The sequence below is a fragment of the Nocardioides humilatus genome, from assembly GCF_008373755.1.
Lineage (GTDB): Bacteria > Actinomycetota > Actinomycetes > Propionibacteriales > Nocardioidaceae > Nocardioides > Nocardioides humilatus.
This window is the reverse complement of the sequence record NZ_VUJV01000001.1, coordinates 113,095-168,156: the sequence shown is the minus strand read 5'-3', so window position 1 is coordinate 168,156 and position 55,062 is coordinate 113,095. Positions and strand designations below refer to the sequence as shown.

Annotated in this window: 57 protein-coding genes (2 of these 57 cut by a window edge); 25 read left to right on the top strand and 32 right to left on the bottom strand. The window is 70.2% G+C overall.

Annotated elements, in window-relative coordinates:
• Positions 1 to 126: the 5' end (the start) of an alpha/beta hydrolase gene (locus F0U44_RS00810; protein ID WP_149726379.1), read on the bottom strand. Its footprint begins 762 nt before the window's first position; 126 of the gene's 888 nt are visible here — the first part of the coding sequence; its start codon is at positions 124 to 126; the stop codon falls past the left edge of the window.
• A 94-nt stretch (positions 127 to 220) separates the two neighbouring features.
• Here F0U44_RS00810 and F0U44_RS00805 point away from each other — a divergent pair, with 94 nt between their 5' ends.
• Complete coding sequence (locus F0U44_RS00805; protein WP_149726378.1) at positions 221 to 1,216, top strand: NADPH:quinone oxidoreductase family protein; 996 nt, start codon at positions 221 to 223, stop codon at positions 1,214 to 1,216.
• Here the strand turns inward: F0U44_RS00805 and chrA are convergent.
• From chrA to F0U44_RS00790, 3 genes are read right to left on the bottom strand one after another with little or no spacing between them, the layout of a single operon-like run.
• On the bottom strand, positions 1,192 to 2,532 hold the full coding sequence (chrA, locus tag F0U44_RS00800) for a chromate efflux transporter (RefSeq protein WP_246160218.1): 1,341 nt from the start codon (positions 2,530 to 2,532) through the stop codon (positions 1,192 to 1,194). The two genes, F0U44_RS00805 and chrA, sit on opposite strands and share 25 nt — an antisense overlap.
• A complete protein-coding gene (locus tag F0U44_RS00795; protein WP_149726376.1) occupies positions 2,529 to 3,644 on the bottom strand; it encodes an alpha/beta fold hydrolase in 1,116 nt (371 codons plus the stop codon). The genes chrA and F0U44_RS00795 overlap by 4 nt, the downstream gene beginning before the upstream one ends.
• 53 nt (positions 3,645 to 3,697) lie before the next feature.
• On the bottom strand, positions 3,698 to 4,048 hold the full coding sequence (locus tag F0U44_RS00790; RefSeq protein ID WP_149726375.1) for an ArsR/SmtB family transcription factor: 351 nt from the start codon (positions 4,046 to 4,048) through the stop codon (positions 3,698 to 3,700).
• A gap of 89 nt (positions 4,049 to 4,137) precedes the next feature.
• Here F0U44_RS00790 and F0U44_RS00785 point away from each other — a divergent pair, with 89 nt between their 5' ends.
• The 3 genes from F0U44_RS00785 to F0U44_RS00775 are packed head-to-tail and all read left to right on the top strand — an operon-like array spanning position 4,138 to position 8,073.
• Positions 4,138 to 5,460, top strand: a complete 1,323-nt coding sequence (locus F0U44_RS00785; protein ID WP_149726374.1) for an NAD(P)-binding domain-containing protein — start codon at positions 4,138 to 4,140, stop codon at positions 5,458 to 5,460.
• Positions 5,454 to 6,650 (top strand): MFS transporter, encoded by a 1,197-nt coding sequence (locus F0U44_RS00780; RefSeq protein ID WP_223163533.1) that lies wholly within the window; start codon positions 5,454 to 5,456, stop codon positions 6,648 to 6,650. The genes F0U44_RS00785 and F0U44_RS00780 overlap by 7 nt, the downstream gene beginning before the upstream one ends.
• Before the next feature lie 10 nt (positions 6,651 to 6,660).
• A complete protein-coding gene (locus tag F0U44_RS00775; RefSeq protein ID WP_223163532.1) occupies positions 6,661 to 8,073 on the top strand; it encodes a pyridoxal phosphate-dependent decarboxylase family protein in 1,413 nt (470 codons plus the stop codon).
• Here the strand turns inward: F0U44_RS00775 and F0U44_RS00770 are convergent.
• From F0U44_RS00770 to F0U44_RS00755, 4 genes are all read right to left on the bottom strand, one after another.
• Positions 8,057 to 9,532, bottom strand: a complete 1,476-nt coding sequence (locus tag F0U44_RS00770) for an FAD-binding oxidoreductase (RefSeq protein WP_149726373.1) — start codon at positions 9,530 to 9,532, stop codon at positions 8,057 to 8,059. The genes F0U44_RS00775 and F0U44_RS00770 overlap by 17 nt on opposite strands.
• 608 nt (positions 9,533 to 10,140) lie before the next feature.
• On the bottom strand, positions 10,141 to 11,895 hold the full coding sequence (locus F0U44_RS00765; protein ID WP_188113249.1) for a cellulase family glycosylhydrolase: 1,755 nt from the start codon (positions 11,893 to 11,895) through the stop codon (positions 10,141 to 10,143).
• A 112-nt stretch (positions 11,896 to 12,007) separates the two neighbouring features.
• Complete coding sequence (locus F0U44_RS00760) at positions 12,008 to 13,390, bottom strand: pre-peptidase C-terminal domain-containing protein (protein WP_149726371.1); 1,383 nt, start codon at positions 13,388 to 13,390, stop codon at positions 12,008 to 12,010.
• A gap of 36 nt (positions 13,391 to 13,426) precedes the next feature.
• Positions 13,427 to 15,367, bottom strand: a complete 1,941-nt coding sequence (locus tag F0U44_RS00755) for an oxidoreductase (RefSeq protein ID WP_149726370.1) — start codon at positions 15,365 to 15,367, stop codon at positions 13,427 to 13,429.
• A gap of 34 nt (positions 15,368 to 15,401) precedes the next feature.
• Between F0U44_RS00755 and F0U44_RS00750 the strand changes: the two genes are divergently transcribed.
• Complete coding sequence (locus tag F0U44_RS00750; RefSeq protein WP_223163531.1) at positions 15,402 to 16,265, top strand: TIGR03619 family F420-dependent LLM class oxidoreductase; 864 nt, start codon at positions 15,402 to 15,404, stop codon at positions 16,263 to 16,265.
• On the opposite strand, the gene F0U44_RS00745 is transcribed toward F0U44_RS00750, so the two are convergent.
• Both F0U44_RS00745 and F0U44_RS00740 read right to left on the bottom strand, forming a co-directional pair.
• Positions 16,262 to 17,380, bottom strand: coding sequence for a CDP-glycerol glycerophosphotransferase family protein (locus F0U44_RS00745; protein ID WP_149726369.1), 1,119 nt, complete (start codon positions 17,378 to 17,380; stop codon positions 16,262 to 16,264). The two genes, F0U44_RS00750 and F0U44_RS00745, sit on opposite strands and share 4 nt — an antisense overlap.
• A gap of 17 nt (positions 17,381 to 17,397) precedes the next feature.
• A complete protein-coding gene (locus tag F0U44_RS00740) occupies positions 17,398 to 18,240 on the bottom strand; it encodes an SDR family oxidoreductase (RefSeq protein WP_149726368.1) in 843 nt (280 codons plus the stop codon).
• Between the two features lie 106 nt (positions 18,241 to 18,346).
• On the opposite strand from F0U44_RS00740, the gene F0U44_RS00735 reads away from it, so the two are divergent.
• The 3 genes from F0U44_RS00735 (at position 18,347) to F0U44_RS00725 (ending at position 22,022) form a co-directional block, all read left to right on the top strand.
• Positions 18,347 to 18,985: a LysE family translocator gene (locus tag F0U44_RS00735; RefSeq protein ID WP_149726367.1), complete on the top strand. Its 639-nt coding sequence runs from the start codon at positions 18,347 to 18,349 to the stop codon at positions 18,983 to 18,985.
• A 228-nt stretch (positions 18,986 to 19,213) separates the two neighbouring features.
• Entirely contained in the window at positions 19,214 to 21,265 is a 2,052-nt protein-coding gene (locus tag F0U44_RS00730) for a DEAD/DEAH box helicase (RefSeq protein ID WP_306461699.1), read from the top strand.
• 22 nt (positions 21,266 to 21,287) lie between these two features.
• Positions 21,288 to 22,022, top strand: a complete 735-nt coding sequence (locus F0U44_RS00725; RefSeq protein WP_149726366.1) for an acyltransferase — start codon at positions 21,288 to 21,290, stop codon at positions 22,020 to 22,022.
• A 14-nt stretch (positions 22,023 to 22,036) separates the two neighbouring features.
• On the opposite strand, the gene F0U44_RS00720 is transcribed toward F0U44_RS00725, so the two are convergent.
• On the bottom strand, positions 22,037 to 22,489 hold the full coding sequence (locus F0U44_RS00720; protein ID WP_188113248.1) for a MarR family winged helix-turn-helix transcriptional regulator: 453 nt from the start codon (positions 22,487 to 22,489) through the stop codon (positions 22,037 to 22,039).
• 62 nt (positions 22,490 to 22,551) lie between these two features.
• On the opposite strand from F0U44_RS00720, the gene F0U44_RS00715 reads away from it, so the two are divergent.
• On the top strand, positions 22,552 to 24,015 hold the full coding sequence (locus tag F0U44_RS00715) for an MFS transporter (protein WP_246160217.1): 1,464 nt from the start codon (positions 22,552 to 22,554) through the stop codon (positions 24,013 to 24,015).
• Here the strand turns inward: F0U44_RS00715 and egtD are convergent.
• Positions 23,929 to 24,903: an L-histidine N(alpha)-methyltransferase gene (gene egtD, locus F0U44_RS00710; protein ID WP_149726364.1), complete on the bottom strand. Its 975-nt coding sequence runs from the start codon at positions 24,901 to 24,903 to the stop codon at positions 23,929 to 23,931. The genes F0U44_RS00715 and egtD overlap by 87 nt on opposite strands.
• Positions 24,900 to 26,219 carry an ergothioneine biosynthesis protein EgtB gene (gene egtB / locus F0U44_RS00705; RefSeq protein WP_149726363.1) on the bottom strand — a complete coding sequence of 440 codons (1,320 nt, stop codon included), beginning with the start codon at positions 26,217 to 26,219 and terminating at the stop codon, positions 24,900 to 24,902. The genes egtD and egtB overlap by 4 nt, the downstream gene beginning before the upstream one ends.
• A 192-nt stretch (positions 26,220 to 26,411) precedes the next feature.
• Between egtB and F0U44_RS00700 the strand changes: the two genes are divergently transcribed.
• The 4 genes from F0U44_RS00700 to F0U44_RS00685 all read left to right on the top strand — a co-directional run bounded on the left by F0U44_RS00700 (position 26,412) and on the right by F0U44_RS00685 (position 30,118).
• Positions 26,412 to 26,873: a DUF4396 domain-containing protein gene (locus F0U44_RS00700; protein WP_149726362.1), complete on the top strand. Its 462-nt coding sequence runs from the start codon at positions 26,412 to 26,414 to the stop codon at positions 26,871 to 26,873.
• Positions 26,874 to 26,882: 9 nt separating this feature from the next.
• A complete protein-coding gene (locus F0U44_RS00695; protein WP_223163530.1) occupies positions 26,883 to 27,623 on the top strand; it encodes an SDR family oxidoreductase in 741 nt (246 codons plus the stop codon).
• A gap of 454 nt (positions 27,624 to 28,077) precedes the next feature.
• Entirely contained in the window at positions 28,078 to 29,322 is a 1,245-nt protein-coding gene (locus F0U44_RS00690; RefSeq protein ID WP_188113247.1) for an HNH endonuclease signature motif containing protein, read from the top strand.
• Between the two features lie 73 nt (positions 29,323 to 29,395).
• Entirely contained in the window at positions 29,396 to 30,118 is a 723-nt protein-coding gene (locus F0U44_RS00685) for a DUF6994 family protein (RefSeq protein WP_149726360.1), read from the top strand.
• A 589-nt stretch (positions 30,119 to 30,707) separates the two neighbouring features.
• Here the strand turns inward: F0U44_RS00685 and F0U44_RS23250 are convergent.
• A complete protein-coding gene (locus F0U44_RS23250) occupies positions 30,708 to 31,256 on the bottom strand; it encodes an MmcQ/YjbR family DNA-binding protein (RefSeq protein ID WP_223163529.1) in 549 nt (182 codons plus the stop codon).
• A gap of 70 nt (positions 31,257 to 31,326) precedes the next feature.
• Between F0U44_RS23250 and F0U44_RS00675 the strand changes: the two genes are divergently transcribed.
• Positions 31,327 to 31,716, top strand: a complete 390-nt coding sequence (locus tag F0U44_RS00675; RefSeq protein ID WP_149726359.1) for an MmcQ/YjbR family DNA-binding protein — start codon at positions 31,327 to 31,329, stop codon at positions 31,714 to 31,716.
• 3 nt (positions 31,717 to 31,719) lie between these two features.
• Here F0U44_RS00675 and F0U44_RS00670 read toward each other — a convergent pair whose 3' ends face one another.
• Positions 31,720 to 32,556, bottom strand: a complete 837-nt coding sequence (locus F0U44_RS00670) for an aldo/keto reductase (RefSeq protein ID WP_149726358.1) — start codon at positions 32,554 to 32,556, stop codon at positions 31,720 to 31,722.
• A gap of 36 nt (positions 32,557 to 32,592) precedes the next feature.
• Here F0U44_RS00670 and F0U44_RS00665 point away from each other — a divergent pair, with 36 nt between their 5' ends.
• A complete protein-coding gene (locus F0U44_RS00665; RefSeq protein WP_149726357.1) occupies positions 32,593 to 33,246 on the top strand; it encodes a class II aldolase/adducin family protein in 654 nt (217 codons plus the stop codon).
• A gap of 3 nt (positions 33,247 to 33,249) precedes the next feature.
• Positions 33,250 to 34,188, top strand: a complete 939-nt coding sequence (locus F0U44_RS00660) for a carbohydrate kinase family protein (RefSeq protein ID WP_149726356.1) — start codon at positions 33,250 to 33,252, stop codon at positions 34,186 to 34,188.
• Between the two features lie 3 nt (positions 34,189 to 34,191).
• On the opposite strand, the gene F0U44_RS00655 is transcribed toward F0U44_RS00660, so the two are convergent.
• The 3 genes from F0U44_RS00655 to F0U44_RS00645 all read right to left on the bottom strand — a co-directional run bounded on the left by F0U44_RS00655 (position 34,192) and on the right by F0U44_RS00645 (position 38,809).
• Positions 34,192 to 35,793 carry an MXAN_6640 family putative metalloprotease gene (locus F0U44_RS00655; protein ID WP_149726355.1) on the bottom strand — a complete coding sequence of 534 codons (1,602 nt, stop codon included), beginning with the start codon at positions 35,791 to 35,793 and terminating at the stop codon, positions 34,192 to 34,194.
• Between the two features lie 63 nt (positions 35,794 to 35,856).
• Positions 35,857 to 37,296 carry an MXAN_6640 family putative metalloprotease gene (locus tag F0U44_RS00650; RefSeq protein WP_149726354.1) on the bottom strand — a complete coding sequence of 480 codons (1,440 nt, stop codon included), beginning with the start codon at positions 37,294 to 37,296 and terminating at the stop codon, positions 35,857 to 35,859.
• 61 nt (positions 37,297 to 37,357) lie between these two features.
• Entirely contained in the window at positions 37,358 to 38,809 is a 1,452-nt protein-coding gene (locus F0U44_RS00645; protein ID WP_149726353.1) for an MXAN_6640 family putative metalloprotease, read from the bottom strand.
• Positions 38,810 to 38,877: 68 nt separating this feature from the next.
• On the opposite strand from F0U44_RS00645, the gene F0U44_RS00640 reads away from it, so the two are divergent.
• Both F0U44_RS00640 and F0U44_RS00635 read left to right on the top strand, forming a co-directional pair.
• The gene (locus F0U44_RS00640; protein WP_246160216.1) at positions 38,878 to 40,137 is read left to right on the top strand and encodes a DUF445 domain-containing protein; all 1,260 of its coding nucleotides are present in this window, start codon (positions 38,878 to 38,880) and stop codon (positions 40,135 to 40,137) included.
• Positions 40,138 to 40,155: 18 nt separating this feature from the next.
• Positions 40,156 to 40,401 carry an RNA-binding S4 domain-containing protein gene (locus F0U44_RS00635; protein ID WP_149726351.1) on the top strand — a complete coding sequence of 82 codons (246 nt, stop codon included), beginning with the start codon at positions 40,156 to 40,158 and terminating at the stop codon, positions 40,399 to 40,401.
• 7 nt (positions 40,402 to 40,408) lie between these two features.
• On the opposite strand, the gene F0U44_RS00630 is transcribed toward F0U44_RS00635, so the two are convergent.
• The 3 genes from F0U44_RS00630 to F0U44_RS00620 are packed head-to-tail and all read right to left on the bottom strand — an operon-like array spanning position 40,409 to position 42,151.
• Complete coding sequence (locus F0U44_RS00630; protein WP_149726350.1) at positions 40,409 to 40,777, bottom strand: FKBP-type peptidyl-prolyl cis-trans isomerase; 369 nt, start codon at positions 40,775 to 40,777, stop codon at positions 40,409 to 40,411.
• 59 nt (positions 40,778 to 40,836) lie between these two features.
• On the bottom strand, positions 40,837 to 41,268 hold the full coding sequence (locus F0U44_RS00625) for a CBS domain-containing protein (protein WP_149726349.1): 432 nt from the start codon (positions 41,266 to 41,268) through the stop codon (positions 40,837 to 40,839).
• Between the two features lie 10 nt (positions 41,269 to 41,278).
• A complete protein-coding gene (locus F0U44_RS00620; RefSeq protein ID WP_149726348.1) occupies positions 41,279 to 42,151 on the bottom strand; it encodes an inositol monophosphatase family protein in 873 nt (290 codons plus the stop codon).
• Positions 42,152 to 42,234: 83 nt separating this feature from the next.
• On the opposite strand from F0U44_RS00620, the gene F0U44_RS00615 reads away from it, so the two are divergent.
• On the top strand, positions 42,235 to 42,699 hold the full coding sequence (locus F0U44_RS00615; RefSeq protein ID WP_149726347.1) for a DUF2231 domain-containing protein: 465 nt from the start codon (positions 42,235 to 42,237) through the stop codon (positions 42,697 to 42,699).
• 6 nt (positions 42,700 to 42,705) lie between these two features.
• Here F0U44_RS00615 and rsgA read toward each other — a convergent pair whose 3' ends face one another.
• Genes rsgA through F0U44_RS00600 form a run of 3 tightly spaced genes read right to left on the bottom strand, consistent with a single transcriptional unit; the run spans position 42,706 to position 45,605 of the window.
• Entirely contained in the window at positions 42,706 to 43,725 is a 1,020-nt protein-coding gene (gene rsgA, locus F0U44_RS00610) for a ribosome small subunit-dependent GTPase A (protein WP_149726346.1), read from the bottom strand.
• The gene (aroA, locus tag F0U44_RS00605) at positions 43,722 to 45,029 is read right to left on the bottom strand and encodes a 3-phosphoshikimate 1-carboxyvinyltransferase (RefSeq protein ID WP_149726345.1); all 1,308 of its coding nucleotides are present in this window, start codon (positions 45,027 to 45,029) and stop codon (positions 43,722 to 43,724) included. Before aroA ends, rsgA begins: the two co-directional genes overlap by 4 nt.
• 42 nt (positions 45,030 to 45,071) lie before the next feature.
• Positions 45,072 to 45,605 carry a DoxX family protein gene (locus F0U44_RS00600; protein ID WP_149726344.1) on the bottom strand — a complete coding sequence of 178 codons (534 nt, stop codon included), beginning with the start codon at positions 45,603 to 45,605 and terminating at the stop codon, positions 45,072 to 45,074.
• 76 nt (positions 45,606 to 45,681) lie between these two features.
• On the opposite strand from F0U44_RS00600, the gene F0U44_RS00595 reads away from it, so the two are divergent.
• The 4 genes from F0U44_RS00595 (at position 45,682) to rsrA (ending at position 48,097) form a co-directional block, all read left to right on the top strand.
• The gene (locus F0U44_RS00595) at positions 45,682 to 46,419 is read left to right on the top strand and encodes an SOS response-associated peptidase (RefSeq protein WP_149726343.1); all 738 of its coding nucleotides are present in this window, start codon (positions 45,682 to 45,684) and stop codon (positions 46,417 to 46,419) included.
• On the top strand, positions 46,416 to 47,081 hold the full coding sequence (locus tag F0U44_RS00590) for an alpha/beta hydrolase family protein (RefSeq protein ID WP_306461698.1): 666 nt from the start codon (positions 46,416 to 46,418) through the stop codon (positions 47,079 to 47,081). Before F0U44_RS00595 ends, F0U44_RS00590 begins: the two co-directional genes overlap by 4 nt.
• 69 nt (positions 47,082 to 47,150) lie before the next feature.
• The gene (locus F0U44_RS00585) at positions 47,151 to 47,768 is read left to right on the top strand and encodes a sigma-70 family RNA polymerase sigma factor (RefSeq protein ID WP_246160215.1); all 618 of its coding nucleotides are present in this window, start codon (positions 47,151 to 47,153) and stop codon (positions 47,766 to 47,768) included.
• Positions 47,768 to 48,097, top strand: a complete 330-nt coding sequence (gene rsrA / locus F0U44_RS00580; RefSeq protein ID WP_149726341.1) for a mycothiol system anti-sigma-R factor — start codon at positions 47,768 to 47,770, stop codon at positions 48,095 to 48,097. The genes F0U44_RS00585 and rsrA overlap by 1 nt, the downstream gene beginning before the upstream one ends.
• 62 nt (positions 48,098 to 48,159) lie before the next feature.
• Here the strand turns inward: rsrA and F0U44_RS23840 are convergent, their stop codons facing one another.
• From F0U44_RS23840 to F0U44_RS00565, 4 genes are read right to left on the bottom strand one after another with little or no spacing between them, the layout of a single operon-like run.
• Positions 48,160 to 48,234: a 50S ribosomal protein bL37 gene (locus F0U44_RS23840; protein ID WP_378600669.1), complete on the bottom strand. Its 75-nt coding sequence runs from the start codon at positions 48,232 to 48,234 to the stop codon at positions 48,160 to 48,162.
• 46 nt (positions 48,235 to 48,280) lie between these two features.
• Complete coding sequence (locus F0U44_RS00575) at positions 48,281 to 48,676, bottom strand: thioesterase family protein (RefSeq protein WP_149726340.1); 396 nt, start codon at positions 48,674 to 48,676, stop codon at positions 48,281 to 48,283.
• A gap of 10 nt (positions 48,677 to 48,686) precedes the next feature.
• Positions 48,687 to 50,360: an acetolactate synthase gene (locus tag F0U44_RS00570; protein ID WP_149726339.1), complete on the bottom strand. Its 1,674-nt coding sequence runs from the start codon at positions 50,358 to 50,360 to the stop codon at positions 48,687 to 48,689.
• Between the two features lie 47 nt (positions 50,361 to 50,407).
• Positions 50,408 to 51,271 carry a DUF2785 domain-containing protein gene (locus tag F0U44_RS00565; protein WP_149726338.1) on the bottom strand — a complete coding sequence of 288 codons (864 nt, stop codon included), beginning with the start codon at positions 51,269 to 51,271 and terminating at the stop codon, positions 50,408 to 50,410.
• Between the two features lie 72 nt (positions 51,272 to 51,343).
• On the opposite strand from F0U44_RS00565, the gene F0U44_RS00560 reads away from it, so the two are divergent.
• A complete protein-coding gene (locus tag F0U44_RS00560) occupies positions 51,344 to 52,858 on the top strand; it encodes a sensor histidine kinase (protein ID WP_149726337.1) in 1,515 nt (504 codons plus the stop codon).
• A 26-nt stretch (positions 52,859 to 52,884) separates the two neighbouring features.
• On the opposite strand, the gene F0U44_RS00555 is transcribed toward F0U44_RS00560, so the two are convergent.
• Positions 52,885 to 53,139 carry a WhiB family transcriptional regulator gene (locus F0U44_RS00555; protein ID WP_118925382.1) on the bottom strand — a complete coding sequence of 85 codons (255 nt, stop codon included), beginning with the start codon at positions 53,137 to 53,139 and terminating at the stop codon, positions 52,885 to 52,887.
• 224 nt (positions 53,140 to 53,363) lie between these two features.
• Between F0U44_RS00555 and F0U44_RS00550 the strand changes: the two genes are divergently transcribed.
• Entirely contained in the window at positions 53,364 to 53,750 is a 387-nt protein-coding gene (locus F0U44_RS00550) for a hypothetical protein (protein WP_149726336.1), read from the top strand.
• 34 nt (positions 53,751 to 53,784) lie between these two features.
• Here the strand turns inward: F0U44_RS00550 and F0U44_RS00545 are convergent, their stop codons facing one another.
• The 3 genes in view from F0U44_RS00545 to sodN are tightly spaced (each overlapping or abutting the next) and all read right to left on the bottom strand, a layout consistent with a single transcriptional unit that may run on beyond the window.
• Entirely contained in the window at positions 53,785 to 54,582 is a 798-nt protein-coding gene (locus tag F0U44_RS00545; RefSeq protein WP_149726335.1) for an RNA polymerase sigma factor SigF, read from the bottom strand.
• Positions 54,579 to 54,977: an ATP-binding protein gene (locus F0U44_RS00540; RefSeq protein WP_149726334.1), complete on the bottom strand. Its 399-nt coding sequence runs from the start codon at positions 54,975 to 54,977 to the stop codon at positions 54,579 to 54,581. The genes F0U44_RS00545 and F0U44_RS00540 overlap by 4 nt, the downstream gene beginning before the upstream one ends.
• A protein-coding gene (sodN, locus tag F0U44_RS00535; RefSeq protein ID WP_149726333.1) for a superoxide dismutase, Ni crosses the window boundary here: on the bottom strand, positions 54,974 to 55,062 show its 3' end. The gene runs 313 nt beyond the window's last position; only the last 89 of its 402 coding nucleotides appear in the window; its start codon lies off the right edge, out of view; the stop codon is at positions 54,974 to 54,976. The genes F0U44_RS00540 and sodN overlap by 4 nt, the downstream gene beginning before the upstream one ends.

Here is a 55,062-nt window from a genome sequence, read left to right as displayed (position 1 = left end):
GTCCGGCCAGCCGAGCATCTGGGTCGCGATGCCGGCGATGAGGACCACGGTGGGGTCGTCGGGGGACCCGAAGGTCTCGTAGGCGATCGAGACCGGTCCGGCGTCCACGAGCGTCGGCTGCTTCATGGCAGCACCTTGCCAGTACTACTGTCACGATGGACAGGCACCCCACTGTTTGAGAAGACACTGCGAGAAACGGCACTGTGAGAAAGAGGCATCGATGAAGGCGTGGCAGGTCGCGGAGCTCGGTGAGCCCGCTGAGGTGATGACCCTGGTCGACGTGCCCGCGCCCGAGCCGGGGCCGAAGCAGGTTGTCGTACGGGTGCTGGCAGCCCCGGCGAACTTCCCCGACGTCTTGATGTGCCGCGGGCTCTACCAGGTGAAGCCGGACCTCCCGTTCACGCCGGGCGTCGAGCTGTGCGGCGAGGTCGTCGCGATCGGCGCCGAGGTCACCCAGCACGCCGTCGGCGACCGCGTCGTCGGCGCGAGCACGATGCCCTACGGCGGCTTCGCGGAGCTCGCGCTGATGGACGAGCCGCTCGCGTTCCCCGCGCCGGACTCGCTCGACGACGGCCAGGCCGCGAGCCTCTACATCGGCTACCAGACCGGCTGGTTCGGCCTTCACCGTCGCGCCCAGATCAAGGCGGGGGAGACGCTCCTGGTCCACGCGGCGGCGGGCGGAGTCGGCAGTGCCGCCATCCAGCTCGGCAAGGCAGCCGGCGCCCGGGTGATCGGGGTCGTCGGTGGTCCGGAGAAGGCCGAGGTCGCGCGCGTCCTCGGTGCCGACGTCGTGATCGACCGCCACCAGCAGGACTTCGTCGAGGTCGTGAAGGCCGAGACCGGCGGCCGCGGCGCCGACGTCATCTACGACCCCGTCGGCGGCGAGACCTACGCGCGCTCGACCAAGTGCATCGCGTGGGAGGGCCGGATCCTGATCATCGGGTTCGCCGGCGGCGAGATCCAGTCGGCCGCGCTCAACCACGCGCTGATCAAGAACTACGCGATCGTCGGCCTGCACTGGGGCATGTACAACCTCTTCGACCCGCCCGCGGTCCAGGAGTGCCACCGGGCGCTGACGGAGCTCGCCGATCAGGGGCTCATCAATCCGCTGGTGAGCGAGCGACTTCCGCTCGAGGACGTCGCCGCCGGCGTCCAGCGTCTGGCGGACGGCGCGACCGTCGGCCGGGTCGTCTACCAGGCCAGCTCGACGACGTAGACCGCGACGCCGAGGGCGGCGCACAGCCCGAGTGTGCGCATCGGACCCCACCCTCGCTTGAACATCACGACGAGGGCGACACCGGTGATCCCGAACGCGACCGGGTCCCACGACGAGAGCACGGGCAGGTCGAGGTGGACGGGGCCCTCGTCGACCGAGCGCGCCTTGTCGAAGAGGTTGTGCAGCGCGAAGAAGACGGCGAGGTTGGCGATCACGCCGACCACCGCTGCCGTGACGCCGGTCAGGGCGGCAGCGAGGTGGCGGTTGTGGCGGAGCCGTTCGACGTACGGCGCGCCGAGCAACACGAAGAGGAAGCACGGCACGAAGGTCACCCAGGTGACCAGCAGTGACGCCAGGACGGCCGCCACCCACGGGTCGAAGCTGCCGGGATGGCGGTAGGCGCCGACGAAGGCGACGAACTGGACAACCATGATCAGCGGTCCCGGGGTGGTCTCCGCGAGCGCGAGGCCGCGCACCATCTCGCCGGGGGCGAGCCAACCGTAGACGCTCACGGCCTGGTGGGCGACGTAGGAGAGCACCGCGTAGGCGCCACCGAACGTCACCACTGCGGCGCCCGAGAAGAACAGGCCCTGGTCGACGAAGACGTCGGTGGAGTCGACGAAGACCGCGAACGCCGCCACGGGCGTGAACCACAGGACGAGGCCGAAGGTCAGGATCAGCAGCGAGCGTCGCCGCGAGGGCAGCTCGTGGTGGAGGGCGTCGTCACTGATCAGCGGCGCCGGTCCGTCGGTCGCCGCGCCGTGGCCCGAACCTCGCGCGATCGACGGCATACAGCGTCCGAGCAGCCACCCCACGATGCCCGCGCCGAGGATGACGAGCGGGAAGGGGACGGAGAAGACCGTCAGTGCCAGGAAGGCGCCGAGGGCGATGGCGACGAGCACTCGGTGGTCGAGGGCACGCTTGGCGATCCGCTGGATCGCCGACACCACGATCGCGATCACGGCGGGTGCGACCCCGGCGAAGATCGCGGAGATGAAGTCGGTCTCGCCGAACCTCACGTAGATCGCCGAGAGCGCCATCAGGGCGATCACGCCGGGCAGCACGAACAGGCTGCCCGCGATCATCCCGCCTCGGGTGCCGTTGAGCAGCCAGCCGGTGTAGATCGCGAGCTGCTGGGCCTCGGGGCCGGGGAGCAGGGTGCAGAAGTTGAGGGCGTGCAGGAACCGCTGCTGCCCGATCCAGCGCTTCTCGTCGACGAGCTTGTGCTGCATCACCGCGATCTGGCCCGCGGGTCCGCCGAAGGTCTGCAGCGAGATGGCGAACCAGGCCTTGGTCGCCTCCCGCAGCGGGATCACGTCGTTGACGGCTTCTTCCTTCGGTCGTAGTCGTTCAGGAACGCGTGGATCTCCTGCCACGTCGTCTGGGGAGCCTGGGTGCCGGTCAGCACGCCGAGGTGGCCGCCCGGCGCGACCGGGAGACGTACGTCGGGCGAGCCGGTCAGGAGCGTCCCGACATGGTGCGCGGCGGCTTGAGGGACGAGGACGTCGGTCTTGCCGGCGATGTTCATCACCGGGACCGTCACCTTCGCCAGGTCGATGAGGTGCGTGGGGCCCTGGATCTTGCCGGTGGCGAGCTCGTTGCGCAGTGCCATCCGTTGGTAGACCTGCAGGGTCGCCCGGCCCGGGTAGGCGAGCATGTTGTTCATGACCACGTCGACGGCCTGGATCTGACCGAGGAACTCGCGGTCCTCGCGGCGGTTCCACAGCGTGCGTGGCTTCTTGAGGTAGGTCGGCAGCGCGGTCGCCTTGAAGCCGATGCTGACCAGGGGAGCCGGCACCGACCCGGCGGCCTTGAGGGCCGTGCCGATGATCCGGCCGTCGGTCAGCTTGCCGATCGCGCGGATCGGGGCCAGCGTCGGGATCTTCGAGGTGTCGAACGGGCTCGCGACCATCGCCACGGAGCGGATCGGCAGGTCGTCGTAGATCGACGTCGTCGCGATCGAGAGCAGGCCGCCCATGCACCAGCCGATCAGGTGCACGTCCTTCCCACCGGCGTCCTCCGACACCTTGCGGATGGCGGGCGGCAGCACGTCGTTGACGAAGTGCTCGATGCCGACCTTGCGGTCCTCGCCGGTCAGCGGGCCGTAGTCGACCAAGTAGGTGGGGCGGCCCTGGTTGACCAGTTCCTCGGCCAGCGACAGCCCGCGGCGCAGGTCGAAGCACGAGGCCTGCGCGCCGAGCGGCGGCACGAGAAGGACGGGCAGGCCTTTCGATCGCACGCCCTTGGCCTTGGCGTAGCGGTGCAGCTCACGGGTGCGGCCGGTGTCGATGATCTCGGACGGCTGCCGCGTCGTGTCGGCGATGCCGCCCTTCACCAAGAAGTCCCACAGGTTGACGACCGACTGCCGTCGCACCTGCATCGGGCGCTTCGGGTCGAGCACGCCACGCTTGCGCACGTCTTGCGTCATCGGTCACCTCCGGGAGCGGGTCGCGCTCATTGTGTCGGAAGCGTGGCGCGACGTCAGCGACGTGGCGAGAGTGCTTCGGCGAGTGACTCGAGGATGCCGGGCACCAGGCTGAAGTAGGCCCACTTGCCGCGCTGCTCGCGCTCGACGAGCCCGGCCTCGGTGAGCACCTTCATGTGGTGGGAGATCGTCGGCTGCGCGAGCCCGATCGGCGCCGTCAGGTCGCAGACGCAGGCCTCCTGGCCCGAGGACGCGGCGATGAGGGAGAGGAGCTTGACCCGGTTGGGGTCGGCGAGGGCCTTGAACATCCGGGCCAGCGACTCTGCGGAGGCGTCGTCGATCCGACCGCCCGTCGCGGGCGCGCAGCACGAGGCGAGGTCGGGAAGGACAGGCAGCTCGGTCGGCATGGTTCTGATCCTACCAACGTATTGACATTTGTCGATGTGAGGCTAAGGTTCCTGTCATATCGATTAGTATGAATATGAGGAGAACTTTCATGACCACCCTTCCTGTCGTTGTGATCGGCGCCGGCCCCCAGGGGCTCGCCGCTGCCGCCCACCTGCGTGAGCGCGGACTGACCCCGGTCGTCGTCGAGCAGGGCCCGGGCCCTGCCGCAGCGGTCGCCGAGTGGGGCCACGTCCGGCTCTTCTCGGCCTGGCCCGAACTGGTCGACGGCGCGGCCGCCCGCCTGCTCGAGCCGACCGGGTGGACCGCGCCGACGGCGGGCTATCCGACCGGTGCCGACTGGATCGAGCACTACCTCGCCCCGCTCGCTGCCGCCCTCGGCGAGCAGGTGCGGTATGACTCTCGGGTGATCGCAGTGTCGCGGAAGGGCCGGGACCGGCTCGTCGACTCGGGTCGGGCCGATCAGCCCTTCACCGTGCACCTGCGCAACGCCGCCGGCGACGAGGAGCGGATCGAGGCCCGGGCGGTCATCGACGCCTCCGGCACCTGGCGCCGCCCCGGCCCGGCCGGCGCTGACGGCATCCCCGCGCTCGGCGAGGTGGCAGCGACCGCCGCCGACCTGGTCACCTACGAGGTCCCCGACCGGGCGCGCCCCCAGCGGTTCGCGGGGCGCCACGCCGTCGTCGTCGGCGCGGGCGCGTCTGCGTTCAACGCGATCATCGAGCTCGCCCGGATCGCCGAGGCCCACCCCGGCACCCGGATCACGTGGGCGCTGCGGCGTCAGGTCTCCGGCTCGACCTTCGGCGGGGGAGACGCCGACCAGCTCCCCGCCCGTGGAGCGCTGGGGCAGCAGGCGAAGCAGGCCGTGACCGACGGCGTCGTCGAGCTGCTGACCGGCTTCCGGACCTCGAGCGTCACCGTCGCCGACGGCGCCGCGGTCGTCGCCTCCGAGGACGGCCGGGTGCTCGCGCCGGCCGACAGTGTCGTCGTGCTCACCGGCTTCCGGCCCGACCTGTCCTTCCTCTCCGAGCTGCGGCTCGACCTCGACCCGACGCTGGAGGCGCCGCGCGCGATCGCGGCGGAGATCGACCCCAACATCCACTCGTGCGGTTCGGTCCGCGCCACCGGCGCCCCCGACCTGGCGCAGCCCGAGCCCGACCTCTACCTGGTCGGCATGAAGTCCTACGGTCGCGCGCCCACCTTCCTCGCGCTCACCGGCTACGAGCAGGTGCGCAGCGTCGCCGCTGAGCTCGCCGGCGACCACGAGGCCGCCCGCAAGGTCGAGCTGGTGCTCCCCGACACCGGCGTGTGCGGTGGTGCCGGCGTGTTCGACGAGCCCGCGGGCGACGGCGGCGGTTGCTGCGCCGCTCCCAGCGACCAGCTGCTCACCGTGGGAGCGAAGGTGGGGTGCTGAGCGCGCCGCCGCGCGGAGTGCTGGCCGCCCTCTGCGTGACGGTCACCATCAGCTACGGCGCGCTCTACTACGCCTTCGCGGTCCTCGCGCCGACGATCGCCTCCGACACCGGCTGGGGGCTCACCCAGATCACGGCCGCCTTCTCCGGAGGCCTGCTGATGTCCGGAGTCGCGGGCGTGTTCGTGGGGCGCACCATCCAGGCCGGCGGCCCGCGGCGACCGATGACGGCAGGAGCGGTCATCGGTGCGGTCGGGCTCGCGGCGGTGGCGGTCGCGCCGTCGTACGGCACCTTCGTCCTGGCGATGCTGCTCTGCGGCACCGGCGCCGCCGGCCTGTTCTACACACCGGCGTTCGCCGCGATCACGCACTGGTACGGCGACCAGCGGATCCGCGCACTGACGACCCTGACCCTCGTCGCGGGCTTCGCGAGCACCGTCTTCGCTCCGGTCGTCTCCGTGCTGGCCGACCGGACCAGCTGGCGGGTCACCTACGCCGTGCTGGCCGTCCTGCTGCTCCTCGTCGTCGTACCGGTCCATCTCTCGGCGCTGCGGCACCCCTGGGTCCCCTTCGACGACCACGACGGCGCGGGCGCGGAGCGCGACAGCATCGTCTTGCGGAGCCCGGCCTTCGTGCTGACGGCGGTCGGCGCGACGGCGGCGACGCTGGCGATGTTCGCCGCGCTCGTCGCGCTGATCCCGCTGCTGGTGGAGCGGGGCATGACGCCGACCCTCGCCGCGTGGGCGCTCGGGCTCGGCGGCGCGGGGCAGTTCCTCGGTCGGGTGATCTTCCCGAGGCTGACCGCGGTGACCGGCGTGCAGCACCGGGTGCTCGGTGGCATCGGTGCGATCGCGCTGACCACGCTGGCGCTGGCGGTCGTGCCGGGCCCGGCCGCAGTGCTCGTCGCGCTGTCCGTCGTCGCCGGCACCGCCCGCGGCTTCTACACCCTGGTCGGCGCGACGCTGGTGGCCGACCTGTGGGGGCCCGAGCGTTACGCCGCGCTCAACGGGGTGCTGGGCGCCCCGCTCGCTCTCGCCGCTGCGCTCGGACCGTTCCTGGGCGCGTGGGTCGCCGATCTTGCCGGCGGCTACCCGGCAACCTTCGTCGTGCTGGCTGCCCTTGCCGCGGTGGGCGCTGCTCTGGCGATGCTGGGCGTCCGCTCGGCGCCGCGCCCGGTTGCCGTTGCTGGCTAGGGTGCCGGGCATGGCCGACCACCCTGTCCTGCGACCGATGCCGGCCGGTGCGGAGGTGCTGGGGGACCAGCTCCGGATCGCGGTCGACGAGATAGCCGCGTGGATGCGGGAGTACGGCGACCACGCCACCCATGCCGCCCAGGACATCGACCTCGGCGCGTTGGAGGCCGCGACCACCGAGCTCCGCTCGCGGCTGCGGGACAACTACCCCTTCCACCACCCGCGCTACGCGGGCCAGATGCTCAAGCCGCCGCACCCCGCGGCCGTCATCGGCTACGTCACCGCGATGCTGATCAATCCCAACAACCACGCGCTCGACGGTGGTCCGGCGACGGCCGCGATGGAGAAGGAGGTCGTGGCGCAGCTGGCCGCGATGTTCGGCTTTCCCGCTGCTCCCGGGCACCTTGGCCACCTCACGTCGAGCGGCACGATCGCCAACCTCGAGGCGCTCTTCGTCGCGCGAGAGACCCACCCCGGCAAGGCGATCGCCCACAGCGCCGACGCCCACTACACCCATGCCCGGATGGCGCACGTGCTTGGCATCGAGTCGGTCGCCTGCCCGACCGGCGCCGACGGCGCGATCTCGGTCGAGGCGCTCGAGCCGCTGCTCGCGTCGGGTCGCGTCGGCACTGTCGTCGCGACCACCGGCACGACCGGGCTCGGCGCCGTCGACCCCGTCCACGAGATCCTTCCGCTGGCCCGCCACCACGGCGTACGCGTGCACGTCGATGCCGCCTACGGCGGGTTCTTCCGGCTCATCGCCGACGACACCGCCGACGGCGTGGCTGCGGCACCCTTCGCCGCGATCGCCGACTGCGACTCCGTCGTCATCGATCCCCACAAGCACGGTCTGCAGCCCTACGGCTGCGGCGCCGTCCTCTTCCGGGACCCGGGCGTGGCCCGGCACTATCTGCACGACTCGCCCTACACCTACTTCACCTCCGACGAGCTGCACCTCGGCGAGATCTCGCTGGAGTGCTCCCGTGCGGGTGCCGCGGCGGCGGCGCTGTGGCTGACCACGCGGCTGCTCCCGCTGACCGCTGACGGGTTGGGCGCCGTACTGCGGCCCGGGCGGCGGGCGGCCGTGGAGTGGGCACGGCTGATCTCGGAGTCCTCCGAGCTCGACCTCTACCAAACTCCGGCGCTCGACATCGTCACCTACCTGCCGGCTCGCGCACGCCTGTCGGAGGTTGATGCGGTGAGCGCGGCCGTGCTGGCGCGCGGGATGGCGCTTCCGCCCGCGGAGTCGCTGCACCTCGCGACCTACGCGGTCAGCGGGTCGTCGCTCGCGGCTCGCGGCCATCAGGTCGACGCCGACGTGGACACTGGGCGGATCCTGCGGAGCGTGCTCATGAAGCCCGAGCACGAGGCCGCTGTGCCCGACCTGCACGCCGCGGTGCTCGCCGCTATTGCGGCTGGGTGAAGAAACCGTCGGGGTCGTAGGTGGCGCGCACCTGCTGGAGCCGCGACCAGTTGTCGCCGAAGTAGGCCGAGCCCGGGTCGGGGAGAGTGGCGTCGGCGTAGTTGACATAGGCGTGGTCGCCCCAGGTGGGCGTCATCCGGCTGCGCAGGTCGCCGACGTACGACGCCGCCTGGTTCGGGCTCCCTGAGGTGTAGGTCGCGGTGTACTGCACGGTGGCCAGCGCCCCGCGATGGACGAACGCCGTGTCGGCCGGTGCCAGGTCGGCGACACGTCCGCCGAGGGCATCGATCGAGACGCCTGCCTCCTGGAGGGCGCCCGGCGTTGCCCTGATGGCGTCGACCAGATCGGTGAGAGCGCTGGCGTCCGGTGGTTCGTAGGCGACGTGCGAGGTCGCCGCGAAGGCCTCGCGCGCGCCGGTGCCGGCATAGGCCTCCATCGCCTCGAGGTAGCCCCGGGTGTGGTCGTAGCGTCCGGACGGCCCGGTGGCCAAGATCGGCGCGAGCATCGCGTCGAAGCCGCTCGCCGGTCCGACCCAGGTGATGGTCGCGCCGAGCGACGGACCGTCCGGATGAGCCGCGCCGGCGAGGAGCTTGATGGTCGACCAGGCCCGCGCGTCCGCCGCACCGATCCAGTCGAGCCAGGCGGGGATGACCGTGGCCGCTGCGGTCGCCGGCCAGGTCAGGTAGGTCGAGACGATCGTCGGCGCCTCGACCGTGTCAAAGGTCAGCGACGTGGTCACCCCGCTGTGCCCGCCACCGCCGCCGCGGAGCGCCCAGTAGAGATCGGGATGCTCGTCGGCCGATGCGGTGAGGATCCCGCCGTCGGCGGTGACCACCTGGGCGGCGGTGAGGTGGTCGCAGGTCAGGCCGAAGGCGCGGGTCAGTACGCCGACCCCGCCACCCAGGGTGAGCCCGCCCAGGCCGACGGTCGGGCACGAGCCGCCGGGGATCGCGCGCGCTCTTGCCGCGACTCCGCTGTAGACGTCGGCGAGGTGGCGCCCTGGTCCCATGGTCGCGCTGGTGCCCGACCAGGTGAGGCCGTCGAGCCGACGGCAGTCGAGGACCAGCCGGCCGTCGCCGGCGGACCATCCGGGATAGCTGTGCCCGCCCGATCGGAGGGCGATGGGTAGACCGTTGTCGTTGGCGAACCTGAGCACCGTCGCCACGTCCTCCGCTGAAGCGACCTCGGCCAGTGCGAGGGGGCGCGCGGTGTCATAGCGCGGGTTGGGGGTGAGCCGCAGACCGCCGTACTGCGGGGAGTCGGGGCGGACCAGGTCGCCGTCGAGACTGCGCGCGAGCTGGTGCCAGGGAGTGCCCGTGGGCGACGTGGTCGTTGCCGCCGGTGTCGAGGGAGAGGGCGAGGCCGATGACGGAGGGCGACTGCTGTCGGTCTTCGAGCACGCAGTCAGGGCTGCCGCCGATCCCGCGGCGAGCACCGCCCGTCGGCTCCAGAACGTCACCCTCGGATTCTGCCCGTCGGGTGGGTAGCGGACGGTCTCGCCGCTCGGTGTTGCAACTCCTTCGCGACGAACTGCGTCCTCCTGCTGAGGCAATCGATGAAGCAGACGACGCGATGAACGACGACTTCGAACGCAGGGTGCGTTCGTTGTACGAGGCGCCGTTCACGCTTGCCTCGATCAGGATCCGTGCACGTGCCCTTCGGCGACGGCGGCGCCGTGCGATCGCAGGCGCGCTGGCGCTCGTGGCCTTGGGCCTGCCTGCCGGTGCTCTGCTGATCGACCGCAGTGACGTCGCGGCACCTCCCGTCGGGTTCGCTTCCCTGGCGTCGGCGAGCCGTCCCTGTGCGCTGGCGGACGCTCGCAGAGCGACTCCAGGGCGGATGCGACGTCGGTCGGCTACGCCTCGCCCAGGTCGGCCGTTCGCACGCGGGTCGCTGAGGGCACCGAGCTCGTCGAGCTCGCAAAGTCGACCGATCACGCGGAGGTGATCGCCGTGACCTCCGGTGAACAGGGCGCGGTCCTCTTCACCGTCGACCGCCGCCCCTTGGGCTGGTCGGTCACGGGTGAGGTCAGCTGCTGAGCCCTGGCACGTCGGCGACGTTGACTCGCTACGGATTGATCGTGATCTCGAGGTCCTGGGTGGCGGTGTTGGCGGTCGGCTTGGTCCCGTCGGTCAGACGCACAGTGAAGTGGTGGACGCCGATCGTCGTGGGCCGGCCGCTCAGCGTGCCGGAGGAGCTCAGCTTGAGGCCGGCAGGCAGCGCGCCCGTGAGAACCGTCCACTTCCGGGCGGACTTGCCGCCTTGGGCCGTGAGCTTCGTCGTGTACTTCTGGCCCACGTAGCCCTCGAAGAGGCTGGTCGTCGTGATGAACATCGGATCCACGTCGAAGACGAAGACCTGGGTGTCGGTGAACTTCACGGGGGTCGAGTTGTCGGTCACCTGGAGGTAGAAGACCCACGAGCCGGGGTTGGCGAGCGTCCCTGAGAGCCGGCCCTTGGACTGCAGCTTGAGGCCGGGCGGCAGCGTTCCGCCTGCGAACGACCACTTGTACTTCGGCGTGCCGCCGGCCGCCGTGAGGTCGGTGCGGTACTTCGTGCCGGCCAGCCCGGTCGGCAGGAAGGCGGTCGTGATCTGGGTGGTGGTGTCTTGCCAGCTGCGCTCGAGGTAGTGGTTCTTGACGGCGAGGCCGGTCTTGCTCGGTGCCCCGGTCTGCGCGTCGTCGGTCAGCGTGTACTTGCCGCCGTTGTTGCACGGCACTCCGTCGAGCGGCAGCCACTGCCAGCCCAAATAGCTGATGCCATAGACGTCGGCCCAGTCGAGGAAGTTGTCGATGCCGGTGGTCTTGCAGTCGGAGCGTCCGTACTCGCCGACGATCAACGGGTGGAAGGTCGACACGTTGACGAGGTCGCTGCGGCACGGGTTGTCGTCGAGGCCGCAGGTGTTGCCCGGGTAGGCGTGGAACGAGATCGCGATGTTGTCCATCCAATCCGTCACCGGGAGCGTGGACCCCGACAGTCGGTCGAAGTACTGCGAGTACTGCAGGCCCGAGATGAGGAGCACGTTGGTCGCTCCCTCGTTACGTACGGCGTCGATCAGGTCCTGCATGCCGGCGACCTCGTAGGTCTGGTTGGTCGGGCTCTGCGACGCGTCGTACCAGGTGGCGGTGCAGCCGTTGGCCCAGCAGTCCCACGCCGAGTCGATGTCGGTGATGTCGCTACCGGGTGCGCTCGCGCCCTCCTCGAACTCGCGGTTGAGGTAGGGCTCGTTGAAGAGGTCGAAGACGACGTTGCTGTCGCCGCCGAACTCCAGGGCGAGCTCGCTCCAGAACTGGACGGACGTGTCGGCGTCGGCCATCGAGGACTGTCCAGTGGCGAGGTGCCCGTCGGGGGCGGCCCAGTGCAGGTCGGCGATCGCGACCATGCCGCGCGAAGTGATCTGGTTGATCCAGGTCGTCATCTCGGTCCGGTACGGCGCCCCGACCCACGGGTTGCCGGCGAGCTGGGGCTTCGTGCCGAACCAGCAGTCGGAGTTGAGGGGCACGCGGACGGAGTTGATGCCCCACGTCTCCATGGCGTCGAGGACGTTCTCGCGGCTCGCCGCGTCGTCGAGCCCAGCGACGAAGCCCCAGCCGCCGCTGCAGGCGTACTCGCTGCTCATCAGGTCGGCGCCACGGAGCTGGACGGCCAGGCTGTTGCCATCGAGGAGGTAGGCGCCCGACACGTGCAGCCCGTTGACGACAGAGGAGCCCGGTGCCGGATCGGCGGCGGCGTCGTGGCCGGGGCCGGCTGCCGTCAGTGTCGCGACCGCCAGTGCGATCGCCGTGATCCGGACCAACGACTTCTTCGCGAGCTGTCCGCTCATCACTGCACCCCATGCTCTCGTGAACCAGAAGCGGCCCCGAGCGCCGGGATCGAAAGTACCCCGCCGCGCAGCCCCGCGGGTAGGAACTGTCCGACGGCTCACACCGCGGGGGTCAGGCCTGGTCGACCCGCACCCAGAACGCCCCCGCGTCGGCATCTTCGACCGGGTGGATCCGGATCGTGTAGGTGCCGCTCGAGGGGACCTCGTAGTCCTTGATGAGCGGGTTGGAGTATTCGCCCGAGTCGTCGTCGCTCGCGACGACCTGCCCGTCGGGGCCGATCAGCTCGAGGAACAGGTCTGCGATGTTGACCGGCTCGGAGAAGGTCACCACGGAGATCGACTGGCCCTCGGTGAGGTCGACGGGGGTCTCGAACACCCCGCCGTCGCCGGTGAACTCGCCGAAGGACAGGTTGGTGCCCACATCGGCGGTGGGGGCGAGCTTGGTGACCGTCAGGTTGAAGCCGCCGTTGGTCTCCGGAGCGAACATCCGGACCACGACCGAGTAGGAGCCGGCCTCGGGGAGCTTGGCTGAGATCTGGGGCTCGTTGCCCGGCCCGCTGTCGTCGTCGAAGGCGATGAGCGTCCCGTCGGGCGCGCGGAGCTCGGCGACCAGGTCGACGTCGGCCTGGCGTCGGGTCGCGTCGATGCGTACGACGTCGCCGGCCTCGACCTCGAAGTCGAAGTCCCTGGTCGAGTCCATCGTCGGCAGCTCGCTGATGAGGTCGACGAGCTTCTTTCCGGAGACGGTGGAGCTGCCGAGCGTGGGGCTCTGGACATCGGACGGCGTCCGCGCGTCGTCCTTGGCGTCGTTGTCGTCGTTGGCCTTCACGACAGCGGTGGCGATCGCCGCGAGCGCGACGACTCCGACGACGGCGGCGATGACGGCGCCTCGGCGGGAGCGCTTCGGCGGTTTGCCGCCCGCTGGAGCAGTCGGCCGGGCCGGGGGAGCGGGAGCGGCACCGTCGGGCTGACTGGCACTGCCGCGCCAGACGACCTCGCTGGCGGACTGCGGTCGTGACAGTCCCCGCAGCTCGAGGGTGCCGAGGCTGTGGAAGGCGAAGCCGCCCCGCGAGCCGACCAGCGACTCGACGAGGCCCGAGACCAGGATCTGGCCGCCCTCCGCGGAGTCGCAGAGGCGCTTGGCGATCGTGACGGGCGTGCCGAAGTAGTCGTCGCCCTCGACCGTCACGTCACCGGCGTTGATGCCGACCCGCACGCCGATCGTCTCGGCGCCGTGCTCGGAGTTGTAGGTGTCGACGCCGCCCTGGATCGCGATCGCACAACCGATCGCGTCGAGCGCGCTCGCGAAGGCCACCATGTGCCCGTCGCCGAGCGTCTTCACGATCCGGCCGCCGGTCGGCTCGACGGCTTCCTCGATGATCTGGAAGAAGCGTCGTCGCACGGTCTCGGCGTCGTCATCGCCCAAGCGGTCGCCCATGGCTGTGGAACCGACGAGGTCGGTGAACAGCAGGGTCATGGTGTTCGACAACGCCACGCCGCCGATCGTAGCGATCGGCAGCCCCCTCGGGGATCAACCCATCGACTGCAAGACGCGCGCCGCTGAGGCGGTCGCTCCGCGGATCAGTCCGAGCCCGAGAGCGGCGTCGCCGATCGTGTGCACCTCGACTGCGGGAAGTTGCTCGGCGATGGCGTCGGCCAGCGAGGTGTCCGGCACGACCGTTCCGGCCAGCACCACAGCGTCGGCGGGCAGCTGGCGGGAGGTCCCGTGCGCGGGCGTGTAGCGCACCCCGTCGATCGTGATCGCCTCCACGAGGCAGCCCACGTGCACCGTGACGCCGAGGCGGTCGAGTCGGTCGAAGTGCTCGGTGCGTCGCTTGGACCCGAACTCCGCGCCGATCTCCGGTCCGGTCTCCAGGATCGAGACCAGCTGTCCGCGGGCGGCCAGCACCTCGGCGTACTCCACCGCCGCCAGGCGGCCACCGACCACGACCACCCTGCGTCCGTCGGGCAGCCGCTCCGGGTCGAGGCCGACCGTGACGTGCGGCAGGTCCGCCCCGGCGATCTCCGGTACGACGACCGCTCCACCGGTCGCCACGACGACCGTCGTCGCACCCAAGGCGACCACGGCGTCGACGTCGGCTTCGGTGCCGGTCCGGACGACGACACCCGACCGCTCGACCTCGGCGAGCAGCCAGTCGAGGTAGGGCCGGTTCTCAGGATGGACGGCGGATGCCGCGACCAGCGCGCCGCCCAGGTGATCCGCGCGCTCGAGCAGGACGACGTCGTGACCCGCGCGGTCGGCCAGGCGCACCGCCTCGAGCCCCGCTGGCCCGCCGCCGATCACCATGACCCGGCGGGGCAGTGCGGCGGGGACGAGCACGAGCTCGCGCTCGTAGCCGGTGCGCGCGTTGACCGCGCACTCGGTCGCCAGCTTCTCCTCGAGCGTGTCTATGCAGTTCTCGCACGAGATGCACTGCCGCACGCGGCTGCTGTCGCCCTCGGTGAGCTTCCGTGGCAGGTCCGGGTCGGCGAGCAGCGGCCGGCCGAGCGCCACGAAGTCGGCGCGCCCGTCGGCGAGTACCGCCTCGGCCAGCTCGGGGGAGTGCAGCCGACCGACCGCGATGACCGGCACGTCGACCGCTTCCTTGACCGCTGCGGCCGCGCCGACGTTGAGACCGTCGCCGCGGTCGGAGGCGTTGACCATGCCCGTGACGAGCCGGTCGATCACGCCGCCGCTGACGTGGAAGGCGTCGACGCCGGCCTCGACGAGCAGGGGAGCGATCGAGGCGGTGTCGTGGACCGGTCGCCCGCCGGCGACGCGCTCGTAGCCGGAGATCCGGAGGGTGATCGGGAAGTCCACGCCCACCTCGCTCCGGATCGCCTCGAGTGCCTCGAGCACGACCCGGATGCGGCCCTCGACCGACGAGCCGCGGTAGCGGTCGCCCCGCCGGTTGCGCTGGGGGGCGAGGAAGGAGCCGAGGAACATGTAGCCGTGCGCGGCGTGGAGCTCCATGCCGTCGTACCCGGCCTCGCGCACGCGGCCGGCCGCCGCCCGGAACTGGTCGAGGATCGCGGCGATCTGCTCCTTCGTGGCCTCCGCGGACGGCCGACCGGTCAGGTAGGACGGGATGACGGACGGGCCGAGCGACGTGACGCCGTGCATCTCCGGGCCCAGCCCGTCGGGGCCGGCGTGCACGATCTGCGGCTGGATCCGCGCGCCGTGCTCGTGCACGGCGTCGACCAGCGTCCGGTGCGCTGCGATCGCAGCGTCGGACCCGATCTGCAGGCCGCCGGGTGTCTCGGGGTGCAGGTGGTCGATCCCCGTCGCGCCGACCGTGATGAGCCCGACCCCGCCTGCGGCGCGGGCGGCGAAATAGGCGACGGTCCGCGCGGAGGGCAATCCGTCGGGGGTGCCGTACATGGTCTCCATGGGCGACATGACGATCCGGTTGCGGATCTCCATCGATCCGATCCGCCCGGGAGCCAGGAGGTGACCAAACGACTGCGACATAGAACATGTTCTACTTCATGACTACGCTGAGCGCGTGGACTTCGCCATGGTGGCCGCCTACCAACCCGTCGACCAGCTCGTGCCGCTGGCGCGCGCGGCGGAGGAGCACGGGTTCCGGGCCTTCAGCCTGGCCGACCACGTGATCGACCTCGAGGAGGTCGCGACGCCCTATCCCTACACGCCCGACGGCAAGCGTCGCTGGGAGCCGGACGTCGACTGGCCGGACCCCTGGGTGACGGTCGGTGCGCTGGCGCAGGTCACGACCCGGCTGCAGTTCTTCACCTCGATCTACGTCTCGGCGATGCGCAACCCCTACGTCGTCGCCAAGGCCGTGGGCACGGCCGCTGCGCTGTCGGGTGGTCGGGTTGCACTCGGCATCGGCGTGGGCTGGTGCCGCGAGGAGTTCGATCTGCTCGAGCAGGACTTCACGACGCGCGGTCGCCGCACCGACGAGGGGCTCGCGCTCATGCGCGAGCTGTGGAAGCCGGGCTGGACCGAGTTCGAGGGCGAGTTCTACTCCTGCGACCGACTCGTCATGCGGCCGCACCCACCGGCTCCGATCCCGGTCTGGGTCGGCGGTCTGTCCGACATCGCGCTGCGGCGCGCGGCACGCAACGACGGCTGGGTCGGCGACATGGCGACGGTCGACGAGGCGGTTGAGGTCGCGCAGCGACTCCGGCGGCTCCGTGAGGAGCAGGGGCGGGGCGACGTACCTTTCGAGGTCGCGCCGGCGCTCACCGACGCGCTGACGCCCGACGACTTCGCCCGCGCCTCCGAGGGCGGCGTGACGCTCTGCATGACGATGCCGTGGATGTACTACTGCCGCCAGGACGCCCCGCTCGAGGCCAAGCTCGAGGGCATCGCCCGCTTCCGCGAGGACGTCATCGACAAGCTCTAGCTCGGCGGCACGAGCCGCCGGCGCAGCGCCACCAGGTCGGCGATGGCGCCGGTGAAGCGGGTCGTGCTCTCGCCCGCCTGGGTGTCGTCGAAGTAGTGGCGCCGCGTCTCCTCGCGAGCAGCACGGTGCTCGTCGTCGGCGAGCCGGGCGGCGAGGACGCGGGTGAGGGCCTCGATCGTCGTGACGTCGATGATGTCGGCGCAGCGGCTCACGGGCACGTCGCGCAGCAGCGCCACTCGGTCGATGGCGCGGTCGGTGATGAGGATCGGCTTGTCGGTCTTCAGGTAGAGCCAGTCGAGGCCGACCGAGGAGACGTCGGTGATCATGGCGTCGCACCCCGTCATCACCGGCAGGATGTCGCCCTCGGTGACGGAGATGTGGCCCGCTTCGGGGTCGGCTGCCGCGGCCTCGACGATGCGCTGCAGGATCGCGGCGTGGTTGGTCGCGATCGCCGGGGTGAGGCTGGTCGTCACCTTCGGGTGCGGCTTGTAGACCAGCCGCACGGCCGGCAGCGCGAGGACCGCCTCGACGATGGCCGGACCGAGCACGTCGACCGATGTGTAGTCGTTGTAGTCGGCGTCGCCCTCCCAGGTGGGTGCGTAGAGCACCGTGCTCCGCGGGGTCGGCGGTAGGGGAGAGGGGCCGATCAGGTCGAGCTGCGGACGGCCGATGCGCACGAGCGTCGAGCCGTCGAACTCCATCAGGTGCGTCAGGTGACGCTGCACCGCCGCCTCCCCGGCGACGAACACCCGGTCGTAGGCCTTGGCGTTGTTGCTCACCATGCTCTGCTTGTCGCTCTCGCCGTGGTTGATGTGCACGTGGAGCATGCGGTGGTTGAGCAGCGAGTCGACGTTGGTGCGGGAGTTGTTGCAGTAGAGGACGACCGAGGCATCGAGGGTCTCGTAGGTCTTGGCCAGCTCGTCGAAGCCCGCGGCGAGCAGCACCGGGATCGTCGTACGGTCGTGCAGCAGCCGAGCCACCTCGGCGTTGCGCACCACGACCCGCACCGGGTGCTCGCGGTCGAGCACCTCCAGCACCGGCAGCCACTGCGTCAGCTGGTAGACCCGGGTCGGGTCCTCCCCGAAGTAGGCGACGACGTCGGTCTGCTTCTGCACATCGGCAGGTTAAGACCTCAGCGGCGGAACTCCCGCATCCGCTTCATGTAGCTGCGGAGCCTCCACGCGGGCACCCCGCGCGGCCAGTCGTCCGCCCGGAACCACGCGTCGGACCCGCCGTCGACGAAGAGCACGCTGCCGCAGAGGAAGTCGCCCGCCTCCGACAGCATGAAGACGACCCAGTCGGCCAGCTGGCCGGCATTGCCGAACCCACCGATCGGCACGGGGAAGCGCTTGATCGCCTTCGCCTCGTCCGGGGATGCGAGCTGCTTCTCCAGCAACGGAGTGAGTACGGCGCCCGGCGCGATCGCGTTGAGCCGGATCCCGGCTCCGGCCCAGTCGGGGAGGACGGCGTTGCGGCGCACCCACCGGCTGATCGCAATCTTGCTCGACGCGTAGGCGAAGGTCGGCGCCTGCTTCCCGACGATCTTCAGTGCCTTGACGACCTTGTCGACGTCGCCCTCCAAGAACCCGCGCACCGCCCGGCCCGGCACCATCGGGACGGTCGAGCTGGAGTTGCTGGAGAAGACGACGACCTTGGCCTTGTCGGCCGCGGCAAGCGCAGGACGCCACGCCTCGAGCAGCTCGACCACGCCGAAGTAGTTGACCTCCGCGATCAGTCGGACGTTGCCCGCGGCCGGCCCCACTCCAGCCGCCATCACCGCGCCGTCCAGGGTGCCGCCGCACAGCTCGAGCACCTTGGTGGCCGCGCTGCGGCGACCGAGCGGTGTCGAGAGGTCGGCCGTGACCGTGGCGTCGACGATGTCGACGTCGATCACGGTGTGACCGGCGGCGGTCAGCTTCTCCGCGACAGCGCGGCCCATGCCGGACGAGGCGCCGGTCACTGCGTAGGTGCTCACGAGGGACGAGCGTAGTAGAACGTGTTCCATTCTGCTGGTTGAGGTGCGAGCGCTGCGAGCCTCGAAACCATTGGCCCGGGATCGGCCCGGCTGGGATGATGAGCCGGTGCCGTCGTCCAGCCAGTGGCTCGCCTTCCTCGTCGCCTCGATCCTCTTCATCCAGGTGCCGGGTCCGAGTCTGCTCTTCACCATCGGTCGCGCCCTGACCGTCGGGCGGCGCGATGCGCTGCTGTCGGTCGTCGGCAACGGGATCGGGCTGATGGTGCAGGTGGCGCTGGTCGCGGTCGGACTCGGAGCGGTCGTCGCCGCGTCCGCGTCGGCCTACACGACGATCAAGCTGATTGGCGCCGCTTACGTCATCTACCTCGGCGTCCAGGCGATCCGCCACCGCGGTGACGCCCGGCTCGCGCTCGAGGCGACCGCCGACGCACCGCCGCGGCCGTCGACGGCCTGGAGCTCGGTGCGCACCGGGGTGATCGTCGGCGCGACCAACCCCAAGACGATCGTCTTCTTCGTGGCCTTCCTGCCGCAGTTCACCAGCGACGCCGGTGACCCGGGCATCGCGCTCGGCGTCCTCGGTCTCGTCTTCGGTGCCATGGCGATCACCTCCGACAGCATCTGGGCGCTGGCGGCGAGCAAGGCCCGCGACTGGTTCTCGAGCCGTCCGCAGCGCCTCGACCGGTTGGGCGCGACCGGGGGCCTGATGATGGTCGGCCTCGGCACGACGATGGTCCTCGCCGACTAGCTCCCCCGACTAGCGGCCCGCGCCGCCGAGGTTGTTGCTATCGTGTCCATGTCGCGCGACGTGCCCGTCCTCTGAGTGACTGCAGTCCGCGCCGTGACCGCCGGCCGTCCCGGCTGGCGACTGACCGTAGGGACATGAGTGGCTCGTGGAGGCCAGCGCCGACCCGCGCAGCAGCGCCGGGGAGGCCAGACGAAGACCGTCCGGCGTGACGAGACGGGGATCATCCCTGTGCTTGCCCGTGTGGTGCGGGAGGTGGAGGCCGCGGTCGCGCGGCGCTCGGCCATGCCCGATGTCCACGCCAAGTTCCAGGTGGTCGCCCTCCTGGCTCGCGAGGAGCGCACCCGCGTCAAGGCCGACGAGACGCTGTCGGACGCCAAGCGCTCCGAGGAGCTGAAGCGGCTCGACGGCATCGCGACGATCCTGGCGCAGACCGCCGCCCGCGACCCGCGGCTGTTCGACCTGCTCGGCGAGGATGCCGAGATCTCGGATTCCGCGGAGGAGCTCAAGCGCGAGCTGCAGCGTCGGGCCGGCTACGACGTCCCCGAGCCCGAGGTCCTCGGCGTCATCGACCCCGACCAGGTGCTCGCCGAGCGGCGGGCCATCCCGCAGTCGGTGATCGCACGTCAGCTCGCCAACCCGTTCCTCGCTCCCGACTTCGACTCCGGCTACGCCGTACGCAAGCCGACGGGCCGCCTCGCGACGTGGGAGCTGCTCGGCCCGCTCTTCCGGTCCTTCGAGGACACCACCCCCGGCGCCCCGGTCTGCATGGAGCTCCCCGAGGAGCCCGGCATGGTCATGGTGCCGCCGGGCCGTGAGCTGATGAAGCACCAGGCGCAGCTGGTCGAGGCGGCGGCCGAGGGTCACCGCACCTTCCTGCTCGCCGACGAGCCCGGCCTCGGCAAGACCGCGCAGGCGCTCCTCGCCGCCCAGACGGCGGAGGCCTACCCGCTCCTCGTCGCGGTGCCCAACGTCGTCAAGACCAACTGGGCCCGCGAGGTCGAGCTGTGGACGCCCAGCCGACGCGCGACCGTGCTCCACGGTGACGCGATGGACGTCGACGGCTTCGCGGACGTCTTCGTCGTCAACTACGAGATCCTCGACCGGCACATCGGCTGGCTGGGCCAGCACGGCTTCCGCGGGATGATCGTCGACGAGGCGCACTACATCAAGAACAAGACCTCGCAGCGCTCGCAGAACGTCCTCGAGCTCGCCGAGCGGATCCGCAAGCGGGTCCCGCACCCGCTGCTGATGGCGCTCACCGGCACCCCGCTGATCAACGACATCGAGGACTTCCGCGCGATCTGGCAGTTCCTCGGCTGGATCGACGACAAGAAGCCGACGGCCGAGCTGATGGCTGAGCTCGACGACACCGGCCTGACCCCGGCGGACCGCTCGTTCTATCCGACCGCGCGGCAGGTCGTCGTCGACATGGGCATCGTGCGGCGGCGCAAGGTCGACGTGGCCTCCGACATCCCCGCCCGCCGCATCGCCGACGTACCCGTCGAGCTCGAAGGTGAGGCCGGTCGCTCCATCCGCAAGGCGGAGGAGGACCTCGCCCGGCGCCTGGTCGAGCGCTACGACCGCGCGCTGGAGACCCGGCGCAACCAGACGATCATCGAGGGCATCGACCACGACCTGGTGCGCCAGGTCGCGACCTGGGAGCGCGAGGACATCTCGACCGAGTCGGGCGAGAACGTCTTCGGCATGCTGCGCCGGATCGGTCAGGCCAAGTCCGGCCTCGCGGCCGACTACGCCGCGCAGCTCGCGCGCAACGCCGGCAAGGTCGTCTTCTTCGCCAAGCACATCGACGTGATGGACACCGCCGAGGAGACCTTCGCGGCACGCGGCATCAAGTCGGTCTCGATCCGCGGCGACCAGACCAAGTCAGCGCGCGAGAAGGCGATCGACTCCTTCACCAACGACCCCGAGGTGCAGATCATCGTCTGCTCGCTCACGGCCGCCGGCGTCGGCATCAACCTCCAGGTGGCGTCCAACCTGGTGCTCGCCGAGCTGTCGTGGACCGATGCCGAGCAGACCCAGGCCATCGACCGGGTCCACCGGATCGGTCAGACCGAGCCGGTCACGGCGTGGCGGGTCATCGCGACGCAGACGATCGACACCCGCGTTGCCGAGCTGATCGGGAGCAAGGCGGGCCTTGCCGCCCGCGCACTCGATGCCGAGGTCGAGGAGGGCGACGGTGGCTTCGACCTGCAGCTCGAGGCGCTGGTCGGCCTGCTGAGCGGGGCGCTCGAGAAGCGCGAGACGACCACCCTCTTCTGACGGTTTGGGGCAAAATGGCCCGATGCCGTGGACCCGTGCGGCGGCGCTCGACGACGAGCACCGCGCCCGCCTGATCGCCGCCGGTGTCGACGCCGACGTGCTCGCCTCGACCCCGCTGCGGCTGGTGACCGACCCGCTGCCGGAGTGGTGGCACGAGCTGGGCAACGCGCTCTACCTCGGAGACGACGTCGACGACGTCGACCTGCCGCACAAGCTCATCGACAACATGAGCTATTACGAGTTCTCCGACGTGATCCTGGTCGTCGCGAGCCCCACCAACAACGTCGCGTCGCTCCTCGTCGGGGGCGACGGCGCGACCGTCTTCCTCGGCCCGCGCAGCGCCTTCACCGCCAGCGAGATCTATTGCGGCGCGCACTCGACGATCGTGCTCACCTCCGACGTCATCGCCACGCGGTGCGCGATCGTCGACGCCCGCAACGGGGGCTCGGTCATCGCCGCGCCCGACCAGCTGTGGGCGGCCAACGTCTACATCGCCACCGACGACATGCACCGCCTCGAGGACGCGGAGACGGGTGCCCGGATCAATCCGTACGGCGCCCACATCCGACTCGGCCGTCACGTGTGGCTCGGCCGTGAGGCGATCGTCAGTGGTCACTGCGAGGTAGGGGACGGTGCCGTCGTCGGCACCCGGGCGATGGTGCGCGGCCAGAAGGTGCCGCCCCGCACCGCGGTGGGCGGATGTCCCGCTCGGGTCATCCGTGAGGGCGTCACCTGGCGGGGCGACGACATCCCGTAGCCGGAGCCGGGCGCCTAGCGCTCGATGCGCGCCTGGGCTCGGTCGAAAGCGTCGTTGAGGCTCCCGAGTCCTGCGATCACGGTCGCGGCATGGTCGGGGCCGAGCTCACCCAGCGCCTCGCGCATCGCGGCGGCACGCAGCCCCGCGTCGTGCCGGTAGTCGTCCTCGCCGGCGGCGGTCGCACGCACCGTGCGTGCGGTCTGACCCGGGGTGAGAGCCCGCTCGGCCAGGCCGCGGTCGATCGCGCTGTTGACCTGGCGGTTGATCGTCGACTGCTCGAGCTGGAGCTGCTCGCCGATCTCCTTCAGCGTCATCGGGCCGGTCTCGACGAGCAGCCAGAGGATCTTGAACGCCGAGTTGTCGAGCCGGGCGTCGGGGTAGTTCGTCATCCTCCGGCGGCTCAAGCGGATCAGCTCGTCGCCCAGGGCGCGCAGCAGCGCGTCGTCGATGGCGTCCGGGTCGGTCACGCGGATGAGGATAGACCGCGAAGATTCGTTGCCGAAATCAAGCATATGTATGATGCATACTCGTGACGACCCGACCGTACCCCGCCGTGGCCGCCCTCTGTTTCGGCGGACTCGCTGCGGCGACGACCCAGACGATGGTGATCCCGCTCCAGAGCGAGCTGCCGACCCTGCTCGGCGCCGCTCCCGCCGACACCGCGTGGGTCGTCACGGTGACCCTGCTCGCCGCGGCGGTCGCGATGCCGGTCGCCGGCCGGCTCGCCGACATGGTCGGCAAGCAGCGGGTGCTGCTCGCGAGCGCCGCGATGCTCGGCCTCGGCTCGATCGTCTGTGCACTGTCCGGCCCGCTGGTGCCGATGCTCGTGGGGCGCACCCTGCAGGGCCTGGCGATGGGATTCATCCCGGTCGCCATCTCCTTGATGCGTGAGATCGTCCCGCCGAAGATGGCCGCCACCGCGATGGCCGCGATGAGTGCGACGCTCGGCGTAGGCGGCGCGATCGGCCTGCCCCTCGCGGCCTGGATCGCCGACAGCGGTCACTGGCACCTGCTCTTCTGGATCGCGGCCGGACTGGCGGGGATCGTGGTCGCGGCGGTCGCGCTCGCCGTCCCGCACCTGCACGACGCCCACCCCAGCCGATTCGACGTCATCGGCGCCCTCGGCCTGGCTCTGGGGCTCGTCAGTTTCCTCGTCGGTGTCTCGAAGGCGAGCACCTGGGGGTGGGGCGACGGTCGCACTTGGGGCGCGATCGTCGTCGGCATCTTGGTGCTGCTCGCCTGGGGCGCCTACGAGCTCGGCGTCGACCAGCCGATGGTCGACCTGCGCACGAGCGCGCAGCGCCCGGTGCTCCTGACCAACCTGGCGGCCGTCGCGATCGGCTTCGGCATGATGGCGCAGTCGATCGTGGTGCCGCAGCTATTGCAGGCCCCCGTGGCCAGCGGCTACGGGCTCGGGCAGACGATGCTCGAGGCCGGTCTCTGGATGGCGCCGGGTGGGCTGATGATGATGCTGCTCTCGCCGGTGTCCGGTTCGATGATCGGCCGGGTCGGTGCGAAGGTGACGCTGATCGTCGGCGGCATCGTCCTCGGTGGCGGCTACCTCGTCGCGGTGCTGCTGATGGGCTCGCCGTGGCAGCTCATGATCGCGGCGGCGATCGCTGCTGCCGGCGTCGGCATCGGCTACGCCGCCATGCCGACCCTGATCCTCGACGCGGCCCCGCCGCGCGAGGCTGCGGCCGCGGTCGGGCTCAACTCGCTCATGCGCTCGGTCGGTACCACGACGGCGGCCGCTGTCATGGCCACGGTCCTGACGAGCAACACGAAGGCGGTCGGCGGCTTCGCCCTGCCGAGCGAGCACGCCTTCGAACTGTGCTTCGTCATCGGTGCGGTGGCGGCGTTCGTCGGGGTCGCGATCGCCGCGGCCATCCCGCGGGTCTCGCGCCCCTCAGTCGACCTTGCGGGCCAGGGTGACGGCGAAGCTGTCGGTGGGGTCGGTCCAGATCTGCGCGAGCTCCAGGCCGACCACGCCTAGCTCCTCGCGCAGCTGTGCTTCGGTGAACTTCGTCGAGATCTCGACCCGGATCTCCTCGCCCGATGCCAGGTCGAGCGTCAGCCTGGCGCCGGGGATGGTCACGTGCTGGGGCATCTCGGCGCGCAGGCGGAGGTCCATGCGGTGCATGTGGCGGTCCCAGAAGGGCACGTAGGAGTAGGCATCAAGGTCGAAGTCGGCGCCGAGCTCGCGGTTGAGCACGCGCAGGCTGTTCTTCACGAAGGCCTCGGTGATGCCTTGCGGGTCGTCGTAGGCCGTGATCAGTCGGTCGGCGTCCTTGACCAGGTCGGTGCCGAGCAAGAGCTCGTCGCCCGGATCCATCGAGTCGGCCAGGGCGCCGAGGAAGGCGCCGCGCTCCTCGACGTAGAGGTTGCCGATGGTGCCGCCGAGGAACGCCACGAGCTTGTGGCGGTAGCCGGTGAGGTGGCCCAGGTGGAGGGTGAAGTCGCCAACGACGGCCTCGACCTCGGTGTCGGGGTAGCGGGCAGCCAGCATGATGGCGGCGTCGCGCAGGGTCTCCTCGGAGACGTCGACCGGCACGAACCGCTCGAGGCGGCCGGCCTCGGCGAACGCGTCGAGGAGCACCCGGGTCTTGTCGCTGGTGCCGGAGCCGAGCTCGACCACCGTGGTCGCCCGCGAGGTCGCGACGATCTCGGCCGCGCGGTCGCGCAGGATCGTGCGCTCGCACTCGGTGGGGTAGTACTCCGGCAACCGAGTGATCTGGTCGAACAGCTGCGACCCGACCTCGTCGTAGAGCCACTTGGGCGGCAGCGTGCGCGGGATCGAGCCGAGACCTCGTCGTACGTCGGTCACCAGGCCGGCTTCGGCCCAGTTGCTCTGCAGGAGGACGGACACCTTGGGGGAGTTCATGCGGCGGCTCCATCATCGGCCAGCCGTACGCCGGACAGCGCCCAGCGGGACTGGTGGGGGAAGAAGTTGCGGTAGGACGCGCGGGTGTGACCCGCCGGGGTCAGTGCGCACCCACCCTTGAGAACCATCTGGTTGCTCATGAACTTCCCGTTGTACTCACCGATCGCGCCCGCGGGCGGGTGGAAGCCGGGATAGGGGTGGTAGGCCGAGGAGGTCCACTCCCAGCAGTCACCGAACATCTGGCGCAGTCCGCCGGACGCCGGGGGAGCGGCTTCGGGGTGGAAGCTGGTCGTGTTGGCGAGATTGCCGGTGGGCACGTCGGTGGTCGAGGCCGTCGCGCCCCGGGCTGCGTGCTCCCACTCGGCCTCGGTCGGCAGCCGCTTGCCGGCCCACGACGCGTAGGCCTCGGCCTCGTAGAAGCTGACGTGGCTCACCGGGAGGCCTGGGTTGACCGGCCAGGTGCCGTGGAGCGTGTGCTCGAACCAGACGCCGTCGACCTCGGTCCAGTAGAACGGAGCTTCCCAGCCCTCGGTCGTGACCTTGGCCCAGCCGTCGCTCAGCCAGTGCTCGTGGCGTCGGTAGCCGCCGTCGGCCATGAACTCCCACCACTCGCCGTTGGTGATGAGTCGGTCGGCGATCCGGAACGGCCTCAGCCACTGCTCGTGGCGCGGCAGCTCGTTGTCGAAGCAGAAGCCGCCGTCGCGGCTGCCCTCGTGACCGACCTCGACGAGGCCACCGTCGACCTCGACCCAGCCGAGCCGGTCGGGCGTCGACTCGGCGGTGGGGCGGCCGGCGTAGACGGGCTGCAGGGGGTTGCGGCTGAGCACGTGCTTGATGTCCATGAGGAGCAGTTCCTGGTGCTGCTGCTCGTGGTGGAAGCCGAGCTCGATGGTCGACGCCAGCTTGGTCAGCGCCCCGTCGTCGAGCCGCGCAATCAGGTCGTGCATCCGGTCGTCGACGTTGGATCGGTAGACGCCCACGTCGTGAGCCCCCGGGCGGCTGATCAACCCGCGGTCGGCGCGGCTGTAGCGCGGGCCGACGGCCTCGTAGTAGCTGTTGAAGAGGAACCAGTACTTGTCCTGGAAGGGCGCGAACGACGCTTCGTTGTCTGCCAGGACGAATGTCTCGAAGAACCACGTCACGTGCGCGCGGTGCCACTTGGTGGGGGAGACGTCGGCCATCGACTGGACCGTCTGGTCCTCGGGGGAGAGCGGAGCGGCCAGCGTCTCGGTGTAGGACCGCACCTCGTCGTACCTGCTCTGGAGCGTGGTCGGGTCCCATCCCGCCCCCGCTGTCACCGCAGTCGTGCTCGTCATGCGTGCACCTCACTCGTCTCGGGTGTCGATCCCAGGATGTTCACTACCCAACCGCGAGCCAAGCAGGCGGCTGGTGAGCGTCGAACCACCATCACGTTAGAGACAGTCACCGACAGCCCGCGAGCGTTACACGTTGCACAACAAATCATGACCGGTCGGAATATACCCCCAGGGGGTATCGTTCGACCGATCATGAACGAGCACGCACATCACCACGGATCCTCCCGCTCCCTTGCCCTCGCCGCGACGTTGCACTGCCTCACCGGCTGCGCGATCGGCGAGGTGCTCGGCCTCGTCATCGGTACGGCGATCGGCCTGCCCGACGGCTGGACCGTCGCCCTCTCGGTCGCCCTCGCCTTCACCTTCGGCTACCTGCTTTCGGCTCTGCCGCTCCTCCGTTCGGGGCTCGCACCCCGCGCTGCGCTGAGCCTCGTGCTCGCCGCGGACACGCTCTCGATCGCGGTGATGGAGGTGGTCGACAACACGGTGATCGTGCTGATCCCGGGCGCGATGGGCGCGGGGCTGCTGAACGTCATGTTCTGGGTCGGGCTCGTGATCGCCCTCGCGGCGGCCTTCGTCGCCGCCTATCCGGTGAACTGGTGGCTCCTCAGCCGGGGCAAGGGTCACGCCCTGACCCACGCGCACCACGGCTAACCTGACCGCGTGACCACGATCGCTGTCGCCGGCGGCACCGGCGTGCTCGGGAGGCAGGTCGTCGACGCCTGCCGACGCCGTGACCTCACCCCCGTCGTCATCGCCCGCTCGGCCGGCATCGACCTGGTATCCGGGGTCGGCCTCGACGATGCGCTTGCCGGGGTCGACGCCGTCATCGACGTCTCCAACGTCGTCGCGCTGCGCGCCAAGCCCGCGATCGCGTTCTTCGAGGCGGCGACCGGCAACCTGCTGGCCGCGGGGGAGCGCGCCGGGGTCCGCCACCACGTCGCCGTGTCGATCGTCGGCTGCGACCGCGTCGACATGGGCTACTACTACGGCAAACGGCGCCAGGAGGAGCTGGTCGGAGGCGGCTCCGTGCCGTGGACGATCGTCCGCGCGACCCAGTTCCACGACTTCGCCGGCCAGCTCCTCGAACGCTCGCCCGGCCCGGTCAAGCTCGTCCCCAAGATGCTCAGCCAGCCGGTCTCAGCCCGACAGCTCGCCGACCACCTCGTCGACGTCGCGCTCGGTGAGCCTGCCGGCCTGGCCGCCGACGTCGGCGGCCCCGAGCAGCACCAGATCCCCGACCTCGCCCGCCGCCTGCTCGCCCATCGGGGCGAGCGCACCAAGGTCATCGCCGCCCCGCTCCCCGGCGCAGCCGGCAAGCAGATCGCCGCCGGCGGCCTGCTGACAGCAGAGGGCGCCGTGATCCTGCCCGAGACCTACGACGCCTGGCTGGCTGCGCATTAGGGCGAAGGCCGCTGTTGAGTGCTGCGCCGCTGGTTGAGGTGCGAGCGAAGCGAGCCTCGAAACCAAGGCCCGGCATCTCAAGAAGTCGTTCGGCGCCGAGCGACTGCTGCTCGTACAGTCGTCGGTCTCGCCTCACCCCTGGGGCGGACGGGCTACGGCAGGTTCCGACCCTGCGTGGCGACCGTGATCCGTAAACAGTGGTCCGACCACATCGGCAGGGGTTGCCCGGCGGCCTCGGTCGGATTCCCGACCGGGCCGCCGGTGTCTGTGCGCCGCTGGTTGAGGTGCGAGTGAAGCGAGCCTCGAAGCCAAGGCTCTGCTTCCGCTGGTCGAGTAGCCCCGAGCCGCCAGGCGAGGGCGTATCGCGACCGCGCAACTCCTCACAAGTTCCGAATCGGACTAGAACAATTGTTCGAATACGGGTACGATGGAGGCATCTCGGAAAGGTGTCCTCATGGTCGCGCAGCTCCTCGAACCGCCCCACCAGCTGGTGGCGTGCATCGAGGCTGCGACCGCCCAGATCTCCGACGCGCTGACGTATGAGCCGGTGTTCCTGAGCCCGGACGACAAGCGTGCGGGACTGCTAGCGCTCAACGAACTCAAGCGGCGTGCGGCCGCGCTGGAGGGCCGTCTGATGAACGCCGCCGGTGACGTGGCTGATCAGGACGGTGCGCGCGATGTGGCGACCTGGGTCGCCCAGCGCACCCAGGCCGACGTCGGCCCGCTACGCGCACAGCAGAAGCTCGCCAAAGCTCTCGACGAGCGGTGGCAGCAGGTCGCGGCCGGGATGGCTGCCGGTGGGGTGTCGTTCGAGCAGGCGCAGGTGATCGTGCGGGGTCTGGGTGATCTGCCCGACTACCTCGACCCGGCGATCATCGCCCGCGCTGAGACCCACGCGGTGGAGCTGGCACAGGACCATTCTCCGAAGGAGTTGCGGCTGTTGCTGCGTCGGATCCTGGACGTCGCTGCTCCGGAGATCGCTGAGGCCGAGGACGCCAAACGTCTCGAGCGCGAGGAACAACAAGCGCGCGAGGACATGCGGCTCACGGTCAAGGACAAGGGCACCGGCTCGATGCGGATCATCATCGACGTGCCCGGAGCGATCGGACAGCGACTGCTGACCAACCTCCACGCCTACACCAACCCCCGCAAAGCCGACGGCACCCTCGACAGCGACGCCGACCGGATCCCGTACCCGAAGAAGCTCGCCCAAGCCTTCTGCGCCCTCCTCGAGCACCTCGACCCCACGACGCTCCCGCAGCACGGTGGGATGGCCACCACCCTGGTGGTCACGATGACCAAGGAATCACTCGAGAAGGACCTCGCGATGGGGTCGATCCTCGGCGGCGACGCGCTGTCGGCGGCCGAGCTTCGTCGGATGGCGTGCACCGCGAAGATCATCCCCGCCGTGCTCGGCGGCAAGGGCGAGATCCTCGACCTCGGCCGCGGACGCCGCCTGTTCTCAGCCGCTCAACGCCTCGCCCTGGCCCTGCGTGCCGGCGGCTGTCAGGCCGAAGGCTGCGGCGTCCCCGCCGCGTGGACCGAGGCCCATCACCTCAAACCCTGGTCCCAAGGCGGCAAGACCGACATCAAGGACGCCGTCGCGGTCTGCAACCACGACCACCAACGACTCCACGACGGACGATGGGCACACGAGTTCCTCCCCAACGGGAAGATCAGATTCAGCCGACGTCGATAGAGCGCATGTCGCGGCGAGCAAGCAGCTTGGAAGATCGGCGGCTGTCCGCTCGTCGCGCGGATACGGTGTTGCAGTGGACAGGATCGATGTTGGCTTCTGCTTCTACGACGATCCCGACTACGACACGGACGCCGATCGCGACAGCACGTTGCTGAGGGAATGGCACAGGCTCCTTTGGAGCAAGAAGCTCCCGGGTGACAGCAGTTCCATCAAGTGGCAGGTCGAGCCTGGCGGATATCTGACATGTTTCGCGCGCGGCGGCACGGTTCGAGTGTCCAGTGACACCATTGCGACAACCCACTCGCGCTACGCCCGGCAGGGCATGAGCGAGCTGTGGGCCGAGCTGAGTCCAGCCGAACAACAGCACTACGACCGCGCGTTTTACACGATCGGCGGATTCGTAATCTTTCCGGTTCGCCGCGGCTCTCTGAATCAATTGCGTGGGACTGACTCCAGGATTTCGGACCGCTTCGACCTCACCCTCGAATGCATTCGCCAGCACTACATGGGCGAGCAAGCGAATCCACTTGCGCAGCCCTTGGCGCTCGATGCGCACTTCTTCGGGCTCTTTGGAGTCGGCGCCTCTGGGTTCTCAGCGTACGTTGGCTTCTTCCATCTGCAAGACATGGTCGCAGGCAATGCGATTCGATGGATGGACGACCGTGGCGGCAATGAATGGGATTTCGCTTCCCCGCCGCTGCCGCAGTCGGCGCCGGTCTATCGGCGCTACCTCGAAAACGTCTCTCAGTTCGTCTCTGCGCGGAATGCCCGGATCCGCAAGTGGTGCGACGACTAGACCCACCGCCCGACCAGGCACCCCGCGGTGCAAGCGGACGGGCGTGCGCGTGCTCTCGAGAGGTTCCGTCGGAGGTACTCGACACGGTTCTCCGCACTGACGATCCTCCGGAGCAGGACAATGCTTGTTCAAGACGCCGCAACGGCAGCCGACCTCGACTCCTGGCTCGCGAGAGCCCTCGAACCAACTCCCGCCGGTCGCCTCTTTTGGGCTCCATGCCGATGGAGGGAGCCATCTGACTGGGTGTCAGTCAGCGGCTTGGAGCACCTAGCGGTGTTGATTTCGACGGCATCTCGGTCGGACAACAACGTGTGCTTCGTAAGTAGCGTCCGTGGGACAGCAGCCAGGACCGCCAACCTGATTGGGCTCGTTGGCCGCCAGCACCTCGGCTGGGCAGTGATCATCAACAGCAACCGGACAGCACGGTGGAACGGTGACGTTCGTCATCACGACTATCGCTTCGGCAACTATGAATCCTTCAGCGTGTTGTCCGCAGCCGACATTGCCAGTGGTTGGGTGACATCCGGAGCGCTCCCGTCAGGCCTGACCTACCGACCACTCTCATGACTCAATGGACCGCGCTACCGGCCTACCGCACCCAGCGGTAGATCTGCCCGTCCCTGACCTCGACCTCGCGCGGCGGCTTGGGAGCCGGGTGCTCGCGCAGGTGGGCGAGGACGTTGTTGCGGCCGCGCAGCGCGACGTCGCGATCGTGCCAGTGGAGGTAGGGGTGGAGGAGGGGTACGGCGTCCGTGGTGGCCCCGGCGTCGATCAGAGACCAGACCTCGGCCGCGGGGGCGGGGAGCTCGGGGAGGTCGTGGAGCATCGCGGGCACGCACATCCGCCAGGCGTCGGTGATCAGCTCGCTCATCTCCTCCTCGCCCAGCCGGTCGAGGTGCGCGCACACCCACTGGTAGCGCAGGTCGCTGGTGCGAGGCAGGAAGAAGACGTCGGGCGCTGACTCGATGAGCGCGTCGCGCTCCTCGCGCGGGAAGGCGAACCCCATCTTCGTCTCGTCCTTGGCGAAGGCGACGAAGACGAGCTGCTTCACCTTCAGCTTCCAGTGACCCCCGATCTCGCGCTCGTAGACGCGGGGGAGCGGTAGGGCCACTCGGCGTACGGCGTCGGCGTCGGTCACGAGCGTGAGGCTAGGCGCAACCACGGACAACTGCCTGCCAGGTGTCGGCGGCGCGGCGTACGTTGCCTGTATGGCAACCCTCGACGACGCGGCGGCGATGGCACTGGCCCTGCCGGAGGTGACCGAGACCGAGCAGTGGAAGACCTGGCGGGCCTGGGCGGTGCGCGACAAGAAGTTCGCCTGGGAGCGGACCTACACGAAGGCCGACCTCAAGCGCTTCGGCGACGAGGAGCCGCCGAGCCTGCCGGTGCTCGCTGTGCGCACCGACGGGCTGGTCGAGAAGGAGGCGATCCTCGCCGACCCGCCTCGAGGCGTCTTCCACATCCCGCACTTCAACGGCTACGCCGGCGTGCTGATCGAGCTCAGCGTCATCTCCGACGTCGACCTCGAGGCGATGCTGCTCGACGCGTGGCTCGCGATGGCGCCGAAGGACCTCGCTGAGGAGCACCGCAAGCGATAGCCGCTACATCTCCTCGTGCACGTCGGGGTCGCCACCGAAGAGGCGGCCGTCGGGCCGGCCCAGGGCGGTGATCCCGGCGATCTCCTCGGGGGTGAGGGCGAAGCCGAAGACGTCGAGGTTCTCCGCCTGCCGCGACGCGGTCGCGGACTTGGGGATCGGCAGGTTGCCGAGCTCGATGTGCCACCGCAGCAGGACCTGGGCGGGGGTGACGCCGAGGCGGTCAGCAGCGGCGGCGACCACAGGTTCGCCGTACGGCGCCGCTCGCTTGCCCAGCGGGCTCCACGCCTCGGTCACGATGCCCAGCTCGGCGTGCGTGGCGCGCAGCTCCTCCTGGGGGAAGGCGGGGTGCAGCTCGATCTGGTTGACGGCCGGGACCACGCCGGTGTCGTCGATGATCCGGGTGAGGTGGGCCCGCGTGAAGTTGGAGACCCCGATCGAGCGCACCAGGCCGCGCTCGCGGAGCGTGACCAGCGCACGCCAGGCCTCGACGTAGAGGCCGACCGACGGGTTGGGCCAGTGGATCAGGTGCAGGTCGAGGTAGTCGAGGCCGAGCCGGTCGAGCGAGGCCTGGGTCGAGGAGATCGTCTCGTCGTAGGAGTGGTGCCGCCCGGGCAGCTTGCTCGTGACGAAGAGCTCCTCGCGCGGCAGCCCGCAACGGGTGACGGCCTCGCCGACCGATTCCTCGTTGTCGTAATTCACGGCGGTGTCGAGCAAGCGGTAGCCGACCTCGATCGCCGAGACCGTGGCCGCGACGGCATCGGGCCCCTGCATCGGGTAGGTGCCGAAGCCGATCGCGGGCAGGCTGTGTCCGTCGTTGAGTTCGCATGTCGGAGTGGCCATCGGTCCACGGTAGCGAGTAGGTCTAATGTCCTGCTCGTGATCACTGACGACGCGAAGCAGCAGGTGGTCGACGCCTGCCACCGGCTGGCGGCCGAGGGCCTGCTCATCGGTACGGCCGGCAACGTCAGCATCCGCGTCGGCGACCGGGTTGCAGTCACCGCGACCGGTGCCGTCCTCGGCGAGCTCACCCTTGACCAGGTGGTCGAGGTCGACCTCGCGGGCACCCAGGTCGCGGGCGACCTCACGCCGACGAGCGAGGTCTACCTCCACCTCTCGGTCTACGAGAAGTACGACGTCAGCGCGATCGTCCACACCCACGCCCCCGTGAGCACGGCCGCCTCGATCTCCCTGGCGGAGATCCCCGTCGTCCACTACCAGCAGCTGCTCCTCGGCGGCGTGATCCGGGTGGCTCCCTACGCCACCTTCGGCACTTCCGAGCTCGCGGAGCGGGTGGTGGCCGCCCTGGAGGGCCGGGCTGCTGCCCTCATGGCCAACCACGGCGCGGTCGCGATCGGCGCGACGCTCACGAAGGCGGTCGACAACGCGCTGCTCCTCGAGTGGCTCTGCGGCGTCTACCGCGACGCGCTCTCGATGGGCCCACCGGCGACGCTGACCCACCAGCAGCAAGAAGACGTGATCGCCGCCGCGATCGCGCGCAACTACGGCACTGTCCAGAAGTCAGGGGAGTAAGCGATGACCAAGCCCACGACCAGGGTGCTCTGCATCGGCGTCCACGTGCTCGACATTCACGTGGCGACGGTCGACAGCATCCCCGAGGGCTCCAGCGGGGCGCTCGTCGACACCATCCGGATGTCCCCGGCCGGCACCGCGGGCGGCACGGCCGTCGTGCTCAGCAAGCTCGGTGCCGACGTCACCAGCGTGGCGGCGGTCGGCGACGACCCGCTCGGCGCGGTCCTGGTCAGCCTGCTGCAGGCCAACGGCGTCGACACCGGTCGGATCACGACGAAGGACGGCGTGCAGACCTCCGCGAGCGTGCTGCCGATCAACGGCAACGGCGACCGTCCCGCCTGGCACTGCATCGGCGCCAACGGGTCGCTCACCCTCGACGACATCGACCTCGATCTCGTACGCGGGGCGGACCATGTCCACGTCGGCGGACCGGAGTTCCTCGGCGATGCCGCGGTCGCCGTACTCGAAGCGGCGCGGAGCGCCGGTGTCACCACCTCGATCGACATGCTGGCTCCCGGTGAGCCGATGTGGCTCGACGCGATCGCCGCGTGCCTGCCGCTGGTCGACCTGTTCTTGCCCAACGACGAGCAGCTGCTCGGCCTCACGGCGACGACCACTCTCGAAGAGGGTGCCCAGGCGCTGCTCGACCGGGGCGTCGGCTGCGTCGCCGTCACCGCCGGTGCGCGGGGCGCCTACGTCGCCACCGCGGAGGAGTCCGCCTGGGTGCCGGCCTTCGCGATCGAGGTCGTCGACACGACCGGCTGCGGTGACTCGTTCTCGGCCGGCTTCCTGCTCGGCCGCGCCCAGGGCCGCGACCTGGTGGCGGCCGCGACCCTGGGGTGCGCGACCGCCGCTCAGGTGGCCCAAGGCATGTCGACCGACGCCGGGTCCTACGACCTGGCGTCGGTCGACGCGTTCGCCTCGGCTACGCCGACGCGCTGACCGTCAGGCCCGGTAGGCCTTCGCGGTCACCTCGTACTTCGGCCCGTCGTCCTTCGGCGTGCCGAGGCACGAGTACGGCGAGTCCGGGTTGGTGTAGCAGTTGAAACGCGAGCTCGAGTTGATCATGAGCACCTCGACGCCCTTGATCGAGCCGGAGCTGAACGGCACGTTCTTGGCGCCGTTGCCCTCCTGGTTGAGCTTGACGTTGAGCCGCTCGATCTTGCCGTTCTTCTTGTAGACCAAGATCACGGCCGCGGAGCCGCGGTCAGTCGGCGCGAAGTCGAGGGTGACCTTCAGTCGCCAGTCGGCCGCGCCGAGGTTCTGCGGGTTGAAGCGGGAAGTGGCCGAGGCCAGGTGCCCGCTCGTCCAGTTGGCGCCCTTGATCTTGTGGGACGGGTTGATCGTCTGCACGAGGGCCTGGGTGGTCGGGTAGTTCGCGCCCTCGGAGTAGTACTTCTTCGGGTTGCGGTTGACCGTGCTGAAGTTGACGAACTCCTTCTTCAGGGTCGTCCCGAGGTTGCTCAGGACCTTGGCCAGGCCTTGCGTCGAGTAGTCGTCCGGCCCGCCGGGCGCGCCGTCGGCCCGCTCCCAGACCTTGCGGACGAGGTTGGGCAGCTTGCCGGTCTTGGCCGGGAACTTCTCGGTCAGGTAGCGCCACCAGATCCAGGTGCCGTAGTGGAAGCCGTCGCCGTAGTAGTCGAGCGGCACGTAGGACAGACCCAGCGGACCGTTCGCGAGGTACTGCCGGTTGTCGTCGACCCCGTCGAACATCTCGTCCTCGACCCAGGTCGCCGTCGACTCGAGGAGCCAGCCGTCCTCCCAGGCGTCGTAGGCGTACTGCACCGCGTGGAAGAACTCGTGAGCGGCCGTCACCTGCATGTTCTCGGTCGGGGTGTTGGTCGGGAACTCCGCCGGGGCGTAGTCGTTGTCGAGCGCGCAGTAGGCCCAGAAGCTGTAGTCGCCGCTGGTGTCGGGGTTGTTGGGGTCGTCGGAGGTGCAGAAGCCGTAGAGGCCCTGGTTGCCGATCTGACCGAGGTAGATGTCGATCTTGTTGGTGCCCCCGCCGAGCGCACCGTCACGCTTGGGCGTGCGGTAGCCGGCCGCGACGTAGTCGACGTTGATCTGGTTGATCGTGTCGGCGACGTTCTGGACGTAGGCCGGGATCGTGTTGGCGTCGCCGTCGGAGTCGAGGACGGCGTTGGTGCCGGTCTCCGCGTAGTGGATGCAGAGCTCGACGAAGCACTTGTTGATCGGCAGCGCGCCCGGGATGTAGGGGTCGCTGCCCGTGCCGGGACGCAGCAGGAACTGGTGCGCCACCTTCTTGTCGGCAGGGGAGAGGTACTTGGTCTGGACCCGGAGGTCGCGCAGCGCGACGGTCAGGTCACGGCCGTCGGACGTCCGTCCGCCGCGTGCCTTGGCGTCGCCGTTGACGATCGCCTGCACCTCGGCCAGCGTGTCTTTGGCCTCGGCGGCCTTGGACGAGGAGGTGCCGGGCACCTTGAGGTCGGGTTGGTCGAAGTCGTCGTCCGCGACGGCCGCCGGGACCGTCAGCGATGCCGCCAGAGCAACCGAGATGGGTAGGACTAGGAGCGAGCTCAGTTTCACCAACGCAGCATGCCACCCTGCACGCGGCTAAAACCATCGTTCATACGAACTAAATATTGAGCCTCAGTGACGCGGCGGGGGCGGCACCTGGGTCAGCGTGCCGCTGACGCTGGCCACGAGGTTGTCGTCGAGCGGGTCGCCTTGGCAGGAGTACGACGGCAACGAGTCGTGGGTGCCGCAGTCGCCCGTGCGGTCGCTCGCGTTGACCAGCGTGACCTCGACGTACTTGTAGGTCGTGATGTCGAACGGCAGCACCAACGAGCCGTCTCCGGCTCCGTTCAAGGCGATGCGGCGGGGAGCCATCGGTGTGCCGTCCTGCCGGAACTGGGTCACCATCGCGACCGGACGGGTCACCAGGACCGCGAGGTCGAACGCGAGGTTCAGCCGCCATGTCGACGCCGTCAGCGTGGTGTGCGGGACGAAGCGGACGGTGGAGGACGTCAGGTGGTCCAGCGACTTGGAGCCGCCGACCGGACCCGGCGCTGACGCCGAGAGCGTCCGGATCACGCCGGGGTCGGCCACGGGGTAGGCCGACCCGTTGACGTAGCTGCCTGGGTCGCCGGGGTGGCGGTTGGCGTCGGCGAAGGCCGCGAGCTCGGTCGAGAGGTTGGTGCCGCGCTCGTCGAGGACCTCGGTCAGAGCTTGCAGCGAGTAGGTCCCCGGTGCCGCCGTACGGGTGTCGAGGCGACGCCACACGTTGCGCACCAGCGTCGGCATCCCGCCCTCGGCGAGCGGGTAGTGCTCGCTGAGGTAGCGCCAGAAGATGCCGACACCGGCCGGGTAGCCGTGCAGCTGACCCTCGTAGGTGTCGAGCGGCGTGAGGGAGTCGCTGAACGGGCTGTTTCCGAGGGACTGCAGCCGGCGGGTGAGGTTGGGGAAGAGCTGGTCGGCGGCCCAGGCGGCCGTCGACTCCCAGAGCCAGCCGTCCGCGTGCGCGTCGTAGGCCATCTGGATCGCGTGGAAGTACTCGTGTGCCGCGGTCACCTTCAGGTTCGCGAGCGCGTTGCCGGTCGGGAACTCGGCGTGCGAGAAGTTGTTGTCGAGCACGCAGTATGCCCAGGTCCGCTCGGGCACGGCGCCGGGCGGATCGGTGTAGCACCGGCTCCCGCGCTCTCCCACGTTGCGCAGGTAGACGTCGGTGCGGTCGTCGCCGGCGATGTTGTGGTCACCGAGCGGGGTGAGGTAGCCGGCCTTCTTGTAGGCCTGGTGGATGCCATCGACGGTCGACCGGACCTTCTCGACGAAGTCGGGGACCTTGTTGCGGTTGCCGTCCTTGCCCGGAGGGGCGTGCTTGCCGGAGGTCGTCCAGTGCACGCAGATCCGCGGCGTACAGGCGCGCTTGTCGGCGCTCGGCCGGGGCCGCTTGAAGATGTCGGTCGCCCCGGGCGCTGCGGCGCGCGCGCCATCCTCGCGCTCGGGGTCGGCGACGGCAACGGGCCCGGTGAGGGACGCGGCGGCGACCAGGGCAACGGCCAGGGAGACGATGGCTCGCTTCAACTGCACCCGCGCAGCATGCCAGCAGTCGAACCGTCAGGTGGGCGCGTCCAGCGAACTCGCACCAACCTCAGTGACGGAAGAGCTCAGCCCGTACGGCGTACTTGGCGCCATCGTCGAGCGGCTGCCCGCCACACGCGTAGAGCGTCTCCTCGTGGCAGTCGTAGCGGAACGAGGTGTTGACCAGCGTGACGACGACCCGGGCGACCTCGGCCGCGCCGAAGCGCACCGTCAAGGCGCCGTCGCCGGCGCGGTCGAGGTGGACGGTGTGCCGCGACCGCTGCCCGTCGGCCCGTACGACGACCACCCGGGCCGCCGACCTGCGGCGCGGTGCCTCGACGTGCACGCGCAGCCGCCACCGGTGGCCGCGCAGCTCGTGGGTGGGCCGGAAGGCGACGTGGTGGGCCGAGAGGTGGTCGACCTGCGTCCTGCGCGTCACGACAGGCTGGTCCGGCCCCATCGCGGCCGGCCGCCCGACCCGCGCCGAGGGCCAGGAGCGCCCTTCGGGGTAGGCGTCGGCGGGGGAGAGGTTGGCGACGGCGTACGAGGTCAAGGCACGGGAGAGCCCTTCGTGGCGGCCGAGCACCGCCGTCAGCGCCTCGACTGAGTAGAGATTGGGTCCGTCACCGACCGAGTCGGCCTGCCGCCAGACGGCGCGGACCAGGCCGTCGCCATAGCGATCGGTGAGGTACTGCCACCAGGCCCACGTGCCGTACTGCGCGTAGCGGGTGTTGGAGAAGTCGTCGAGGGGCACGCCCGGTCGCCGCACGGTGCCGTAGGGCAGGTAGCGGCGGTTGTCGTCGACCTTGTCGGCGAAGGTCTCCTCGATCCAGGTCGCGGTCGACTCCAGCAGCCACGGGTCCTCGCGGAAGTCGTAGCCGAACTGGATCGCGTGGAAGAACTCGTGGGCTGCTGTCACCCGCAGGCTGTCGCCGGCGGGCGCGCCGAACTGGCGACGCGTGAAGTCGTCGTCGAGCACGCAATAGCTGGACGCGGCCAGCCGTTCGCCGCGCACGCGTCGCTCGGGCGTGCAGTAGCCGAAGAGACCGCGGTGGCCGAGCTCGGCGAGGTAGACGTCGAACCGGTCGTCGCCGCCACGACGACCGTCGGTCGGCGGCGGCCGGAACCGGAGCTCGTCGACCTCGTGGTCCCACACGTCGCCCAGCACGCGCAGCGTCCGGCGCACCCACCGGATCGACGGTGGCGCATCGGCGCCCTTCACCGCGTAGTGCACACAGATCCGCCGGCCGCACACCTTGCGCGAACGGCCGCGGTAGCCGTCGCCGCCGGGGTCGTTGACGCCATCGGTCGGCCGCGCCAGCAGGGTCTGGGCGACGATCTTCTGCAGCGGGTTGAGCGTGGGACGGGCGACGAAGAGGTCCCGCATCGCGAGCGTCGAGTACGGCGACTCCGCCGCTCGCCGCGCGTCCGGACCCGCCGGATCGGCGCTGACCGGCCCGCCGAGTGCGGTCAACGCACCTGCGAGAAGGCAGGCGACAACAAGGCGTGCGGGGAAGGACACGAGAACCAGCGTCGCGGACGGACGCGCCGGAACCCGGCACGACGCGCCGCATGCGCGAGGATGCCCGTGTGAGTGGCCCGATGATTCCCACAGATTCCGCTGCCGACGCGGAGCGCCGTTCGGCGCTGCGCCGGATGCGCACGGTCGCGGTCTCGCTGCTGCTCTTCGCGGCAGCCGTCTACGGCGTGACCTTCGGCAGCGACGGAGCGTGGGGCTACGTCAACGCCGGCGCCGAGGCGTCGATGGTCGGTGCCATGGCCGACTGGTTCGCGGTGACGGCGCTCTTCAAGCACCCGCTCGGCCTGCCGATCCCGCACACGGCGCTCATCCCGAAGCGCAAGGACGACCTCGGCAAGGGCCTCGAGCAGTTCGTGGGGGAGAACTTCCTCCAGGAGGACATCATCCGCGAGCGGATCCTCTCGGTCGGGATCGCGCAACGGGTGGCGGGCTGGCTCGCCGTACCTGCCAACGCGCAGCGCGTCGTCGAGGAGGTCTCCGACCTGGCTGCGATCGGGCTGTCGAAGGTGCGGCCCGACCACATCGAGTCGCTCGTCAACGACGCCCTCGTGCCGCGCTTCCGCGAGGAGCCGGTGGCGCCGCTGCTCGGCGGTCTCCTCGACGAGGCGCTCGCCGACGACCTGCACCACGGTCTCGTCGACCTGACCCTCAACGAGCTCTACGACTGGCTGATCGCCAACCCGGAGACCGTGCACGAGGTGATCGGCGAGCGCGCACCCTGGTGGGCGCCCGACAGCGTCAACACCTATGTCATCAACCGGCTGCACACCGAGATGGTGCGGTGGATGGCGGAGATCCGTAGCGACACCAACCACCGCGCGCGGCGGGCGCTCGACTCGATGCTCCAGCAGCTCGCGACCGACCTGCAGAGCAACCCGGCCACCCAGGACCGTGCGGAGCGGCTCAAGGAGCGGGTGCTCGACCACCCGGCCGTCAACCGCACCGCGATCGCGATGTGGACCGCCCTGCGCGAGGCGCTGGTCAAGTCGCTCGACGACCCCGCCGGCGCGGTCCGCAAGCGGCTCCTGCTCGAGGTCGACCTGCTGGCGACCCGGCTCTCGAACGATGCCGACCTGCGCGAGCGCCTCGACCAGATGGCGGGGGACCTCGCGGTCTTCGCCGTCGACAGGTACGGCAGCGAGGTCACCACCGTCATCACCCACACCATCGAGAGGTGGGACGGCAAGGAGGCGGCGCGGCGGATCGAGCTGCACGTCGGGCGCGACCTGCAGTTCATCCGGATCAACGGCACCATCGTCGGTGGCCTGGTCGGGGTGGTCATCCACGCCGCGTCGATCGCACTGAACTGACGGCACTAGGCTGACCGGGTGCCCGAACCCCTGGACGTGTCGATCGCCGAAGGCACGATCAAGCTCGGTCAGTTCTTGAAGCTGGCCAACCTGATCGACTCCGGCTCGGAGGCCAAGCCCCTTCTCGCCGCCGGCATGGTGCGCGTCAACGGCGAGGTCGAGGCGCGCCGTGGCCGCCAGCTCCAGGACGGTGACGTCGTGACGCTGGCGGCGCAGTCGGCGCGCGTGGTGGTGGGCGAGGTCGAGGACAACCTGCCCTGGTAGGTGAGCGTCAGCTGACGCCGAGCAGGTCGACCACGAAGATCAGGGTCTCGCCCGGCTTGATGACGCCGCCGGCGCCGCGGTCGCCGTAGCCCAGGTGGGCCGGGATGACCAGCTGTCGACGGCCGCCGACCTTCATGCCCTGCACGCCGGTGTCCCAGCCCTGGATGACCTGGCCGACGCCGAGGCGGAACTGCAGCGGCGCGCCACGGTTGTAGGACGCGTCGAACTCCTCGCCGCTGGAGTGGGCCACACCCACGTAGTGGACCGACACGGTGCTACCGGCAGTCGCCTCGGCGCCATCGCCGACGGTGACGTCGGTGATGACGAGGTCCGCGGGCGGCTCGGGGTCGAAGAACTCGATCTCAGGCTTTTCCATGGGCGCCACCCTAGCCACCGCTGGTGGTGGCGGTGCGAGCGGAGCGAGCCTCGAAACCCCTACAGCTGGTGCACGTAGGAGTCGAGCTGGTCGCGCTCGAACTCCAACCGGTCGATCTTGTTCTTCACCAGGTCGCCGATGCTCACGATGCCGACCAGGGCGTCGCCGTCGACCACCGGGATGTGCCGGAACCGACCCTCGGTCATCGTGCGCAGCACGTCGTCGAGGTCGTCGTCGGCGCTACAGGTCTTGACGACCTCGGTCATGATCCCGCCGACGGTGTTGTCGATGACCGTGCCGTCGCTGTGCATGCGCCTCACGACGTCGCGCTCACTCACGATGCCGATCATCGTGGTCCCGTCGCTGCTGACGATCAGCGCGCCGATGTTGTGCTCGGCGAGCGTGGCCACGAGCTGACGTACCCCCGCCTCCGGGGTGATCGTGACAACAGCCGGGTGCTGCTTGGTCTTGAGGACATCACTGATGCGCATGTGATGCAGGTTACTCGCGGCGAGGACTCCGGGACCAGATGTCCGAAACCGTCCCGGGGCCGTTGGCGGGCCAGTCGGGGTCGTTGCCCCCGTCGGGCACCGAACCCAGGAAGGACAGCGCCGCGTCGTGCAGGTGGCCGTTGCTCGCCAGGGCGTTGCCGCCCCACGGGCCCTCGTTGCCGTCGAGGGACGTGAACCGGCCGCCGGCCTCGCGCACGATGATGTCGAGCGCTGCCATGTCGTAGACCTCGAGCTCGGGCTCCGCGGCGAGGTCGACGGCGCCTTCGGCCAGGAGCATGTAGGACCAGAAGTCGCCGTAGGCGCGCGTGCGCCACACGCGCCGCATCATCGCGAGCACGTCCTCGCCGAGCCCGCGGTCCTCCCAGCCGGTGATCGAGGAGTAGGCGAACGACGCGTCCTCCAGTCGCCGGATGTCGGACACCTGGCAACGCGTCGCCTTCATCAGCGACTTGCCCGTCCACGCACCCTGGCCGGTCGAGGCCCACCACCGCCGCTGCAGCAGCGGCGCGGACACGACGCCGAGGACGACCTCGTCGTCGACGGCGAGGGAGATCAGCGTGGCCCACACGGGCACGCCGCGGACGAAGTTCTTGGTGCCGTCGATCGGGTCGATGATCCAGCGGCGCTGGGAGTGGCCGGACGTGCCCTGCTCCTCACCGGTGACGGCGTCGCGGCTTCGCGCGCGGGAGAGAGTACGGCGGATGGACTCCTCGACCGCCTGGTCGGCATCGGTCACCGGGGTCAGGTCCGGCTTGCTCATCACGTGCAGGTCGAGCGCCTTGAAGCGTGCCTGCGTGAGCGAGTCCGCGTCGTCAGCCAGCAGGTGCGCCAGGCGGAGGTCGTCGGTGTAGTCGGTGCTCACGGGACTCACACTATTGCCCCGGCGTGATCTTGCCGGGCTGAGGGCTGAACCGCGCGCCCACAGCCTGCGTACAGGAACGTGTGATGCACTCACTCGTCATGGAGATCAACGGCCTTCCTCTTCACGCACTCGTCGTGCACGCTGTCGTGGTCCTCGGTCCGATCGCGGCCCTCGCCGGCATCGCCTACGCGGCGGTCCCGAAGTGGCGCGACTGGCTCCGTTGGCCGCTCGCCGTCCTCGCGACGGTCGTCGTCGGAGCGGTCTGGGCCGCCTACCTGAGCGGTGAGGACCTCACCGAGGCCAATACCTACGGCGGTCCGTTGCACGCCCTTCTGGAGAAGCACGAGGACCGGGCCGAGACGCTCCGTCTCCTGACGACCGGCTTCGCCGTCGTCACGTGGGCGACGATGTGGTGGCACACCCGCAAGGGTCCGGTGCTCGTCGCCCTCAGCGCGCTGATGGCAGTCCTCGCCGTGCTGACCCTGGTGTGGGTCGTCCTCACCGGCGACGCCGGTGCCCAGGTCGCCTGGTACGGCGTCAAGGGCTGATCAACCTCAGTAGTCGGTGACCGACCGGGCAGCGAGGAGGCGGCGGAAGGACGCGACCCGCTCGGGGTCGGCCTCGCCACGCGCGAGGGCCTCGTCGAGGCCGCACTCGGGCTCGGCGTCGGCGTGGGTGCAGCCGCGCGGGCACTCCTCGGTCATCTCGTCGAGGTCGGGGAAGGCCTCGATCAGGTGCTCGGGCTGCACGTGGGCGAGCCCGAACGAGCGGATGCCGGGGGTGTCGATGATCCAGCCGGCCCGGCTGTCGGAGTCGGGGTCGGGCAGCTCGAGCATGATCGCGGACGTTGAGGTGTGCCGGCCCTGGCCGGTCACCGCGTTGACGTGGCCGGTCTCGCGGCGCGCGTCGGGCACCAGCGCGTTGACCAAGGTGGACTTGCCGACGCCGCTCTGCCCGATCAGCACGGACGTCTGTCCGGCCAGCCGCTCCCGGACCGCGTCGATGCCGACGATGGAGCGATCGGCGTCGCGGCTCGTCACGATCCAGGGCACCCCGAGCGATCGGTAGGTCACCAGCAGGGTCTCGGGGTCCTCGAGGTCGGCCTTCGTCAGGCAGAGCAGCGGCGTCAGGCCGGCGTCGTAGGCGGCGACCAGGGCGCGGTCGATCCACCGCGTGCGCGGCTCGGGGTCGGCCAGAGCGGTGACGACGACCAGCTGGGTCGCGTTGGCGACGAGCACCCGCTCGACGGGGTCGTCGTCGTCGGCAGTACGGCGCAGCACCGTGCTCCGCTCGACCACCTCGACGATCCGCGCCAGGCTCCCGTCGGCCCCCGACACATCGCCGACCACCCGCACCCGGTCGCCCACGATCACGCCCTTGCGCCCCAGGGGCCGGGCCTTCATCGCCATCACGCGGCGGCCCTCGATGTCGAGGGTGAAGCGGCCGCGGTCGACGGTGACGACGAGCGCGTCCACGGCGTCGGCGTAGGTGGGGCGGTCCTTGGTGCGAGGGCGAGTACGACGACGGGGCCGCTCGTAGTGCTCGACGTCGTGCTCGCCGTACCGGCCGCTCATGACAGGAGGGAAGCCCAGAAACCGGGGAAGTCGGGGAAGGTCTTGCTCGTCGTCGCGACGTCCTCGACCAGGACACCCGACACGGCCGCGCCGACGATGACGCCGGCGTGAGCCATCCGGTGATCGGCGTAGGTGTGGAAGACGCCGCCGCTCAGCTCGGCGGGCCGGATCGAGAGCCCGTCGGGGTGCTCGGTCACGTCGGCGCCGAGGCCGCCGAGCTCGGCAGCCAAGGCCGCGAGCCGGTCGGTCTCGTGACCGCGGATGTGCGCGATCCCCCGCAGGTGCGAGGGAGTGGAGGCGAGCGCGCAGAGCGCAGCGATCGCCGGTGCGAGCTCGCCGACGTCGTGCAGGTCGGCGTCGATCCCCAGCAGGCCGCGGCGCCCGCCGACCGGACCGGTGACCCGGAGTCCCTCCGTGACCTGCTCGACGGTGCAGCCCATCTGGGCGAGGAGGTCGCGGAGCGCGTCGCCGGCCTGAGTGGTCGCGGCCGGCCAGTCGCGGACCGTCACCGCGCCGCCCGAGACGGCCGCGAGCGCCAAGAAGGGCGCGGCGTTGGACAGGTCCGGCTCGATCGCCTCGTCGTGCGCGGCGATGGGCCCGGGCGCGACCGACCACCGGTTGGCGTCGGAGTCGTCGACCGCCACACCGCGGTCGCGCAGCATCGCGATCGTCATCTCGATGTGGGGGAGCGACGGGATCGGCTTGCCGTCGTGGCGTACGTCGACGCCGTGGTCGTAGCGCGCCCCGGCCAGCAGTAGTGCGGACACGAACTGCGACGAGGCCGAGGCGTCGATCACGACCGTGCCGCCCGGCACCGTGCAGTTGCCGGAAACGGTGAAGGGCAGCGAGCCGCGACCCTCGTCGTCGATCCGCATGCCGAGCGCGGTGAGGGCGACCAGCACCTCGCCGACCGGACGGTTGCGCATGTGCGGGTCGCCGTCGAAGGCGGCCGTCCCGTTGACGAGTCCGGCGACCGGCGGGACGAACCGCATCACCGTGCCGGCGAGCCCGCAGTCGACCTCGGCGGCGACCGGGGAGGCGGTCGTTGCCAGGGGAGTCACCGACCAGTCGTCGCCGTTCGTGTCCACCACAGCGCCCAAGGACGTCAGCGCGCGTGCCATCAGCTCGGTGTCACGTGAGCGGAGTGCCCGTCGTACGACGGACGGCCCGTCGGCCAGGGCTGCCAGCACCAGTGCGCGGTTGGTCAGCGACTTGCTGCCGGGCAGTGCCACCGTCAGGTCGACCGGCGCGGTCGCCGCAGGGGCGGGCCAGAGGTCGGTGTGCCCGATGGCGGGAGTGGTCATGACCCGCCGAAGTCTAGAGGGCCCCGTGTCTTGAGCGCCGGGTCAGGTGAGCTGGGCCTTGACGAGCTTCGCCTCACGCCGGGCCTCGTGGGCCAGGTGCCCGGCCTCGCGGCGCGCGTCCTTGGCGACCCGACGCGCGCGCCAGACCAGTCCGGGGCGGCCCTCGGTGTCGCCGGCGGCGATGAGGAGCCCGCCGGTGAGGGAGACGTTCTTGAAGAAGTGGGTGAGCTGCTGGCGCCGCTCGTCGGGGTCGGACGCCTCCCAGAAGCGGTAGCGCGAAGCGGTCGACGGCACGAGCGTCGCGGCGAGGACGCCCGAAGCGACCCGCGGGAAGTGACCGGTGACGAGCGCGGCAGCGGCGGCGAGCTGGATGCCGCCGTTGATGCGCACCCACGTCGCGGGGTTGGTCGGCACCGGGGTGCCGTCAGGGGTGGCTCGCTCGACGAAGGGGACGAACCGGTCGGTCACCGGCTTCGCGTCCTGCGCCAGGGTGTCGGCGTTGCGCAGCGAGTCGATGCCGCTGGTCACGAAGAACGCTCCGAGGAGCGGGCGGGCGAGAAGTCTGCTCAGGGCCATGTGGGGGCGGTACCCGTTCGGGGCGGCGCCATGCAGGGCCCGCGACAGGTCGGTGCTGGGCGATAGGTTGATCGCCATGTGTGGGCGCTACGCCTCCAGCCGGAGCCCTGAGGACCTCGCCGAGGAGTTCGAGGTCGTCGACACCCGGCTCGACCAGGTGATTCCTCCCGACTACAACGTCGCTCCGACCAAGGAGGTCTACGCCGTCCTCGAGCGCGACGACGAGCGACAGCTCCGCGCGCTGCGCTGGGGACTGGTGCCGTTCTGGGCGAAGGACCCCTCGATCGGCAGCCGCATGATCAACGCGCGGATGGAGACGGTCGCGGAGAAGCCGGCCTTCCGCCGGGCCTTCGGCGGGCGTCGCTGCCTGCTGCCGGCCGACGGCTACTTCGAGTGGTACGAGACGCAGAACGAGATCAAGGGCGGGAAGACTCCCAAATTCGCGAAGCAGCCCTTCTTCATCACGCCCAAGGACGGGTCGGTGATGGCGATGGCGGGTCTCTACGAGATCTGGAAGGACCCGACGCGCCCTGACGATGATCCGGAGCAGTTCCGCTGGACCTGCACGGTGCTGACGACGGAGGCGACCGACGAGGCCGGCCGCATCCACGACCGGATGCCGCTCCTGCTCACGCGTGATCGTCGTGGTGCGTGGCTCGACCCGACCACGCCGAAGGACCAGCTCCTCGACCTGCTCGTGCCAGCCCAACAGGGCGGACTCCAGGCCTTCCCGGTCTCGACCGCGGTCGGCAACGTCCGCAACAACGGCCCCGAGCTCGTCGAGCCGATCCCCTTCGAGGAGACCCTGCTGTGACGCGGATCGAGGAGCGGATCATCCCGACGCCGGTGGGCGAGGGCCGGTTGGTGACCCACCGGGCGCCGAGGCCGATCGCCACGGTCGTGCTCAGCCACGGCGCGGGCGGCGGGATTGACGCGCTCGACCTCACCGCGCTGGCGACCTATCTGCCCCGCTCAGGCGTCACCGTGATGCTCTTCGAGCAGCCGTGGCGACGGGCCGGCCGCAAGGTGGCCACCCCGCCGGCGACGCTCGACGTCGGGCTCCGGGCAGCCGTCGACGCCGTGCGGGTGCGCACCCCGATCATCTTGGGCGGCCGCTCGGCCGGGGCGCGCTCGGCGTGCCGGTCGGCCAAGGGGCTGAGCGCGGCCGGGTGCCTCGCGCTCTCCTTCCCGCTGCACCCGCCGGGCAAGCCCGAGCGGTCACGGCTCGACGAGCTGGTCGACGCCGGTGTGCCGACGCTGGTGATCCAGGGCGAGAACGACCCGTTCGGCGGGCCTGGCGAGTTTCCTGACCCGCTGCCGAGCCGCACCGACCTCGCCGTGGTGCCCGATGGCGACCACAGCCTCAAGGTCCCGAAGCGGTCGGCGATCACCCAGGACGACGCGATGGGCATCGTGGTTGAGGCGACGCTGGAGTGGATCGTCCGCGAGATCGTCGGGAATGGAGCGGTCCGCTGACCGGTTAGGACCAGCATGATCGCGGTCCTCGAACGCCCAGACGTGGCGACCCCACTATCGTGGGGGGCAATGACCGAGACCTCTGACATCGACATCGACGTCGCGACCGAGTCCGCCGAGGACCGGGCCGCGCGCTTTGAGCGCGACGCCCTGCCCTACCTCGACCAGCTCTACTCCGCGGCGATGCGCATGACCCGCAACCCCGCCGATGCCGAGGACCTGGTCCAGGAGACGTTCGCCAAGGCCTACTCGGCCTTCCACCAGTTCAAGCCCGGCACCAACCTCAAGGCCTGGCTCTACCGGATCCTGACCAACACCTTCATCAACACCTACCGCAAGAAGCAGCGCCAGCCGCAGCAGTCGATGTCCGAGGACGTCGAGGACTGGCAGCTCGCGCGCGCCGAGTCCCACACCTCGAGCGGGCTGAAGTCCGCCGAGATGGAGGCACTCGAGCACCTTCCCGACAGCCAGGTGAAGGACGCGCTGCAGCGGCTCCCCGAGGAGTTCCGGCTCGCCGTCTACCTCGCTGACGTGGAGGGCTTCGCCTACAAGGAGATCGCCGAGATCATGGACACGCCGATCGGGACGGTCATGTCCCGGCTCCACCGCGGCCGGCGACAGCTGCGCGACATGCTCTCCGACTACGTCCGCTCGGGTGGCGACGCTCCGGTCCAGGGAGGCCGCTGATGACGCACGATCACACCGGGCACACCGGGCACACCGGGCACACCGGGCACACCGGGCACACCGGGCACGACAACGGTCCCAGCAACGAGGAGTGTGCCGACTTCCTCGAGCGGATCATGCGCCTGATCGACAACGAGCTCGAGGCTGGCGACTGTGCCGTCGTACGAGCCCACATCGACACGTGCAACCCGTGCCTGGAGAAGTACGACCTGCAGCGCACGGTCAAGGCCCTCGTGGCCCGGTCCTGCTCCGAGGTCGCCCCGACCGAGTTGAGTGACCGGATCCGGATCCGGATCCAGGAGATCAAGGTCGAGATCACCGAGGGCTGACCCCGATGACGACGAAGCCCCCGTGACCGTGACGGTCCGGGGGCTCAGTCTTTCGGCTGCACTCAGCAGTTGGGGCGCTTGCCGTGGTTCGCGCCCTTCTTGCGGCGTGAGCGGCGCTTGCGGCCGGTCTTGCCCATGGTTCCTCCTGAAGTCGGTAACGCCCCAGTCTCTCAAACGGAGAGGTCAGCCGGAAATCCGGGCCATGAAGCGAGCAGCGTCGACGACGACCCGGGTCACCTCACCGCTGCCGACGAGCGCGCCCGGTCCTTCGGGGCCGATGTTGCGCGCGGCGACCGAGAAGCGGCGCAGTCGTCCGTCGGCGTAGGCGAGCCGGGCGGTGACCTCGACCTGCTGGCCGACGGCGCTCGCCGCGAGGTGCTCGAGCTGGACCCGGGTGCCGACGCTCGTCTCTCCCTCGGCGAGGGTCGGCTCGATCGCCGCGCAGGTGGCGGCCTCGCACCAGGCCAGCAGTCGCGGCGTGCCGAGCACCGCGAGGCTCCCGGACCCGACCGCGATCGCCGTGTCGGCGTCGGTGACGGTGAACTGGACAGCGGACTCCGCCGAGGGCACCTGGGTCATCGCGGGGCCCTCAGATGCCGAAGGTGGCGCGGGGGTAGGCGGCGTCGACGTCGGTGATGACGTTGACGAGGTACGGCGCGCCTGCGGCGAACGCGCGATCGAGCGCCCGGCCGATCTGCTTCGGGTCGGTCACGGTCTCGCCCGCGCCACCCAACGCCTTCACGACGGAGTCGTAGGACGTGCGCGGTGCGAGGTCGGCGGCGACGTCGTAGCCGTAGAGCATCTGCATCGGGCCCTTCTCCAGGCCCCACGCCGAGTTGTTGCCCATGATCATCACGACCGGGAGGTCGTGGCGCACGAGCGTGTCGACGTCCATCAGCGAGAAGCCGGCGGCGCCGTCGCCGAGGAGCAGCGCGACCTGGGACGACGGGCGGGCGATGCGCGCGGCGATCGCGGCTCCCAGACCTGCGCCCAGGCACCCGTAGGGACCGGGGTCGAGCCAGCACCCGGGCCGCTTCGGCTCGACGAACTTGCCGGCGAAGGAGACGAAGTCGCCGCCGTCGCCGATCACGACCGCGTCGTCGGCGAGCCGGGGCACCAGCTCGCCGTAGATGCGCGCCGGGTGCACCGGGTCAGCCTCGGCCGATAGCAGCTCGGCGTCCTTCGCCGCGGCAGCGGCGACGGTCTCCTGGAGGCTGGAGACCCACGCGGACCAGTCGGTGCGCTGGCTCCGCTCGGCCGCGGCCAGTAGGCCGTCGAACACCGAGGTCAGGTCGCCGCTGGCCGACGCGGCGAGCGCCGCGTGCGGAGAGACCTGGTCGGAGGAGTCGGCGATGTGCACGACCTGGGCCGCCGCCGTCCCGTCCTTCCCGCCGAAGATGCCGTAGCCCAGGCGGAAATCGAGCGGCGTGCCGACGACGACCACGAGGTCGGCCCCGTTGATCGCCGCTCCGCGCGCCTTGGTGACGAGCAGCGGGTGGCCGCCGGGCACGATGCCGCGACCCATGCCGTTGGTGATGGTCGGGACGCCGATCGCCTCGACGAACCGGAGGGCCGCGACGTCAGCACGGTCGGCCCAGACGTCGGTGCCGAGGATCAGGAGCGGCCGCTCCGCTCCGGTGATCAGTGCGGCGATCCGATCGAGGGCGTCGGTGTCAGGCGCTGCGCCACGTCCGGCATCGGCGCCGATCACCGGCACTGCGCCCGTACCGACGTTGAAGAACTCGTCCATCGGGACGTCGACGTAGGTCGGGCCGCGGTGGGAGGAGCGTGCCGCCGTGAAGGCGTCGTGGAAGCCGGCAGCGACGTCGCCCGCCGTCATCAGCGTGGCGGCGTGCTTCGTCACCGGGCCGACGATCGGTAGGTGGTCGATCTCCTGCAGGGCGCCGGTGCCCCAGCGGTTGTTGGGCGCGCGGCCGCCGACGACGACCATCGGCGACCCCGCGAACTTCGCCTGCGCCATCGCGCTGACCCCGTTGGTGACACCGGGGCCGGCCGTGAGCACGGCCAGCCCGGGCACCCGGGTCAGCTTGCCGGTGGCCTCGGCGGCGAAGGCCGCCGTCTGCTCATGACGTACGTCGAGCAGCCGCATCGGGCGCCCCTCCTCGGTCGCCTTCACCGCGCCGTCGTACATCGGGAAGACGTGAGCCCCGGACAACGTGAACATCGTGTCCACGCCGTGTGCCTGGGCGACGGCGACGGCGAGCTGACCCGCGTGGCCGGTGAGGTCGGGCTGATCGGTCATGGAAGGCAACCTAGCCAATCCGGCGTGCTCCCATCGAGCATCGCGGGTCAGGCGCGGTGGTGCGAGGGCCCCAGGTAAGCGGGGTGCGCGCGGCGCAGCAGCTGCACCAGGTTGAGCACCAGGTCCGAGCGTCGCGGCGGTGTCGCCGGGCCGAGAGCCAGCTGCAGGTAGAGCGCGCGCAGGAAGGCCGCCGCGTTGCCGGTCTGCAGGTAGACGTCGTCGCCGTCGGAGCGCTCGCGCGGCGGCCGCGCCGCCAGGGCGATGCGCTCGAGCCACGGCTCGACCAGCTCGTCGGGCACCAGGCCGCGCCCGAGCACGTGGATCGTGGTCATCGCGAGCCGGTCGGCCTCCCCGGAGTACCAGACCGTGGCCTGGCGCGGCCGGGTCACCCGGTCGCCGATGACGTCGAGCACCACGAGCAGCTCACCCGGGCCGCAGTGCGGTGACCGGGCCAGCGCGCCGAGGGCGTCCGCGCCGTGAGCGATCGAGTGCGCCCAGCCCTTTCCCGGGACGTAGCCACGTTCGTCGCGCTCCAGCAGGAACCAGGTGGCGAGCTTGTCACCCCACTCGTGCACCTTCGCGCGCGCGACCCGTGGCTTGCGGGTGTCGCGATCGATCACTTCAGCGACGACGAGTGCGGAGAAGCTGCGCCGGTAGACGCTGTCGGTGTCCTGCTCACCGATTCCGCTGACGAGCCCGGTCGCGATCCCGTCGCCCAGCCCGGGCAGCAGGTCGTCGTAGACACCCCGCTCGATCCACGTGCACAGCACCGCGAGCGCGAGCTCGCGGGTCTCGGATCGGGGGGTGCCGAGGAGCTCGGTCAGCTCGGCGGTGAGGTCGGAGAGCCGGCGGTCGGCGGGCACTCTGAAGTCGGCTGCAGACACGTGTCGCCAGTCGACAATGGGGGGCATAACGCACATCCTGCCAAATGGTTAAGACCGGTCTGGACCACCCCCTTCGCACGGGGCCACTACCGTGTGCCCGTGCCGTCCCTCTCCGCCATCGCCCGGCGCCACGCCGACCTCGACGACGCCGATGTCGAGTGGCTGCAGCGGATCCTCGCGGACTGGCAGATCATCGCCGACCTGTCCTTCGCCGACCTGGTGATGTGGCTGCCCGACCGGGAGGGCACGGGTTACTGGGCGGGCGGTCAGATGCGTCCGACGACCGGCCCGACGGCCTATGTCGACGACATCGTCGGCACCTTCCTCCCCCTCGGTCGCCGGCGACTGGTCGACGCGGCCTACACCCAGGGACGCATCGCGCGCGACGGCGACCCCGAGTGGCGCGATGAGGTGCCGGTGCGGGTGGAGGCCATCCCGGTGACCCGCGGCGAGCGCGTGATCGCCGTGATCGCGCGCAACACCAACCTGCTCGGGATCCGTACGCCGAGCCGTCTCGAGATCAACTACCTGGAGACCGCCGGCGACCTCACCAAGATGATCGCGTCGGGTCACTTCCCGGCGGCCGGCCAACGCAGCGATCACGCCGACTCGCCGAGGGTCGGCGACGGCTTCCTGCGGGTCGACGCGGGCGGACGGGTCGTCTACGCGAGCCCCAACGCGCTGTCGGTCTATCGCAAGCTCGGCCTGACCGGTGACCTCACCGGCCACCTGCTCACCGACCTGACCCGTGACCTGTTGCCGCCACGGAAGCGGCCCGACGAGGAGACGCTGAGCGCCGTCCTGGGTGCCCGGGCCCATCGCGACACCGAGATCGGCTCGGGCGGCGGAGACGGGGTCGCCCTGATCGTGCGGGCCATCCCGCTGCGGCCCGAAGGCGAGCACATCGGTGGGCTGATCCTGCTGCGCGACGTCACCGACCTGCGCCGGCGCGACCGTGAGCTCATCACCAAGGACGCCACGATCCGCGAGATCCACCACCGGGTGAAGAACAACCTGCAGACCGTCGCCGCACTGCTGCGTCTGCAGGCGCGCCGCATCGACAGCGAGGAGGCGACGGCTGCGCTCAATGAGGCCGTACGCCGCGTCGGGTCGATCGCGATCGTCCACGAGACCCTGAGCCAAGCGGTCGAGGAGACCGTCGACTTCGACGAGATCGCCGACCGGCTCGCGCGGCTGGTGACCGACGTCGGCCTCGCGCGGGTGCGGGTGCGTCGCGACGGACGCTTCGGCATGCTCGTCTCCGAGCAGGCCACCCCGTTGGCGATGGTGATCACCGAGCTGCTCCAGAACGCTGTCGAGCACGGCTACATCAGCGACGGATCAGCTGAGGACCCGGCTGCCCAGGGACCGGCCGACGTGGAGGTGGGGGAGGGCGAGATCGTCATCACCGTGGTCCGTCGTGGCCACCACCTCGACATCACCATCGACGACGACGGCTCCGGCCTCCCCGACGGCTTCGAGCTCGACAGCTCGCCGAGCCTGGGGCTGTCGATCGTGAAGACGCTCGTGGAGTCCGAGCTCGGGGGTCACCTCACCCTGGGTGCGTCACCTAGCGGTGGCACCCGGGCGGACGTGTCGATCCCGCTCGACTAGCTCAGAGGGCTGCGCGCAGCCGGGGCTCAGACGGGGGTGCGGACGCGGGCACGAGCGTTGCGGCGCTTCAGCGCACGTCGCTCGTCTTCGCTGAGGCCTCCCCAGACGCCGTGGTCCTGTCCCGCCTCGAGCGCCCACGCGAGGCATTGCTCGCGCACGTCGCAGCGTCGGCACACCTGTTTGGCCTCCTCGATCTGGAGGATGGCCGGACCGGTGTTGCCGATCGGGAAGAACAGCTCCGGATCCTCGTCGAGGCATGCGGAACGATGACGCCAATCCATGAGCGGGGAAATCCTCTTTCCTCTGGTTGCAGGCCCTGTCAAGACAACTGAGTGCGCCCCGGGCCTGCGGGCGCGACAATGACCGCAAAAGTGAACGGTTTCACGATCGCGTCCCAAGGTTTCCAAGGAAACGCTCACGAATCAAGGGCTAGGGACGGTTTGATGGGTCACACGACCCAACCCGTCGCCGGATCGAAGTGTCCTCTGCCAGTAGGCTCCGGCGGGTGTCCGACACGCCGAACGCCTCCGCCACGCCGCCGCCGCTGTCGGTCGCGGCCTCGTTGGTGGGCGTCGAGGGCCTCGGGGCGGTCGGGGTGGCGATCGGGGCCATCTCCGACGTGCGGAGCGGTCAGTGGGCCACAGCGGCGTCGATCGCGGCCTTCTTCGCCCTCTGCGCCGCCGGCCTGTTCGTCGCGGGCTGGGCCCTGTGGCGACGACACGGATGGGCCCGCGGACCAGCCCTGATCACCCAGCTGCTCATGCTCGGCATCGCCTTCGGCACCGGGATCCCGGTCGCGGCCGCGATCGTCGTCGCGGCGGTCGCGGTGATCAGCGTCGCCGGCATCGTCCATCCCGATTCAATCCGGGCGTTGTCCGGCGAGGCCGACTGAGTCGTCGCGCCGCCGGACCGGGTCGATCCGCGGGTCAGTCGCTCTCGAGCGAGGTGCGCAGCTGCTCGAGGGTGCGTGTGAGCAGTCGGGACACGTGCATCTGGGACACGCCGATCTCCTCGGCGATCTGCGACTGGGTCATGTTCTTGAAGAAGCGCAGCAGCAGGATCTTCTTCTCGCGAGCCGGCAGGCCCTCGAGGAGCGGCTTGACCGACTCGCGGATCTCCACCTGCTCGAGCGCGGCGTCGTCGATGCCGATCGCATCGAGCATGCTCTGGCTGCCGTCGTCGGAGTCGTCGGTCGCGTCGAGGGAGAGCGTGGCGTAGGCGTTGCTCGACTCGAGAGCCTCGATGATCTCCTCGACCGAGCAGCCGATCTTCTCGGCGATCTCCCGCGGCGTGGGGGAGCGGCCGAGCGACTGGGTGAGCTCGGCGGTCGCCGAGCTGATCTGCATGCGCAGCTCCTGCAGGCGGCGGGGCACCCGGATCGCCCAGCCCTTGTCACGGAAGTAGCGCTTGATCTCCCCGATGATCGTCGGGGTGGCATAGGTGGAGAACTCGACGCCGCGCTCGGTGTCGAAACGGTCGACCGCCTTGATCAGGCCGATCGTGCCGACCTGGACCAGGTCCTCGAAAGGCTCGCCGCGGTTGCGGAAGCGCCGCGCGCAGTGGTCGACCAGCGCAAGGTGCAGGCGCACCAACGCGTCGCGAGCGGTGTCGCGCTCGGCGGCGGAAGCGTCGGGGTCGCGGAAGATCACGAACAGCCGGGCGTTCTCGCGCCGGGTGGCCTCGAGCGCGGCAGAGCGCGCGCTCGCCCGAGGTTCGGCGGTCATTGCAGGTCGAGGGAGGACCGCATGGCGATCCGGACCGTGTAGCTGCCCGGCGTCGCCTCCACCACGGCCTCGGTGGTGAGCGTCGTCAGCACCTGCCAGCCGAAGCTGTCGTAGTCGGGCGTCGACGGGGCGGCCGAGGTGGTCGTGCACTCCAAGCCGAGCTCGCCCGGCATCAGCCGGAAACGGCACACGAGGTCGGCGCCGGGGTCAGCCTCGTCGAGCACCATCGCCGCGGCCTCACTGACCGCGATCCGGAGGTCCTCGATGTCGTCGATGGTGAAGTCCAGACGCGCCGCGAGTCCGGCGGTCAGGGTGCGAAGCACCGCGGCGTAGGCGCCGTCAGCCGGCAGCCGCAGCTCGACGTCGGATCGGGCGCCCACGCCGCTGGTGATCATGCCTTCTTCGTCTCCCAGAAGATTGCGGCGATCTCGTCGATCTTCGCGAGCAGCTGGTCGGCCACCTCGATGTCGAGGGTGCCCT

Excerpts from the sequence above, each read along its gene's own strand:
- F0U44_RS00805 (WP_149726378.1), top strand. The coding sequence starts at position 221 with ATGAAGGCGTGGCAGGTCGCGGAGCTCGGTGAGCCCGCTGAGGTGATG.
- F0U44_RS00795 (WP_149726376.1), bottom strand. The coding sequence starts at position 3,644 with ATGACGCAAGACGTGCGCAAGCGTGGCGTGCTCGACCCGAAGCGCCCG.
- F0U44_RS00790 (WP_149726375.1), bottom strand. The coding sequence starts at position 4,048 with ATGCCGACCGAGCTGCCTGTCCTTCCCGACCTCGCCTCGTGCTGCGCG.
- F0U44_RS00785 (WP_149726374.1), top strand. The coding sequence starts at position 4,138 with ATGACCACCCTTCCTGTCGTTGTGATCGGCGCCGGCCCCCAGGGGCTC.
- F0U44_RS00775 (WP_223163532.1), top strand. The coding sequence starts at position 6,661 with ATGGCCGACCACCCTGTCCTGCGACCGATGCCGGCCGGTGCGGAGGTG.
- F0U44_RS00765 (WP_188113249.1), bottom strand. The coding sequence starts at position 11,895 with ATGAGCGGACAGCTCGCGAAGAAGTCGTTGGTCCGGATCACGGCGATC.
- F0U44_RS00755 (WP_149726370.1), bottom strand. The coding sequence starts at position 15,367 with ATGTCGCAGTCGTTTGGTCACCTCCTGGCTCCCGGGCGGATCGGATCG.
- F0U44_RS00725 (WP_149726366.1), top strand. The coding sequence starts at position 21,288 with ATGCCGTGGACCCGTGCGGCGGCGCTCGACGACGAGCACCGCGCCCGC.
- egtD (WP_149726364.1), bottom strand. The coding sequence starts at position 24,903 with ATGAACTCCCCCAAGGTGTCCGTCCTCCTGCAGAGCAACTGGGCCGAA.
- egtB (WP_149726363.1), bottom strand. The coding sequence starts at position 26,219 with ATGACGAGCACGACTGCGGTGACAGCGGGGGCGGGATGGGACCCGACC.
- F0U44_RS00700 (WP_149726362.1), top strand. The coding sequence starts at position 26,412 with ATGAACGAGCACGCACATCACCACGGATCCTCCCGCTCCCTTGCCCTC.
- F0U44_RS00690 (WP_188113247.1), top strand. The coding sequence starts at position 28,078 with ATGGTCGCGCAGCTCCTCGAACCGCCCCACCAGCTGGTGGCGTGCATC.
- F0U44_RS00675 (WP_149726359.1), top strand. The coding sequence starts at position 31,327 with ATGGCAACCCTCGACGACGCGGCGGCGATGGCACTGGCCCTGCCGGAG.
- F0U44_RS00670 (WP_149726358.1), bottom strand. The coding sequence starts at position 32,556 with ATGGCCACTCCGACATGCGAACTCAACGACGGACACAGCCTGCCCGCG.
- F0U44_RS00660 (WP_149726356.1), top strand. The coding sequence starts at position 33,250 with ATGACCAAGCCCACGACCAGGGTGCTCTGCATCGGCGTCCACGTGCTC.
- F0U44_RS00630 (WP_149726350.1), bottom strand. The coding sequence starts at position 40,777 with ATGGAAAAGCCTGAGATCGAGTTCTTCGACCCCGAGCCGCCCGCGGAC.
- F0U44_RS00625 (WP_149726349.1), bottom strand. The coding sequence starts at position 41,268 with ATGCGCATCAGTGATGTCCTCAAGACCAAGCAGCACCCGGCTGTTGTC.
- F0U44_RS00615 (WP_149726347.1), top strand. The coding sequence starts at position 42,235 with ATGCACTCACTCGTCATGGAGATCAACGGCCTTCCTCTTCACGCACTC.
- rsgA (WP_149726346.1), bottom strand. The coding sequence starts at position 43,725 with ATGAGCGGCCGGTACGGCGAGCACGACGTCGAGCACTACGAGCGGCCC.
- aroA (WP_149726345.1), bottom strand. The coding sequence starts at position 45,029 with ATGACCACTCCCGCCATCGGGCACACCGACCTCTGGCCCGCCCCTGCG.
- F0U44_RS00600 (WP_149726344.1), bottom strand. The coding sequence starts at position 45,605 with ATGGCCCTGAGCAGACTTCTCGCCCGCCCGCTCCTCGGAGCGTTCTTC.
- F0U44_RS00595 (WP_149726343.1), top strand. The coding sequence starts at position 45,682 with ATGTGTGGGCGCTACGCCTCCAGCCGGAGCCCTGAGGACCTCGCCGAG.
- F0U44_RS00585 (WP_246160215.1), top strand. The coding sequence starts at position 47,151 with ATGACCGAGACCTCTGACATCGACATCGACGTCGCGACCGAGTCCGCC.
- rsrA (WP_149726341.1), top strand. The coding sequence starts at position 47,768 with ATGACGCACGATCACACCGGGCACACCGGGCACACCGGGCACACCGGG.
- F0U44_RS00575 (WP_149726340.1), bottom strand. The coding sequence starts at position 48,676 with ATGACCCAGGTGCCCTCGGCGGAGTCCGCTGTCCAGTTCACCGTCACC.
- F0U44_RS00570 (WP_149726339.1), bottom strand. The coding sequence starts at position 50,360 with ATGACCGATCAGCCCGACCTCACCGGCCACGCGGGTCAGCTCGCCGTC.
- F0U44_RS00565 (WP_149726338.1), bottom strand. The coding sequence starts at position 51,271 with ATGCCCCCCATTGTCGACTGGCGACACGTGTCTGCAGCCGACTTCAGA.
- F0U44_RS00555 (WP_118925382.1), bottom strand. The coding sequence starts at position 53,139 with ATGGATTGGCGTCATCGTTCCGCATGCCTCGACGAGGATCCGGAGCTG.
- F0U44_RS00545 (WP_149726335.1), bottom strand. The coding sequence starts at position 54,582 with ATGACCGCCGAACCTCGGGCGAGCGCGCGCTCTGCCGCGCTCGAGGCC.
- F0U44_RS00540 (WP_149726334.1), bottom strand. The coding sequence starts at position 54,977 with ATGATCACCAGCGGCGTGGGCGCCCGATCCGACGTCGAGCTGCGGCTG.